We start from the raw sequence: 56506 nt of genomic DNA, 5'->3' as shown, positions 1-56506 counted from the left end.
TCCTGCGACATGATCGTGGCCGACCGTACGGCCGTGGTCGGACTGCCCGAGGTCTCCGTCGGGGTCATCCCGGGCGGCGGCGGCACCCAGCTCCTGCCTCGCCGGGTCGGCGCCGCCCGCGCGGCCGAGCTGATCTTCACGGCCCGCCGCGTGGAGGCCGAGGAGGCCAGGGACCTCCGCCTGATCGACCTCCTCGTCGATGCCGGCCAGGACCGCGAGGAGGCCCTCGCGCTGGCCGGCCGTATCGCCGCCAACTCCCCCGTGGGACTCCGTGCCGCCAAGCGCGCCCTCCGCCTCGGCCACGGCCTGGACCTGCAGGCGGGCCTGGAGGTGGAGGATGCGGCCTGGCGGTCGGTGGCCTTCTCGGGAGACAGGGCGGAGGGGGTCAAGGCCTTCAACGAGAAGCGCAAGCCCCTGTGGCCGGGTGAGTGAATACCTAGTCAGGGGCGCGGGGCTGTATCCATATGCGGCTCCGCCGCGTGGGCGCGAGAAGCGACCACGGCCCTCAGGACGCACATCACGGAGCCACCCCCACCTATTCGCCACACAAACCCACCACACCGCCCCAAAGCTCCCTAACCTGGAGCAATGGGCGAGGACAAGCGACTCTCGGCGGTAGTCGCGCTGGCGCAGGGCATGGCCGCGGCACACACCCCCCGCGAGTCCTGGCGCGCGGCGGCGCAGGGCGCCTGCCACGCGCTCGCCGGCAGCTTCGCCGCGCTCTCGGTCTGGGAGCGTGAGCGGGGCCGGCTGAGGGTCCTGGTGAACGTGGGGGAGCGCACCTCCGGCGAGGTGGAGTACCCGGACGACGAGACCTACCCCGTCCACCAGTTCCCGGAGATCACCGAGTTCCTGCACGAGCGATGGGCCGGCGGCGGCGGCCCCAACGCCTGGGTGGAGACCGCCGACGGCCCCGCCGCGGGCCGCCCCGGCTACATCCATCAGCGCGTCGCGGCCCTGCGCCGCCGCGGCCGCGGCAGCTGTGTCGTCGCCCCGGTCGTGCTGCACGGCCGGGCCTGGGGCGAGCTGTATGTCGCCCGGCCCGTCGGAGAGCCCGTGTTCGAGCCGGCCGACGCGGAGTTCGCCACCGTGCTCGCCGCGGTCGTCGCGGCGGGCCTTGCGCAGACCGAGCGTCTCGAGGAGGCCCGCCGGCTGGCGTTCACCGACGCGCTGACCGGCCTCGCCAACCGCCGGTGCGTCGACATGCGCCTGGACGAGGCGATCGAGCGCCACCGCACCCAGGGCGTGGTCGTCAGCCTCGTCGTGTGCGACCTGAACGGCCTCAAGCGGGTGAACGACACCCTTGGGCACGCCGTCGGCGACCGCCTGCTGGAACGGTTCGGCTCAGTGCTGTCCTTGTGCGGCGCGATGCTGCCCGGCGCGCTCGTCGCCCGGCTCGGCGGGGACGAGTTCTGCCTGCTGGCGGTCGGCCCGGCCGCCGACGACGTGGTCGAGGTCGCCGAGGAGCTGTGCCGCAGGGCCGCCGAGCTGGAGCTGGGCGAGGGCGTGGCCTGCGGGGTGGCGTCCACCGAGGACCCGATCGGCGCGGTCGGCTCGGCCCGGCGCCTGTTCCGGCTGGCCGACGCCGCCCAGTACCAGGCCAAGGCCGTACGGGGCGGCAAGCCGGTGGTGGCCGGCCGCGAGGGCCCGGACGACCCCGTCGTACGCCTGGCCGACGAGCCCTCGCACGAGACCGGAGCCGAGCGGCGCCGCTTCCGCGGGCGTCACTGACGTAACGGGTGCGGCCCCTGACCTGTGTGACGTATTCGGTAAGGGGCGAACCGGGCTCCCACTGGTGACATCTTGGTCTTCACTGCGTACGCTCCTGAATATGGATATGCACACTGTGGTGGTGGGGACGTCCGGCACGACCGCGTCCGACGTCCTCGCCGTGGCGCGCGGCGGCGCCCGGGTCGAGCTCTCCGAGGAGGCGGTGGCGGCCCTCGCGGCGGCCCGCGAGATCGTCGAGGCGCTGGCCGCCAAGCCCGACCCCGTCTACGGCGTGAGCACCGGCTTCGGCGCCCTGGCGACCCGGCACATCAGCCCGGAGCTGCGCGCCCAGCTCCAGCGCAACATCGTCCGCTCGCACGCCGCCGGCATGGGCCCGCGCGTCGAGCGCGAGGTCGTGCGCGCGCTGATGTTCCTGCGCCTGAAGACGGTCTGCTCCGGCCACACCGGCGTCCGCCCCGAGGTCGCGCAGACCATGGCCGACCTGCTCAACGCCGGGATCACCCCGGTCGTGCACGAGTACGGCTCCCTCGGCTGCTCCGGCGACCTCGCCCCGCTCTCGCACTGCGCCCTGGCGCTCATGGGCGAGGGCGACGCCGAGGGTCCGGACGGGACCGTGAAGCCCGCCGCCGAGCTGCTCGCCGAGGCCGGCATCGCCCCCGTCGAGCTGCGCGAGAAGGAGGGCCTCGCCCTCCTCAACGGCACCGACGGCATGCTCGGCATGCTGATCATGGCCCTCGCCGACCTCGACACCCTCTACAAGAGCGCCGACATCACCGCGGCCCTCTCCCTGGAGGCCCTGCTCGGCACCGACAAGGTCCTCGCCCCCGAGCTGCACGCCATCCGCCCGCACCCGGGCCAGGGCGACTCCGCCGCCAACATGCTGGCCGTGCTCAAGGACTCCGGCCTCACCGGCCACCACCAGGACGACGCCCCGCGCGTGCAGGACGCCTACTCGGTGCGCTGCGCCCCGCAGGTCGCCGGCGCCGGCCGGGACACCATGGCCCACGCCCGCCTCGTCGCCGAGCGCGAGCTGGCCTCCGCCGTCGACAACCCGGTCGTGCTGCCCGACGGCCGCGTCGAGTCCAACGGCAACTTCCATGGCGCCCCGGTCGCCTACGTCCTGGACTTCCTCGCCATCGCCGCCGCCGACCTGGCCTCCATCGCCGAGCGGCGCACCGACCGGCTGCTCGACAAGAACCGCAGCCACGGCCTGCCGCCGTTCCTCGCGGACGACGCCGGCGTCGACTCCGGCCTGATGATCGCCCAGTACACGCAGGCCGCGCTGGTCAGCGAGCTGAAGCGGCTCGCCGTGCCGGCCTCGGCCGACTCCATCCCGTCCTCCGCGATGCAGGAGGATCACGTCTCCATGGGCTGGTCGGCCGCGCGCAAGCTGCGCACCGCCGTCGGCAACCTCACCCGCGTCATCGCCGTCGAGCTCTACGCCGCCGCCCGCGCGGTCGAGCTGCGCGAGGGCCTCACCCCGGCCCCGGCGACCCGCGCGGTCATCGACGCCGCCCGCGCGGCCGGCGTCGGCGGCCCCGGCCCGGACCGCTTCCTCGCCCCCGACCTCGCCGCGGCGGACGCCTTCGTCCGCGACGGCTCGCTGGTCGCGGCGGCGGAGAAGGTCACCGGGCCGCTGCGCTAGGCGGCAAGCCGAAGGGCCCCGTCCGGCGTTCCGGACGGGGCCCTTCCGTGCAGCCGGTTACTTCAGCTTGGCGCCCTGGGCGTTCACGACGACCGCGGGGACCGTGTAGTCCTTCTGCGACATCATCGCGCCGAGGTTCATCGTGAAGTACGAGGCGATGGTGTTGCCGTGACGCACGACCTGGGTGTGGACCGTGGCGGTCTCCCCCGTCGCGGCGTCCATCTCGCCGGTCGCGGAGAAGGCGACCGCCTCGTCGCCGGTGGCGCCGACGGCCTTCTCCTCGGTGACCTTGGTCATCTTCGTCGGCTCGTCCGAGCCGTCCGTGATCTCGAAGCCGCCCGCGCAGTCCTTGACCGCGTCGGAGACGGTCTTGAACGCGTCCGCGGCGCCCTCACCGTCGTACGAGGACAGCGCGACCACCGACACGTCGACGCTCATCGCGTCCGCGAGGGCGTCCTCGGTCTCGCCGTCGGTCAGGTCCTCCAGGGACTTGGAGGCCGTGTCGGAGGGCTTCTTGTCCTGCGTGGCCATGGTGTTCGTCTCGGCCGGCGCGTCCGTGGGCGCCAGGCCGCTCATCACGTAGGCCAGCGGCAGGCACTTCTCGTCGCCCTTGAGCTTGCCCTTCTCGGCGCTGAGCTCCTTGTCGACCGGCTCGACCTTGTAGCCGGTCACATCGCCCTGGGCGATGATCAGCTTCTCCAGCTCGGCCTTGGTGTACGTCTTGGCGTTCTCCGACGCACCACCCGAGCCGGTGTTCTTGGAGTCGTCCGAGCCACTGTCCGAGCACCCCGTGAGAAGTGCCAGAGACATCGCGCCCACGACAGCCGTGGCGCACAGGCGCGCCCCCGTTGATCTGTTCATGAGCGGACTATGAGTGTTCGGTCAAAGACGCGTCAAGCTTGGGTATTTAGAACCCAAGTCGCTCTCTACGCACCGAATATGTCACGAATCCGGCGCCGACCGCGAGGAAGAGCGTGCCGCCGACGACGTACGGCGTGCTGTCGAAGCTTCCGGTGTCGGCGAGTTCGGTGCCGCCCTGCGAGTCCTGCAAGGCCTCGGTGCTCGCCGCCACGGCCGCCCTGGCCTGGGTCGTCGTGGTCGTCGAGGGCTGCTGTCTCGCCGGGGAGCCGTCCGTGGCGTTGGCGGACGGGACGAACCACAGGGCGCCCAGCAGGGTGGCCGCGGCGGTGGCTGTCAGCAACGGACGACGAGCGGATGACACGGAATATCGATCCCCTTGTGACGCTGGCGAATTGGCCGTGTGGGGCGATGCTAGGGCCTGTCCGCCGGATCAGGCCAGCCGCGAGCGGAAGCGGTTGCCCGCGCAGGTCGGCGCGGCCCCGGGGGCGTCCGGCCGAAAGGCGCGGGTCGCGGGAAAGCCGTGGGCGCAGCGAGCCGTACCCTCGCGACATGAGCACTCCTGAGACATCACGTTTCGTACGGCTTCGCGTGGAACTCGTCCTCGAGGTGGACGACGTGGAGGCGGTGACCGGCGCGGCGCTCGCCCGCATCGCCGAGGACGACGAGATGCCCGACACCGAGCGCGCCCACGCCGAAGGCGCTGTGACGGAGGACACGGCGGAGGCCCTCGCCTACCTCGTGGACCCGTTCGACCTGGTGGGCGAGGTGCCCGGGGTCGAGCTCCAGCAGGCCTCGTGGAGCAGCGAGCTGATCGACTACGACCCCGATTCGCCGGACTGGGACCTCGGCGAGGATGATGTCGACGGCGATGAAGAAGAGGGCGACGACGGCGGGGAGCCGTCGGTCCGCTGAGCCGGACGTGGGGAAATCGTGACCTCGGACGGCAACCGCCGTCCGGGGTTTCTTCGTCTCACGGACGGCAACAGCCGTCCGGCAACGTGGTGTGCCCCACACATACGGGACATGTGGAACGGGACGGACCGGTCGTAGCGTTGAACGTTATTGGCGGGGAACTCTCGGGGTTACTGGGGATTCGGCAACGATGGAGAAGCGTGTGATGACGAACAGTAAGCGGCGCAAGGGCCTCACGGTCGCGTCCGCACTGCTCGGCGGGGTGCTGGTGCTCTCGGCCTGCTCCGGCGGCGACGAGGCCAAGGCCGACGGGGCCGAGGACACCTCGCAGGCCAAGGTCGACGAGGCGGCGGCCCAGAAGACCTCCGAGGCCCAGATCAAGATCACGCCGGCGGACGGCTCGAACAACGCCTCCATCAACAACTCGGCAGCCGTCACGGTGAGCAAGGGCACGCTCACCGAGGTGACGATGACCACCGCGGACGGCACCGCCGTCGCCGGTGAGATATCCGCCGACAAGACCAGCTGGAAGCCCACCGCCCAGCTGGAGCGCTCCACCACCTACAAGGTCGCCGTGACCGCGAAGGACGCCGAGGGCCGCGAGGCCCACGAGAACGCCTCCTTCACCACGGTCTCGCCGGACAACAGCTTCATCGGCTCCTTCACGCCGGAGGACGGCTCGACCGTCGGCGTCGGCATGCCCGTGTCGATCAACTTCGACAAGGCGATCACCAACAAGGTGGACGTCCAGAAGGGCATCACCGTCACCTCCTCCAGCGGGCAGGAGGTCGTCGGCCACTGGTTCAACGCCAACCGCCTCGACTTCCGCCCCGAGGACTACTGGCAGCAGAACTCGACCATCACGCTGAAGCTGGCGCTCGACGGGGTCGAGGGCGCCGAGGGCGTCTACGGCGTCCAGCAGAAGACGGTCACCTTCCAGATCGGCCGCAACCAGGTGTCGTACGTCGACGCCAACACCAAGCAGATGAAGGTCACGCAGAACGGCAAGGTCGTCAAGACCATCCCGATCTCCGCGGGCTCGCCCGACAACAAGACCTACGAAGGTCAGATGGTGATCTCCGAGAAGTTCAAGGAGACCCGGATGAACGGCGCCACGGTCGGCTTCACCGACGACGACGGCAAGGGCGAGTACGACATCAAGGACGTGCCGCACGCCATGCGCCTGACCACCTCGGGCACCTTCATCCACGGCAACTACTGGGGCGCCGACTCGGTGTTCGGCAACGTCAACACCAGCCACGGCTGCGTCGGCCTGAACGACACCAAGGGCGCCAACGACCCCGACACCGAGGCCGCGTGGTTCTACAACAACTCGATCGTCGGTGACGTGGTCGTCGTGCAGAACACCGGCGACAAGACCGTCTCGCCGGACAACGGCCTCAACGGCTGGAACATGAGCTGGGCGGAGTGGAAGGCCGGCTCGGCCGTCTGACCCTCCCGCTGGAACTCCTCCGCTGCCGCCGCGCCTTCGGGCCCGGCGGCAGCGGCGTTCGTGGGCTTCTCATGCGGCTCTTATGCGGGGCTCAACCGCCCATCACGGGGCGTGCCTAGCTTGCGGCGCATGTTCTTCACCTACCTGAGGCGCGAACTGCGCCGCCGTAGAAAGGCGGCCCTCGTCGTCGCCTCCGGCCTCGCGCTGGGCATCGCCCTCGTCATCGTGGTCACCTCCGTGTCCTCCGGCATGGGCAAGGCGCAGGACAAGGTCCTGCAGTCGCTGTACGGGCTCGGCACCGACATGACGGTCACCAAGGCCGCCTCCGCCCCCACCGGCGAGCAGGGCAGCGGCCCCCGCTTCCGCTTCGACGCGCGCGACAGCGACTCCGGCTCCGACGCGCAGGAGCAGAGCAGCGACCGCGTCATGGTCCAGGGCTTTGAGACCCTCGCCTCCTCCACCGTCGCGAAGGTCGCCGCGCAGGACGGTGTCGCGGACGCGGTCGGCGGACTGAGCCTCCAGGTCGTCCGGGTCAGCGGTGCGTTCACCCGCGGCCAGCTCCAGCAGGGAGAGGCCCCCGCCCAGGGGGGTCCGGGCGGCGGGGCCGCCGAGGGCCGTATCGAGGGCGGCGGCGCCGACTTCGACGTCGACAACTACTCCGTCTACGGCACCGACGTCACCGAGCCCGCTCTCGGCCCGCTGACCTCCTCGAAGATCACCAGCGGCCGCACCTTCAGGACGTCCGAGACGAACGCGAAGGTCGCCGTCGTCGACTCGGCGTACGCCAAGGAGAAGAAGTACAAGGTCGGTTCGACGGTCACCGTCAAGAGTGTCGAGTACGAGGTGATCGGCGTGGCCACCGCCGACAGCGGGGACGCGGCCGCCGACGTCTACCTTCCGCTGAAGCAGGCCCAGACCCTCGCCGGCTCCGCGAACAAGGTCACCACGATCTACGTCAAGGCCGAGGACTCCCAGCGGATCGACGCCGTGAAGGCGGCCGTCCGGAAGAGCATCGCGGGTACGACGGTGACGACGTCGGCCGATCTGGCGGACCGGGTGTCGGGGTCGCTGTCGACGGCGTCGAGTCTGGCGGCCGGCGTGGGCAAGTGGCTGTCGATCGTGGTGCTGGTCGCCGCCTTCCTGGTGGCGGGGCTGCTGACGTCGTCCGCGGTGTCCCGGCGGGTGCGGGAGTTCGGCACGCTCAAGGCACTGGGCTGGAGGTCCGGCCGCGTCACCCGCCAGGTGATGGGCGAGGCCGTGGTCAACGGGCTGGTGGGCGGCGCACTGGGCATCGCGCTGGGCCTTGCGGGCGCGTACGCCGTCACCGCGCTGAGCCCGACCCTGCAGGCCGAACTCGGTGGCGCGACGAGCGGCCCGCGCATGGTCGGCCCCGGCCGCGAGGCGGCGACGAAGACCCTGGACGTCGCCCTCACGGCCCCGGTGAGCCTCACGACGATCGTCATGGCGGTGGGCCTGGCGGTTGCAGGCGGCCTCATCGCGGGCACCTTCGGCGGCTGGCGGGCATCCCGCCTGCGCCCTGCAGATGCCCTGCGCCGTATCGCCTAGGGGCGCGGGGCTGTATCGATATGCGGCCCCGCCGCGCGGGCGCGACCAGCCACCGACAATCCGCAGACGAAGGACCACCATGTACGACCTCAAGGCAGTGACAAAGCACTACACGCGGGGCAAAGAAACCATCACAGCCCTCAACGCCATAGACCTCACCATCCAGGACGGAGACCGCCTCGTCATCCAAGGCCCCACCGGCGGCGGCAAGTCCACCCTCCTCCAGATGCTCGGCGGCCTCGACCGCCCCACCTCCGGCCAGGTGTTCCTCGACGGCACGGACCTCGCCGCCCTCCCCGAGGCCCGCCTCACCCGCGTAAGAAGCGAAAGCATCGGCTTCGTCTTCCAGAGCTTCAACCTCATCCCGACCCTTACCGCCCAGGAGAACGTGGAAACGGCCCTCGTGCCGCTCGGCATCAAGGCGAAGGAACGTCGAGAACGAGCCGCGGAGGCACTGGAGTCGGTCGGCCTCGGGGAGCGCCGGGGCCACCTCCCCGGCGAGATGTCCGGAGGACAGCAGCAGCGCGTCGCCATAGCCAGAGCACTCGTCAAGCACCCCAAGGTGCTGCTCGCCGACGAACCCACCGGCAATCTCGACGAGTCGATGCGCGACGAGGTCATGGAGGTCCTGGAGTCCATGTGGAAGGAGCACGGGCTGACCTTCGTGATGGTCACGCACGACACCGCGATCGCCAAGCGCGCTCCACGCCTCGTGACGATCCGCAAGGGCGCAGTCTCGGTCACGGAACGCGCGGTGTCCTGAAAGCGCTCCCGTCTCGCGGGTTTTATGACCGACTCGTGACGAACCCGTGTTGAGACGGCTGATCACCCCCCGGCATACTTCATCCTCCGGGGGGTGTACGCGCAGGTGTACGGGATGACCCCCGGCCGGGTGAACGGGGAAGTCGCCCGGCACTCCATCTCCCAGGGGGAGTCTTGCGCAGACAAGTGAAAAAGGTCGGCGCGGCCACAGTGGCCGGCGCCGCAGCCGTCGCCCTGGCCGCGGGTCTGACCAGCCCGGCCTCGGCCGAGGCCGGCACCCAGCACCACGGCACCGCCGCCAAGCTGACGGACCGTCATCGCGTCACGCTGATCACCGGCGACCGTGTCACCGTCGACGGCAAGGGCCGTGTGCTCGGCCTGCAGCGCGCGGAAGGCCGCGAGAACATACCCGTGGCCGTCCGCAAGTTCGACGGGCACACCCTGGTCATTCCGGCGGACGCGGCCCGCCTGGTCGCCTCCGGCAAGCTGGACCAGCGGCTGTTCGACATCACCGAGCTGAACAAGGCGGCGACCCGCAAGTCCCAGAAGAACGGGCTGAAGGTCATCGTCGGCTACCAGGGAGCCGCCACGTCCGCCAAGGCGGACGTCCGTGAGGCCGGCACCCTGCGCCGCACCCTGAACACCCTGAACGCCGACGCCGTACAGGCGACTCAGGCCGACACGCCCGAGCTGTGGGACGCGGTCACCGACGGCAGCAGGACCGCCGCCGGCATCGCGCACGTCTGGCTCGACGGCACCCGCAAGGTCACGCTCGACACCTCCACCACGCAGATCGGCGCCCCCACCGCGTGGGCGGCCGGCTACAACGGCAAGGGTGTCAAGATCGCCGTCCTGGACACCGGTGTGGACGCCACCCACCCGGACCTGAAGACCCAGGTGACGGCGTCGAAGAACTTCACCGCCGCCGCCGACGCCTCCGACAAGTTCGGCCACGGCACGCACGTCGCGTCCATCGCGGCGGGCACCGGCGCCAAGTCGGGCGGCAAGTACAAGGGCGTGGCCCCGGGCGCGACCATCCTCAACGGCAAGGTGCTGGACGACTCCGGCTCCGGTGACGACTCCGGCATCCTCGCCGGCATGGAGTGGGCGGCCGAGCAGGGCGCCGACGTCGTCAACCTCAGCCTCGGCGGCCCCGACGGTCCCGGTGTGGACCCGCTGGAGGCCGAGGTCGACAAGCTGTCCAAGGAGAAGGGCATCCTCTTCGCGATCGCGGCCGGCAACTCCGGCCCCGAGAGCGTCGGTTCGCCCGGCTCCGCGGACTCCGCGCTCACCGTCGGCGCGGTCGACTCCGCCGACAAGCTCGCCCCGTTCTCCTCGACCGGCCCGCGCGTCGGCGACGGCGCGATCAAGCCGGACGTCACCGCCCCGGGCGTGGACATCACCGCCGCGTCCGCCAAGGGCAGCGTCATCGAGCAGGAGGTCGGCGAGAACCCGGCCGGGTACCTGACCATCTCGGGCACCTCGATGGCCACCCCGCATGTCGCGGGCGCCGCCGCCATCCTGAAGCAGCAGCACCCCGACTGGACGTACGCCGAGATCAAGGGCGCCCTGACCGCCTCCACCAAGGGCGGCAACTACACGGCGTTCGAGCAGGGTTCCGGCCGTATCCAGGTCGACAAGGCCATCAAGCAGACCCTGATCGCCGAGCCGGTCTCGGTGGGCTTCGGCACCCAGCAGTGGCCGCACACGGACGACACGCCGGTCACCAAGGCGCTGACGTACCGCAACCTCGGTGACACGGACGTCACGCTGACCCTCAAGGCCAGCGCCAAGAACCCGCAGGGCACCGCTGCCCCGGCCGGCTTCTTCAAGCTGGGCGCCACCACGGTGACCGTCCCGGCGCACGGCAAGGCCTCCGTCGACGTCACCGTCGACACCCGCCTGGGCGGCACGGTCGACGGCGCGTACTCCGCGTTCGTCACCGCGACCGGCGCCGGCCAGAGCGTCCGTACGGCCGCCGCGGTCAACCGCGAGGTCGAGTCGTACGACGTGACGCTCAAGCACGTCGGCAAGGACGGCCAGCCGACGGGTCAGTACAGCACCCTGCTGATCGGCTACTCCGGCCTCGGCGAGGGCCGCATGGTGGACGTCCCGCTGGACAACAGCGGTGTCACCACCGTCCGTCTCCCGCGCGGCACGTACAGCCTGGACGGCTGGATCGTGAAGGACCTCACCTCCTTCGAGGGCGGCGTCGACTGGCTGGTCCAGCCGAAGCTGAGCGTCACCAAGAACACCACGCTGACGCTCGACGCCCGTACGACGAAGGCGGCCGACATCACGGTGCCCGACACCGCGGCCAAGCCGCTGTCGGCGACGATCAACTACGCCTTCGGCAACGACAGCTTCGGCATCGGCGTCAGCCTCATGGCGTCCTCCTTCGCCGACCTGCGCATCGCGCACCTGGGCCCGACCGTCACCGGTCTGTCCCAGACCTGGAGCGGCCAGTTCACCAAGGGCACGGCCACCGAGTGGGACGTGGCGCTGACCTCCGCCAACCTCACCAAGGTCGTGGGCGACAAGGTCAAGCACTTCAAGGCCTCTGAGCTCGCCACCCTGAAGAACGTCCTGGCCTCGGCCACCTCGGGCAAGACCGGCGCGCTCACCGTCTACGGCCTCCTCCCCGAGGACTTCGTGATGGGCCTGTCGGTCCCGCAGAAGCTGCCCGGCACGCGCACGGTCAACGTGTCCACCGCGAACGGCATCGCCTGGGGCCTGGACTTCGAGCAGTTCGGCGCAGCCCGGGACGCCGACGGCTTCCCGATCGCCGAGGCGTTCTACACCTCGGACGGCGTGAAGGCCTACCAGGCGGGCAAGACGTACGCCACCACCTTCAACAAGCCGGTCTTCGGCCCGCGCGTGACGGCCGACTACGGCCTCTACCGCAACGGCAACAAGATCGGCGGTCTGCTGCCGCTGTACGCCGACTCTGCGGGTCACCCGGGCACCTCCGACTTCACGTCGGTGGCGACCACCCTGTACCGCAACGGCGTCAAGGTCGCCTCGCACGACGACCCGCTGCTCGGTGAGAAGGAGTTCACGGTCCCGTCCACGGACGCCGAGTACCGTCTGACCACCTCGGTCAAGCGCAGCGTCCGCGTCGCCGCCGCCTCCACGCGGATCGACGCCAGCTGGACCTTCCGCTCCAAGAAGCCGACCACCACCGACGACGTGGCGCTGCCCGCGTCCACCGCCGTCTTCGGCGCCAAGACCGGCTCGGACGGCCGTGTCGCGGCCGGTGTGAAGCAGACCTTCCCGGTCACCGTCCTGGGTGCGGCGCGGGGTACCAACCTCAAGTCGCTGTACGTGTACGTGTCGTACGACTACGGCCAGACCTGGAAGAAGGTCACCGTGACGAACGGCAAGATCACCGTGAAGAACCCGGCGGCCGGCAAGGGTGTCTCCTTCCACGCCAAGATCACGGACAAGAAGAACAACAAGTCGACGGTGTCGATCTACAACGCCTACTACGGCAAGTGAGTCGATCCGTCAGCTCACTGAGCGTGGAGCTCACCGAGCCCTCGGCTCACTGAGCCCTCAGCTCCTTGAGCCCTCAGCTCCTTGAGCCCTCGGCTCACTGAGCCTTGAGCGAACGGCCTGTCGGAAGCCCTGCTTCCGGCGGGCCGTTCGTGCTTGTGTGACCCCATGACGGCTCACACGGTGGAGTACATCCGGTACCGCATTCCCGAAGAGCGCTCGGCGGAGTTCCTGGCCGCCTACACCCGCGCCGCGACGCAACTGGCCGCGGCCCCGCAATGTGTCGACTACGAACTCACCCGCTGCGAGGAGGACGCCGAGCACCACATCCTGCGCATCACCTGGACCTCCACCGCCGACCACCTGGACGGCTTCCGCAAGTCCGACCTGTTCCCGGCCTTCCTCGCCGAGATCAGGCCGTACATCGCGGACATCGAGGAGATGCGCCACTACGCCCCCACCCCGGTGCGCGGCCCCGGCGCGGCCGTCCCCAGCCTCTACGACTGGGCGGGCGGCGCGGCGGCCCTTACCCGCCTGACGTCGGTCTTCTACGACAAGGTCCTGAAGGACGACCTCCTCGCGCCGGTCTTCGCCGGCCTCGACCCCGCCCACGCCGAACACGTCGCCCTCTGGCTCGGCGAGGTCTTCGGCGGTCCGCCCCGCTACTCCGAGACCCAGGGCGGCCACAGCCACATGGTCGCCAAGCATCTCGGCAAGGGCATCACCGAGCCCCAGCGCCGCCGGTGGGTCAACCTCGTCCAGGACGCGGCCGACGAGGCCGGCCTGCCCACCGACGCCGAGTTCCGGTCCGCCTTCCTCGCCTACGTCGAGTGGGGCACCCGCCTCGCGCTGTACTTCTCCGGCCCCGACGCGGCACCCCCCGCCGAGCAGCCCGTGCCCCGGTGGACGTGGGGCTCCGCGCCGCCGTACCAGGGCTGAGCAGCCGCCGCGGGGTCGCGGTCATGGCCGTCGCACCGTCGTGTCAGGGGCGAGCGGGCCGCCGTAGAGTCGCCGTATGACCGCTGCCGTCACCGCCATGATCACCGCCGTCGTCGGTGTCCTCGGCACGCTCTTCGCGCCCGTCCTCAGCCAGCGGCTGACCGACCGCCGACGTGCCGAGGAGGCCGGCGCCGCCGTACGTGAGCGGCGGCTGGCCGAGCGGCGGGAGGCGTACGTCGCGATCAACCGGTCCGCCCGGCAGTTCCACACCCTGCTCAAGGACGCACTGCACCGAATCCGCGACGGCGTGTGGACCGAGCAGGACCGCGATCATCTCGAAGAGGTGCGCCGCGAGTACCGCGACCGGTACGCCGAGGCGCAGATGATCGTGCCCGAGCGGATCCTCGACGCCTCCCGGGCCGTCAACGAGGTCCTCGCCGGGAGCGACGCGGCCGTCAAGCGCCTCGACCGGGGCCTGGCCCGGCCGGGCGAGGATCCCGACGCGGCTCTGCTCGCGCTGAAGGAGGCCGAGCCGCGGCTGTCGGCGATGCGGCGGCTGATGCGGGAGGACCTGGGCGTGGCCGACTGACTCAGTGCTGTACGCCGCTGTCCTGGCCCGCGCGGGTCGCGTCCGTGCCCCAGCTGGCCAGCAGCCGCAGCGCCTCCGCGGAGGGTGTGGCCGGGTCGGCGTGATAGGTGACGAGGACCTGCTCGGAGTCGTCGGCGAGGCGGAAGGACTCGAAGCGCAGGGACAGCTCGCCCACCAGCGGATGGCGCAGCAGCTTCACCCCGTGCGACTTCTCCTTGACGTCATGGGTGGCCCACAGCCGCCGGAAGTCCTCGCTCTTCACGGACAGTTCGCCCACCAGCGCCGACAGCCGCGGATCGTCCGGATAGCAGCCGGCGTCCATCCGCAGATGGCACACGATGTCGATCGCCTTCTGCTCCCAGTCCTGGAACAGGTCGTGGTAGTCGGGCCGCAGGAACACCAGCCGCGCCCAGTTGCGGTGCGCGGGCGGCAGCTCCGCCCAGTCCCCGAAGAGCGCCGCCGCCATCCGGTTCCACGCCAGGATGTCCGAGCGCCGCCCCACGACGTACGCCGGGACCGCGTCCATGGTGTCCAGCAGCTGCCGCAGCGCGGGACGCACCTGCTGGCTGCGCGCGGCCGGCTTCTTCTTGTGCTGCTTGGGGTTGGCCAGGTGCGTCAGATGCGCGTGCTCGGCGTCGGTCAGCCTGAGCGCCCGGGCGATGGCGTCCAGCACCTCCGTGGACACATTGCGTCCGTTGCCCTGCTCCAGGCGCGTGTAGTACGCCACCGACACCCCGGCCAGCTGGGCCAGCTCCTCGCGCCGCAGCCCGGGCACCCTGCGCTGCCTGCCGAACTCCGGCAGCCCCACGTCCTGCGGCTTGAGCCGGGCACGCCGGGTGCGCAGGAACTCGCTGAGCTCGGCTCGGCGGTCCAGGGCGGTGCCGGACTCGGGCGCGACGTCAGGCGCGGACTCGGATGCGGGCTGTGCTTCCATACGGTCCAGTATTCCCGTACGTACGCCCACAAGCCTGACCTTGCCAGTGGTAGGCACAGCGTGCGTAGGCACAGCCGTGACCTGGGCGGATGCCGGTCGTTGCGGCAGGCTGGTCAGCGTGCCCGGCCGAAAGGCAGCCGGGCGCGGATCACTCTGCTAGGAGAACCCCCGGCATGACCACTGTTGCTGCGTACGCCGCCCCCGCCGCCAAGGCTCCGCTGGAGCGCACCACCATCGAGCGGCGCGAGGTGGGCGAGCACGACGTCCTGATCGACATCAAGTACGCGGGTATCTGCCACTCCGACATCCACCAGGCCCGTGAGGGCTGGGGCGAGGCGATCTTCCCGATGGTCCCCGGCCATGAGATCGCGGGCGTCGTCTCCGCCGTCGGCTCCGGCGTGACCAAGTACGCCGTGGGCGACCGGGTGGGCGTCGGCTGCATGGTCGACTCCTGCCGCGAGTGCGACAACTGCAAGGCCGGCCTGGAGCAGTACTGCACCGGCGGCGGCATGGTCGGCACGTACAACGCCGTCGGCAAGGACGGCGAGCCCACCTACGGCGGCTACTCCGAGAAGATCGTCGTCGACGAGAACTACGTGGTGCGCATCCCCGACGGCCTGGCGCTCGACGAGGCCGCGCCGCTGCTGTGCGCCGGCATCACCCTGTACTCCCCGCTCAAGCACTGGGGCGCCGGCCCCGGCAAGAAGGTCGCGATCCTCGGCATGGGCGGCCTCGGCCACATGGGCGTCAAGATCGCGCATGCCCTCGGCGCCGAGGTGACCGTGCTGTCGCAGTCGCTGCGCAAGAAGGACGACGGCCTCAAGCTGGGTGCCGACCACTACTACGCCACCAGCGACCCGAAGACCTTCCAGGAGCTGGCCGGCACCTTCGACCTGATCGTCTCGACGGTCTCGGCCCCGCTGGACTTCAACGCGTACCTCACGCTGCTGAAGACCGACGGCGCCCTGGTGAACGTCGGCGCCCCCGAGGAGCCGATCTCCCTCAACCTCTTCTCCGTCATCGGCAACCGCAAGACCCTCGCCGGTTCCATGATCGGCGGCATCGCCGAGACCCAGGAGATGCTCGACTTCTGCGCGGGGCACGGCTTCGGCGCCGAGATCGAGCTGATCCGGGCCGAGGAGATCAACGAGGCCTACGAGCGCGTGCTCAACAGCGATGTGCGCTACCGCTTCGTGATCGACGCGTCGACGATCTGACCTGACCCTGTACGAGGCCCCCGGGGAGCGACCCCGGGGGCCTCGGCGTACGTCCGGGGAAGACCAAGGCCCTACGCGCGCGGTAGGCCCATGGACCTACGCGGATCGTCCGGAGGTCTGTGGTGCGGGGCAGGGCCGCTGCCTAGCGTGGAAGCATGACCGTGCAGCTGAACCACACCATCGTCAGCGCCCACGACAAAAAGGCCTCGGCCCGCTTCCTCGCCGACCTCCTCGGCCTGGAGGTGAGCCCTCAGTACGGCCCCTTCATCCCCGTCGAGATACCCAACGGCGTGACCCTCGACTACATGGACTCACCCGGCGACATCACGCCCCAGCACTACGCCTTCCTGGTCTCCGAGACCGACTTCGACACCATCTTCACCCGCATCCGCGCCGCCGGCCTGCCCTACTGGGCCGACCCCTTCCACTCCCGCCCGGGCGAGATCAACCACAACGACGGCGGCCGCGGCACGTACTTCGAGGACCCGAACGGCCACAACCTGGAGATACTGACGCGGCCTTACGGGAGCGGTTCCTGACCGACGCCCGCCGCGCCGCTCAGCTGTGCAGCGTCGCCGGTGTGCCGCCGTTCGCCTCGTAGCCCGCGACCGCGAGGGCGCGGAATATCGCGAACTGGGCGGCCGGGTCGGCGGACAGGGTCCAGGGGAGGGCGCCGACGTGGCCGTCGACGTGGACGAGCTGGCTCATGGCCTCGGACCAGCGCTCGGCGCGGACCAGGAAGAACAGCAGCAGGTGGCGGACGTGGGCGAGCATCGGGTCGTCGGCGCGCGCAGAGTGCACCGCGTGCAGGGCGCCGTGCATCGCCTTGGTGACGACCTCGCTCCGGTAGAAGCTCGCGACCAGGTTGACCTCGGGCAGGTGCTCGAAGACGGCGAACAGCGGCATCGCCGCGAGCAGCGAACCCTGCGGGGCCCGCGCGGCCGCGGCCTCGGCGAAGGCGTAGGCCTGCTCGCGCGAGCCGTGCCACTTCTCGCACCAGTAGTGCAGGGCCGCCAGATGCGCGCCCATGTGCGCGGGCGCGTGGTCCAGGATCTTCAGCCAGAGCTGCTCGAACTCGGCCTGCGAGTAGGCCAGGCCGCGGGCCACCGAGAGCTCGATGATGTGGGGGACCGGGTCGCCGGGGGAGAGCAGCGCCGCGTCGGCGCACGCCGCCCTGGCCTCCTCCATGATGATCCGGAAGTCGTCCGTGCCCGGCGTCGACGTACGCCACGCCTGCTGCACCAGGAACTCGGCGTGCACCGCCGCACCGCCCGCGTCCTTCGGCGCCTCCGCGCGCCACACCCGCAGCCACTGCCCGCCGGGCGTCTCGCTGACCCCGCCCGGCTGCTGCTGGAGCTCCAGCGCCGCCGCGCCGGCGAAGGCCTGCACACGCTGCCAGCGCCGCTCGCCCTCCGTCTCGGTCCCCGCGAGCAGCTGGGCCGCCGCCCGGTAGTCCTGGGTGCGCTGCACCAGGTCCAGCACGTCCAGCAGATCCTGGTCGGGGCCGGGCATGCGCACGTCGAGCTCCTCCTGCCGCACGAACCCGTAGTTCGCGGGGTCGGCGGCGTCCGGGTGCTGCGGGGACACCAGCTCGATGCCGCGGCGCCTGCGCATGACGAACGGACCGAGCACGAAGCCCAGCATGAGCAGTGCCATCAGGACCCAGAGAATCTCCATGCCTCAAGCGAACCAGACGCCGCCGACAATTGGCCAACCTGGCCCCCCGGCCTGTGGAAAACCGAGGGGGAACCCTCGTGGCCGCCCACTCGTCCGGCACCCGCCCGTCAGGAGCACTACGCTCGGTGCACATGAGCGACAGGCACATCAGTCAGCACTTCGAGACGCTCGCGATCCACGCGGGCAACACCGCCGACCCTCTGACCGGCGCGGTCGTCCCGCCGATCTACCAGGTGTCCACCTACAAGCAGGACGGCGTCGGCGGCCTGCGCGGCGGCTACGAGTACAGCCGCAGCGCCAACCCCACCAGGACCGCCCTGGAGGAGAACCTCGCCGCCCTGGAGGGCGGCCGCCGCGGCCTCGCGTTCGCGTCCGGACTGGCGGCCGAGGACTGCCTGTTGCGTACGCTGCTCAGCCCCGGCGACCACGTGGTGATCCCGAACGACGCCTACGGCGGCACGTTCCGGCTCTTCGCCAAGGTCGTCGCCCGCTGGGGCGTGGAGTGGTCGGTCGCGAACACCAGCGACCCGGCCGCGGTGCGTGCCGCGATCACCCCGAAGACCAAGGTCGTCTGGGTGGAGACGCCCTCCAACCCGCTGCTCGGCATCACCGACATCGCCGCCGTCGCCCAGGTCGCCCGGGACGCCGGCGCCAAGCTGGTCGTCGACAACACCTTCGCCACGCCGTACCTCCAGCAGCCGCTGTCGCTCGGCGCGGACGTGGTCGTGCACTCCCTCACCAAGTACATGGGCGGGCACTCCGACGTGGTCGGCGGCGCGCTGATCGTGGCCGACGAGGGCCTCGGCGAGGAGCTGGCGTACCACCAGAACGCCATGGGCGCGGTCGCCGGCCCCTTCGACTCCTGGCTGGTGCTGCGCGGCACCAAGACGCTGTCCGTGCGCATGGACCGGCACAGCGAGAACGCCACCAAGATCGCCGACATGCTCACCCGCCACGCGCGCGTGACGCGGGTGCTCTACCCCGGTCTGCCGGACCACCCCGGCCACGAGGTCGCGGCCAAGCAGATGCGGTCGTTCGGCGGCATGATCTCCTTCCAGGTGGACGGCGGCGAGGAGGCGGCCGTCGAGGTCTGCAACCGCGCCAAGATCTTCACCCTGGGCGAGTCCCTGGGCGGCGTGGAGTCGCTGATCGAGCACCCGGGCCGCATGACCCACGCCTCCGCGGCCGGTTCGGCCCTGGAGGTCCCCGCCGACCTCGTACGCCTCTCCGTGGGCATCGAGAACGTGGACGACCTGCTGGAGGACCTGCAGCAGGCGCTCGGCTGACGGCTACCAGCCCTCGAGGGGTGGGGTCGTCTCCGACGGCGGCTCCACCCACGGCTGGACCATGACGGCCCAGACGGTGAACGCCACGACCGCCACGCACAGCAGCAGCCACATCAGGCGCCGGACCAGGACCTGCCGATGCAGCAGCCGGCTGCCGTGGCGCACGGCGTCGGCGTACAGCTCGGGCGGCACCGGCGGCGATGTCCGTTCCATGATCCGCCGTGCCGCCGCCTCCCGGTCGGCCCGGCTCATGACGCCACCGCCTTCGCGCCCACGACCGCCGGCGCCGGGCCCCGCGGCGGATGCAGCAGGGTCGCGGTCGCGCGGTCGCAGACGGCGCGCACACGCTCCACGGGCAGGCCCAGCAGAGCGGCGGCCTGTTCCTCCGCGACACCCTCGTAGAGCCGCAGGACGAGAATCAGCCGCTCCTGCGGGGCGAGCACGGCCAGGACGCTGCCGGGGTGCGGGCGGGCCCGCCCCAGACCGCCGTACTGATGCCAGGCCGTACGGGCGAAGCGGGTGGCGAGAAACTGGCGGGTGCGGTTGTACGGGTCCTCGCCGCGCAGTCGGTCCCAGCACGCGTACGTGTGCGCGAGGGCGAGTGTGAGCAGCCGCCGCGCGCGCGGGTTGTCGGCCGGGGTCTCCGCCGTCAGCAGCGTCGCGGTGTGCAGCAGCCGCCCCGAGGCGCCCGCGACGAACGCCTCGAACTCCCGGTCCCGGCGGGCGCCTCGGTCCGCTTGCCGTTCTCGCACCGCACCTCCCCCTGAGGGCGACCATGAGGAATCGGCCCCGGCGGCGTGCGGCCGCCGCGCGGGCGGAACGGCGTACGACGGGGCTCGGTCTCATATGAGGCCAGGGGTGCCCTTTCGGTCAAGAGCCGCGCAGCAGCCCTGTCACGCGGTACCGGCACCGGGAGGCGGGCGGGGCGAACCTGTGGTCGGCGTACAGGCAGCGGACGCGCGCGTGCGGACGGCCGGTCGCGGCGCTCAGGACGCGGGCGCGGACTCCGGCCCGGTCATGCCGTGGGTGGACATCCGCGCGGACAGGGCGTCATTGAAGCGGGTGAGGAGCGTGCAGAACGCCTCGCGCTCCTGCGGGCCCCAGTCGTGTGTCAGCTCGTCCATCAACTGACGCCGCGAGGAGCGCACTTCCTCCAGCCGCGACAGCCCGCGCGGGGACAGCTGCAGCACCACGGCCCGCCCGTCCTCGGGGTGCGAGGTGCGCTTGACGAGCCCGGTGTCGACGAGCGGAGCCACCTGCCGCGTGACCGTCGAGGAGTCGATGCCCATGCTCGCGGCGAGCGCCTTGACGCCCATCGGGCCCTCCTTGTCGAGCCGGTTGAGCAGCAGGTACGCGGCGCGGTCCATGGAGTTGCGCACCTGACCGACCCCACCGAGCCGGGTCTGTTCGGCACGGCGGGCGAACACCGCCACCTCGTGCTGCAGAGCGTCGAGGAGACCGGTGTCACCGACGGTCCTCATGTCCATCGACATTTCAGGTGTTGTGGGCATGGCCGGAGGCTCACTTCATGAAGGGACGGCTGAGTTGGGGGACAGAGTACGCGGATGGGGGACGGGCCGTACCGGCGCTGCGCAAACCGGTCTCGGAGGTTGGTCACAACCGCGCGCGCCGGGTGTGAACTGCGAGACTTGAGACATGAACCGCCTCAAGGCCGATCCCCTGCCGCCGGTCACCCTCGACGACGTGCGCGGGGCCCGGAAGATGCTCGCGGGGGTGGCGCGGGTGACCGCGATGGAGGGCAGCCGGCACCTCACGCAGCTGGTGGGGGCGCCCGTCCACCTCAAGTGCGAGAACCTCCAGCGGACGGGCTCGTTCAAGCTGCGCGGCGCCTACGTCCGGATCGCCGGGCTGCTCCCCGAGGAGCGGGCCGCGGGGGTGGTGGCCGCGAGCGCGGGCAACCACGCGCAGGGCGTCGCCCTGGCGTCGTCGCTGCTGGGAGTGCGGTCGACGGTGTTCATGCCCAAGGGCGCACCGCTGCCCAAGATCAGCGCGACCCGTGACTACGGCGCCGAGGTGCGGCTGCACGGCCAGGTCGTCGACGAGACCCTCGCGGCGGCCGAGGAGTACGCCGACGAGACGGGCGCGGTCTTCATCCACCCCTTCGACCACCCCGACATCATCGCGGGGCAGGGCACGGTCGGCCTGGAGATCCTCGAGCAGTGCCCCGAGGTGCGGACGATCGTCGTCGGGATCGGCGGCGGCGGGCTCGCCGCGGGCATCGCGGTCGCGGTGAAGGCGCTGCGGCCGGACGTCCGGATCGTCGGCGTGCAGGCCGCGGGTGCGGCCGCGTACCCGCCGTCGCTGGCGGCGGGGCGACCGGTGGCGCTCACGACCCCGGTGACGATGGCCGACGGCATCCGGGTGGGGCGGCCGGGCGATGTGCCGTTCGGCCTGGTCAGCGAGTTGGTGGACGAGGTGCGCACGGTCACCGAGGACGAGCTGGCCACGGCGCTGCTGCTGTGCCTGGAGCGGGCCAAGCTGGTCGTGGAGCCGGCCGGGGCCAGCCCGGTGGCGGCGCTGCTGAGCGACCCGGGCGCCTTCGAGGGGCCGGTCGTGGCGGTGCTGTCCGGCGGCAACGTCGATCCGGTGCTGCTGCAGCGGGTGCTGCGGCACGGCATGGCCGCGCAGGGCCGCTACCTCGCGGTCCGGCTGCGGCTGACCGACCGGCCGGGGGCCCTCGCGACGCTGCTCGGGGTGCTGTCGGCGGTGGACGCCAACGTGCTCGACGTGGGCCATGTGCGGACCGATCCGCGGCTCGGCCTCACGGAGGCGGAGGTCGACCTTCACCTGGAGACCAAGGGCCCCGTGCACTGCGCGGAGGTCGGCCAGGCGCTGCGCGAGGCCGGGTACCGGGTCATCGACTGAGGCCGGGACCGGGCCACCGGGTCATCGGCTGAGCCCAGGACCGGGCCACCGGGTCATCTGCTGAGCCCAGGACCGGTCGTCCACCTGGGCCGGGACCGGCCATCGACCGAGGCCGGACCTCCCCCGGTCACTCGTTCGAGCGAAGCCCATTGAGAGACGCGATACATCGCGATACCGTGAATGCATGGCCCCGCACTCGGCGGACCCCGCGCCTCACCTGCACAGCGCGAAAACTCCGAGCGGAGCGAAAAGCACGAACCTAGGCTTTCCGCAGAATCCCCAACGACGTGGAGACTCATATGCCAGGCGCCATTCACGCCGAGGGTCTGGTGAAGACCTTCGGCAAGGTAAAGGCACTGGACGGCGTCGACCTCGATGTCCCCGAGGGAACCGTCCTCGGCCTGCTCGGGCCCAACGGCGCGGGCAAGACCACGACGGTGCGCTGTCTGACCACACTGCTGCGCCCCGACAGCGGCCGCGCGATCGTCGCCGGCCTCGACGTGCTCAAGCAGCCCAACGAGGTACGCCGCTCCATCGGCCTGTCCGGCCAGTTCGCGGCGGTCGACGAACTGCTCACCGGCCGCGAGAACCTCCAGATGGTCGGCCAGCTCTACCAGATGAAGGCCAAGGCCGCGAAGGCCCGGGCCGAGGAGCTGCTGGAGCAGTTCCACCTCACCGAGGCCGCCGACCGCACCGCCAAGACCTACTCCGGCGGCATGCGCCGCAGGCTCGACCTGGCCGCGGCGCTGGTCGTCTCCCCGCCCGTGATGTTCATGGACGAGCCGACGACCGGACTCGACCCGCGCAACCGCCAGCAGCTGTGGGAGGTCATCAAGCAGCTCGTCTCCGGCGGCACCACCCTGCTGCTGACCACCCAGTATCTGGAGGAGGCCGACCACCTCGCCCACGACATCGCGGTGGTCGACCACGGCAAGGTCATCGCCCGCGGCACCTCCGACCAGCTCAAGGCCCGCACCGGCGGCGAGCGCGTCGAAGTCGTCGTCCATGAGCGCGAGGACATACCCACCGCAGCCGAGGTGCTCACCGGCCTCGGCAAGGGCGAGACCAGCTACGAGGAACACACCCGCAAGCTCACCGTGCCCGTCACCGGCGGCGCCAAGCTGCTCGCCGAGATCATCCGCGAACTCGACGTCCGCGGCATCGAGATCGACGACATCGGACTGCGCCGCCCCACCCTCGACGACGTCTTCCTCTCCCTGACCGGCCATGTCGCCGAGGCCAAGCCCGAGGACGAGGAGACCGACGAGGGGACCCCCGCCGACGCGCGGTCACGCAGCCGCACCCGCAGGAAGGAGGACGGCCAGTGAGTGCCGTCACCGACGCCGCACCCGTCGCGGCGGGCCAGAACCCGGTCGTCCAGTCGGTCCGGGACTCGCTCGTCGTCGCCAAGCGCAACCTGATCCGTATGTCACGGATCCCGGAGATGATCATCTTCGGGCTGATCCAGCCGATCATGTTCGTGGTGCTGTTCAGCTATGTGTTCGGCGGCTCCATGAACATCGGCGGCACCACCGACCCCGGCGTCTACCGTGAGTTCCTCATGGCGGGCATCTTCGCCCAGACCGTCACCTTCGCCACCGCCGGAGCCGGCGCGGGTATCGCCGACGACATGCACAAGGGCCTGATAGACCGGTTCCGCTCGCTGCCCATGGCGCGCGGAGCGGTGCTGACCGGGCGCACCCTCGCCGACCTGGTGCAGACGGCCCTGACCCTGCTCGTCCTCGCGACAGTCGCCCTGCTCGTCGGCTGGCGCACCCACACCAGCTTCGGTGAGGTGCTCGGCGCCTTCGCCCTGCTGCTCCTGCTGGGATACGCGTTCACCTGGGTCGGTGCGCTGATCGGCCTGTCGGTGCGCACGCCCGAGGCGGCCACCTCCGGTGGTCTGATCTGGCTCTTCCCGGTGACGTTCCTGTCCAACGCGTTCGTGGACTCCAGCCGGATGACGCCCTGGCTGCGGCATGTGGCGGACTGGAACCCGTTCAGCGCCACGGTGCAGGCCTGCCGGGAGCTGTTCGGCAACCCGGGGGTGTCGCCCTCCAGCGCCTGGCCGATGGAGCACCCGGTGTGGGCCTCGCTGATCTGGTCGGTCCTGATCATCGTGGTCTTCCGGACCCTGGCGGTGCGCAAGTACCGCTCGGCCGCGGCCTGAGCACGCCCGGGACGGCCCGGACATGACGAGCCCCCGGCGTCACGAGGGACACCGGGGGCTCGCCGGAAAGGCTCCGGAACGGCTCCGGAAAAAGCGGGGGACGGGCTCAGTTCTGGTACGGCTCGGCCTTGAGGATGCGCACGGAGGCCTTCTTGCCGTTGGGCATCTCGTACTCGGCGTCCTCGCCGACCTTGTGGCCGATCACGCCGGAGCCGAGCGGCGACTGCGGCGAGTAGGTCTCGATGTCGGCGCTGGCGTACTCGCGGGAGGCGAGCAGGAAGGTCAGCGTGTCGTCCTCGTCACCGTCGAAGGCGATCGTCACGACCATGCCGGGGGCCACCGCGCCGTCCGCCGAAGCCGGGGCTTCGCCCACCTTGGCGCTCTCCAGAAGCTGGGTCAGCTGGCGCACACGGAGCTCCTGCTTGCCCTGCTCCTCCTTGGCCGCGTGGTACCCGCCGTTCTCGCGCAGGTCGCCCTCCTCGCGCGCGGCCGCGATCTTGGCGGCGATCTCCGTGCGCGCAGGACCAGTAAGGTACTCAAGCTCGTCCTTGAGCTTGTTGTACGCCTCCTGGGTCAGCCAGGTGACGTTCTCGCTGGTCTGGGTCACAGGGTGCTCCTCGTCGGTACTGGGAATACAAAGCATCGCCCTACCCAGAAGAATGTTCCTTCATGAGTGGGCGAAACCACGAGCCTAACAATTCAGAGGCGGAAGGGGGAGGACATAAGTCACTAAAATCCCGTCAACGCAGGTCAGCGCCGGGTATTCCGAGGAAGACCGACAGCGCTCGGTTGACGTCAGTCCTCGTGGCAGCCGACCAGCTCGGCGGTGGTGCCCCGGGAAGTGGTACGGAGCGTGACGACCTGGTCGATACGCGTGGCGGAGCCGTCGAAGCGGAAGTCGGCCCGGCCGACCTCGGCGCCGTTCTCGGCCTGGGAGCGGACCGTGCAGTAGCCGCTGGTCCCGGAGTCCTTGTGCACCTCCAGATGCACCTTCACCCGGTCGTCCTCGGCCTGGAAGCCGATCACCTGGGCGCTGATGTCGGTGCCGGCCACATAGTGGTAGCCGAACCAGCCCACCGTGGCGAGCAGGGCCGCGCCGAGGGCGATGCCGACGACCTTGAGCCTGCGGTCGGCGCGCTCGTCCGAGGAACGGCCGTAACGGCCCTCGGGCAGTCGCGTGCTCGCCGTACTCATGATCGTCCTCTCGGCAGTGCGGGACGAACGTCCCGAAAGGGGCCCCGGACCCGGAGCTGGAATTATTCGCCCCCCGATTCGGTCACTATAGAAGCCGCCGTTCGCACCCGGTCACCCCGGGCGCCGACTTCGACTTGAGGATTGAGTCTTGACTGACCAGCTGCGACTTATGGCCGTGCACGCCCACCCCGACGACGAGTCGAGCAAGGGCGCGGCCACCATGGCCAAGTACGTGTCCGAGGGGGTGGACGTGCTGGTGGTGACCTGCACGGGCGGGGAGCGCGGGTCCATCCTCAACCCGAAGCTGCAGGGTGACACGTACATCGAGGAGCACATCCACGAGGTGCGCAAGAAAGAGATGGACGAGGCCCGCGAGATTCTCGGGGTCAAGCAGGAGTGGCTCGGATTCGTGGACTCCGGCCTGCCCGAGGGCGACCCGCTGCCGCCGCTGCCGGAGGGCTGCTTCGCCCTGGAGGACGTGGACAAGGCGGCCGGTGAGCTGGTGCGCAAGATCCGCGCCTTCCGGCCGCAGGTGATCACCACCTATGACGAGAACGGCGGCTACCCGCACCCCGACCACATCATGACCCACAAGATCTCCATGGTGGCGTTCGAGGGCGCGGCGGACGCCGGGAAGTACCCGGAGGACGAGTTCGGGCCGGTGTACCAGCCGCGGAAGCTGTACTACAACCAGGGCTTCAACCGGCCGCGCACCATGGCGCTGCACCAGGCGATGCTCGACCGCGGCCTGGACTCCCCGTACGCCGACTGGCTCAAGCGCTGGGACGACTCCGGTCACAAGGACCGCACGCTGACCACGCACATTCCGTGTGCCGAGTTCTTCGAGATCCGTGACAAGGCGCTGGTCGCGCACGCCACGCAGATCGACCCCGAGGGGCCCTGGTTCCGGGTGCCGATGGAGGTCCAGAAGGACGTCTGGCCGACGGAGGAGTACGAGCTCGCGAAGTCGCTCGTGGACACCACCCTCCCCGAGGACGACCTCTTCGCGGGCATCCGCGACAATGCCTGACATGAGCGCAAGCCTGGCACTGACGCACCTCGTCCCCCTCGCCGATGAGATCGACAAGGACAAGGTGACCCCCGGCGTCCTCGGTTTCATCGTGTTCGCGGTGATGGCCCTGGCCGTCTGGGGTCTGATGAAGTCGATGAACCGCCACATGGGCAAGGTCGACTTCCAGGAGACCCCCGAGCGGGAGACGACGCAGGCCGACGCCTCCGGCAAGGCCTCGCCCGCAAAGGGCTGAGCCGCACGCCGCCGTAGGCACCGGCGCGGCTCGGTGACCCGGGAGGGACCTCAGGTCCCTCCGGCGCAGGTCACGCCGAGCCGCGCCGCGGGCTGTCCGGCCGGCCCCGCGGCGCAGCTGCTCTACGACGCCGCCCGCGCCGCCAGCACCCCCATCACCTCGCGGGCGTGCCGGTCCGGCACCATGCGCAGGCGCCACGCCTGCCAGCCGGCCTCCAGGCTCACGCCGCGCTCCAGCAGCAGCTGGAAGGCCTCGATGAAGTCGTCCAGCTTCTCGTCGCGCAGCCCGTGCGTGTCACGGGCCAGCTGGGCGAGCTCCTCCTGCGCCACCGCCGTACCGACGTCGACACCGCCGGGGGCGGCGTACGGCAGGAGGGTGCAGCGCAGGAAGCGGGCCCAGTCCTCGCCGCGGCGGTCGCCGTAGCCGGCGAACAGGCCGAGCGCCTCGTCGCACAGGGCGAGGGCCTGCGCGGTGCGGGCGTTGCCCGCGTCCACCACCGCCAGCTCCAGGCACGTCCACGCCTCGCCGTGGGCGACGCCGATGCGCTGGAAGTCGGCGCGGGCGTCGACCAGCAGCTGGCGGGCGAAGCCGGAGTTGCGCAGGGAGCCCGTCTGCGCGGCCCGCTGGTCACGGGTCACGCGCGCCGAATGGTGCCGGGCGCAGGCGAGGCCGTAGACGTCCCGCATGCGGGAGAACATCGTGCGGGACCGTTCCAGCGCGCGCACCGCACGGTCCAGGTCGCCGGACTCCTCGAGCGCCTGCCCCAGGTAGTACAGCGTCCAGGCCTCCCCGCGCGCGTCCTCGTTCTCCCGGTGCCGTGTCTCCGCCTGCCGCAACCCGTCCACCGCGGGTGTGATGTCGCCCGCCACCAGCCGGGCCCGCGCCAGCTGCGTCAGCGCCCACGCCGTACCGCGGGCGTCGCGGGTACGGCCGTACAGCTCCAGGGCCGCGCGCAGCTCCGACTCCGCGCGCGGTACGTCGCCCAGGCGCAGCCGCAGCTGGCCGAGCTGGTAGTGCGCCCAGGCCTCGCCGTGCACGGACTCGCCCGAGCGGTGCAGCTCCAGGGAGCGGTTGAGCAGGTCCAGTGCCTCGGACAGGTGCGCGCGGTCGCGCTCCACCGCCGCCAGCGCGTGCATCGTCCAGGCCCGGTCGGTGGTCAGCTCGGGCGCGGCCTGGAGATCGAGCGCCTCGCGCAGCTTCGCCGACGCCTCGGTGAGATTGCCCTGGTGGTGCAGGGTGATGCCGAGCGAGCACAGGGCGCGCGCCGCGCCCGCGTCGTGATGCGCCTCCCGGTACAGGTCGACCACCGACGCCAGGGTGGTGCGCGCCCGGTCCAGCTCGCCCAGCTGCCGGGCCGCGATGCCCGTACGCCACTGCACCGAGCGCAGCAGCAGCCCCTGGTCCACGGCCTGCGCCAGCTCGCTGATCTCGCCGAGCCGGTACAGGTCGCCGCGCAGCAGGCAGTAGTCGCACAGCGCGCCCAGCAGGTTCAGCACGGCCGCCTGGTTCACGCCCTCGGCGTGCCGCAGCGTGGAGGTGATGAAGCTCGACTCGTCGTCCAGCCAGCGCAGCGCCTCGTCCAGCGACGTGAAGCCGTGCGGCCCGAAGCGGTCCGAGCGGGTCGACATGTTGCCGTCGACCAGGCGCAGCACCGAGTCGGCGAGGTCGGCGTAGTTCACGATCAGCCGCTCCTGCGCCGCCGTACGCTCCGCCGGGTCCTCCTCGTCCAGCAGCCGGGCGTGCGCGAAGGCGCGTACCAGGTCGTGCAGCCGGTAGCGGCTGCCGCGGACATGGTCGAGCAGGCCCGCCCGGGACAGCGCCTCCAGATGCCGGGTCGCCTCCGCCTCGTCTGTCGCGAGCAGCGAGGCGGCCGCGGCCGTGCCCAGTGAGGCCCGTCCGGCCAGCGCGAGCCGCCGCAGCAACCGCCGGGCAGGCTCGGGCTGGTCGGTGTAGCGCAGCCACAGCGCACGCTCGACCGGCTCGACGGGACCGTACGCGCCGAGATCCGAGGCCAGCGCCCGCGGCGACCGCGCCCCCGCGGCAGGCGAAGCGCCTGCGCCAGGCGAAGTCCCCGCGGCAGCCGAAGCCCCTGCGCCGGGCGAGGCCCCCGCCACCAGCGAAGACCCCGCGATCCGCAGTGCCAGTGGCAGCCCGCCGCACAGCTCGCGGATCTCCTCGGCCGCCACCGCGTCGTACGGGCCCCCGTCCGCCCCGTCCGCCCCCAGAAGTTCCTCCGCGCCCGCCGCGTCCAGCGGCTCCACCGCCAGCTGATGCACCCACGCCGGCAGCTCCCCCGGCAGCTCCAGCGGCCGCCGCGCGGTCACCAGCACCAGGCTGTCGGAGCGCTCCGGCACGAGCGTGCGCACCTGCTCCGGATCGGAGGCGTCATCGAGTACGACGGTGACGGGCACGCCCGTCAGATGCTGGTGGTAGAGCTCGCTGAGCCGCTTGACCTGCTGGTCCGCCGACGAGCGCTCCCGGAACAGCAACTGCTCGCGCGGCGCGCCCAGCCGGTTCAGCAGATGCAGCAGCGCATCGCGCGTGGACAGCGGAGGCTCCTCCGGGCTGTCGCCGCGCAGATCCACCAGGCAGGCCCCGCGGAACTGGTCGCGCAGATCATGAGCGGCCCGCACCGCCAGGGTCGTACGGCCGCTGCCGGACGCCCCGTGCAGCACCACCACGGTCGGCCGGGTGCTGGTACTGGCGCGGGCCGCCTGCACCCACTGCCGGATCCGCGCCAGCTCCTGGCGCCGCCCAGCGGACGGCCCCGACGGCTCCGGCAGATGCCCGAACGACTGCTCCAGCACACTCCGGCCCCGCGCCGCCGCGCTCTTGTCCGCGCCGAGCAGCTTGGGGCCGGTCTTCTTCGGGCCGGTGGACGCGGCCAGCACGCGCTGCTGGTCGAGGAAGGGCCGGATCCCGCGCACCTCCAGCGCGGTGAGCCACTGCAGCCGCAGCTGCTCGGGCCCGCCGGGCTGCCCGGCCGCGCCCGCCCGCCGGTGCGCGGCCGGCAGATGGGAGCCCGCCACCTTCACCACGGTCGCCGCGGCGCCCACCACCCCGACCGTCGCGCCCGCGCTCAGCGCGGTCCCGCCGCCGGTGCCCAGTGCCAGGTCGGCGACCACCGCGGCGCCCGCGGCGACGGCCGCCACCAGCAGCGGAGTGCCGCCGCCCTCGCGCGCGTAGCGCTGCCCGAACGTCAGCCGGCCGGCGTCCGACTCGTCCAGCGCGTGCACATAGGCGGCGTACTCGTCGGCCGCGGCGCCCGCCATCGTGTCCAGCGACGCGCGCGCCCGGGCCAGCAGCACCTTCCCGTCGCTGCGGCCGCCCGACCTGCGCACCTCCTCCTCCACGGCCCGCACCAACAACCGCTCGGCCTCCGCCCGATGACCGTCCCTCATGTCATGTCCCCCTCCGGCGCCAACGGCGTACGGGGTCAAGTGTGCGGCGCGGGGAGCAGCGGGGCGAGAGGGCGGCATGTGGCCGAACTGTGGCGGTGGAGCGGCGAGTTGGTGTTTCGGGCCGCTCACGTGGCTATCGTGATCGCAAACGGGCAGAGCGACATGGGGGAGCACATGACCGCTGGCGACGACGCGTCGACGAGGCCCGGGCCGGCATCGCTGCCGCCGCACCAGCCGCGCTGGGCCTGGTGGGTCGTCGGGATCGCCGTCCCGCTCCTCGGCATCCTCGTCACGATCCTGGTCGGCCGGCCGGGGGGCGTCGGACGCCGACCGCGGCAGGAACGCGGAGCCGGCGCCCGCCCCGCCCTCCGGGACACCGGCCGCCGTGGCCGGCGAGGCGGAGGCCGCCGTGCGGTACGGCCCCGTCGTCCTCGACACCGACCTGACCAGCGGCGGCACGGACGTCGACCTGGACGCGGCCGCACCGGTCAGTGCGAGCACTCTGCCGCGGGGCACGGACCTCTTCGTCTCCCCGACCACAGGCGTTCCGGGACTGGACTCCCCGGGCAGCGCTCTGACCCTCGCCCCGCTGCCCGGGTCGGGCCCCGCCCCCACCGAGGACGAGTGCGCCGAGGCTGTCGAGGACCGCGGCACCTACACCGTCGAGGCGCGCAGGGGCGCACGCTTCTGCCTGACCACGTCCGAGGGCCGTACGGCGTATCTGCGGGTCCTGTCCGCCCCGCCCGGGGGCACCACGCCGAGGTTCGAGGTGACGGTCTGGGACCCGCCCGGCGCGTGACCCCCAGCCCCCTGCGGCAGGATGGGGGTATGCCGAACCGACTGGCTCATGAGACGTCCCCGTATCTCCTCCAGCACGCCGACAACCCGGTCGCCTGGTGGCCCTGGTCGCAGGAGGCGTTCGAGGAGGCGCGCAAGAGCGGGAAACCCGTCCTGCTCAGCGTCGGGTACGCGAGCTGCCACTGGTGCCATGTGATGGCGCACGAGTCGTTCGAGGACCAGGACACCGCCGACTACCTCAACGAGCACTTCGTGAGCGTCAAGGTCGACCGCGAGGAGCGCCCGGACGTCGACGCCGTCTACATGGAGGCCGTGCAGGCGGCGACCGGGCAGGGCGGCTGGCCCATGACCGTGTTCCTGACGCCCGAGGGCGAGCCGTTCTACTTCGGGACGTACTTCCCGCCCGCCCCGCGGCACGGCATGCCGTCCTTCCGGCAGGTGCTCGAAGGGGTGCGGCAGGCCTGGGACGAGCGCCGGGACGAGGTCGCCGAGGTCGCCGGGAAGATCGTGCGGGACCTGGCCGGGCGCGAGATCGACTTCGGCGGCACCGCGGCGCCCGGCGAGCAGGAGCTGGCGCAGGCGCTGCTCGGGCTGACCCGCGAGTACGACGCGCAGCGCGGCGGCTTCGGCGGGGCGCCGAAGTTCCCGCCGTCCATGGTGATCGAGTTCCTGCTGCGCCACCACGCGCGCACCGGCGCCGAGGGCGCCCTGCAGATGGCGCAGGACACCTGCGAGCGGATGGCCCGCGGCGGCCTCTACGACCAGCTCGGCGGCGGCTTCGCCCGCTACTCCGTCGACCGCGACTGGATCGTGCCGCACTTCGAGAAGATGCTGTACGACAACGCCCTGCTGTGCCGCGTCTACACCCACCTCTGGCGCGCCACCGGCTCCGAGCTCGCACGGCGGGTCGCGCTGGAGACCGCCGACTTCCTGGTCGGCGAACTGCGCACGCCCGAGGGCGGTTTCGCCTCCGCGCTGGACGCCGACAGCGACGACGGCACCGGCAAGCACGTCGAGGGCGCCTACTACGTCTGGACGCCCGCCCAGCTCCGCGAGGTGCTCGGGGACGACGCCGACCTCGCCGCGCAGTACTTCGGCGTCACAGAGGAGGGCACCTTCGAGGAGGGTGCCTCGGTGCTCCAACTCCCGCAGCAGGAGGGCGTCTTCGACGCCGGGAAGGTCGCCTCGATCAGGTCCCGCCTCCTGGCCGCCCGTGCCGGGCGGCCCGCTCCAGGCCGGGACGACAAGGTCGTCGCCGCGTGGAACGGGCTCGCGATCGCCGCGCTCGCCGAGACCGGCGCCTGTCTGGAGCGGCCGGACCTCGTCGACGCGGCCCTCGCCGCCGCCGACCTGCTCGTCCGCGTCCACCTCGACGACCACGGCCGCCTCGCCCGGACCAGCAAGGACGGCCGCGTCGGCGCGAACGCCGGTGTCCTGGAGGACTACGCCGACGTCGCCGAGGGCTTCCTGGCGCTGGCCTCGGTGACCGGCGAGGGCGTCTGGCTGGACTTCGCCGGGCTGCTCCTGGACCACGTCCTGACCCGGTTCGTCGACGCGGAGTCGGGCGCCCTGTACGACACGGCCGTGGACGCCGAGCAGCTGATCCGGCGGCCCCAGGACCCCACCGACAACGCCGCCCCCTCCGGCTGGACCGCCGCCGCGGGCGCCCTGCTGTCGTATGCCGCGCACACCGGGGCCGAGCCCCATCGGGCCGCCGCCGAGCGGGCGCTGGGCGTGGTCAAGGCGCTCGGACCGCGGGTGCCGCGGTTCATCGGCTGGGGCCTGGCCGTCGCCGAGGCGCTGCTGGACGGGCCGCGCGAGGTCGCCGTCGTCGGCCCCGCGCTCGGCGACCCGGCGACCCGCGCCCTGCACCGCACCGCCCTGCTGTCCACCGCGCCCGGCGCCGTCGTGGCGTACGGCGTCCCGGGCAGCGAGGAGTTCCCGCTCCTCGCCGACCGCACGCTGGTGGGCGGCGCGCCGACGGCGTACGTCTGCCGCAACTTCGTCTGCGACCTGCCGGTGACGGACGGCCAGGCCCTGCGGGAGAAGCTCAGCCAGTAGGAGAGGGGCCCCGTGCGGACGGGGCCCCTCCAGCCCCTCCATCCGCCACGTCAGCCCACCGGCTCCGGCGCCGCCACCCGCACGGGCACAGTTCCTGGCGCGTGCGGCCGGCGGTACAGCAGGCGGTCCACGACCAGGAAGCGGGCCGTGAAGACGAGCACCATCGCGAGCGCCGTCGCCGGTACGGCGGTCATGCCCGTCGTGCTCATCAGCAGCGCGGCGAGCGGGATACGGGCGACCAGGTCGACGTTGCCCACCGCCGCGAAGGACAGCAGGCGTACGGCGCGTCGGCGATGGCGCCGCTGATCGCGGTAGACGAGGGAATCGATCAGCGCGAAGTTCCACAGCAGCCCGGCCTGGTTGGCCAGGATCTCCGCCGGGGTGTAGGCGAGTCCCCAGCCGTGGAGCAGCCACAGCAGGAGCAGGTTGGGCGCGAACCCGGACAGCCCGATCAGCCCGAAGACGATCGCGCGGGCCCTCGGGTCGGCGGTGCGCAGGGCGACGAGGTGGCGCAGGAGGTGCTGCCCCTTCGACCTGGCCTCCCGGGTGTGCCGCCCGCCGGACACGTACGGCACCTCGGCGATGCCGAGCGGACGGCAGCGTACGGCCGGCTCCAGCAGGATCCGGTGGCCGAGCGGCTGAGGGCCGTCGGCCGAAGGGGCCGCCCGTTCGACCGCCGCCCTGCGGATCGCGAAGAGCCCGCTCATCGGGTCGCTCAGCCCGCGCAGGGCGCGCGGGAACAACGACTTGGTGAGCAGCCGCCGGTGGCCGCCGCCCGCGCTGGAGCCGCCGGCCACGACGAGCTCCGCGCCGGTGGCCTCCCCCTGGGCGATCAGCGCGGGTATCAGGTCCGGCGGGTGCGGGAGGCCGGCGTCGAGGACGACGATCCAGGGCGCGGTGGTCCGCTGGATCACCTGCCGGATGTCGTCGGCGGACACGACCTCGAAGCGCAGGCCGGCCGGCATCGCGGCGCGGACACGGGTGAGCAGTTCGGGGAGGTCGGCGGATCGGTCGGAGGCGGGGACGACGACGGACACATCGGCGGTCTGCGCCGTCACCGGACCTCCTGGGGCCGGGGCGCCGGCTGCGCGAGGTGGGCGCCGACGTGGGAGGTCAGCTCCCAGTCGCGGCGGCCGGTGTACTCGCGCCACACGGCCCGCAGCGCGGCGGCCGCGAGGATGACGGCGTAGACGGGTCCACCGAGGATCAGCTTCGCGTAGTGACCGAAGCCGATCCGGAAGCCGTACTCGCGGCCGAAGTCGTGCAGCGCGACCGCCTCGAAGACGATCATCGCGGCCATCGGCAGCATGGGCAGCCAGGCGAACATCGAGAACGGCAGCGGGACGCCGCCGATGACGGCGAACAGGATGCCGAGCGGGATCATCACGCCGGTCGCGGCCTGCACGAAGGGTGTGCTGAGGGTGTAGCGGGCCAGCAACCGCTGCCCCACGCCCGGGAGTTGACGCCATTCGCCTTTGCGCAGCACCTGGAGGAAGCCCTGGTTCCAGCGGGTGCGCTGCTTGTAGAGCGCCTTGACGGAGCCCGGCGTCTCCTCGCGGGTGACGAGCGCGGAGTGGTAGGCGACGACGACCTTCGCGCCGCCGGAGGAGAGGCGCACGCCCAGGTCGCAGTCCTCGGCGAGGCAGTTGCCGTCCCAGCCGCCGGTCCCGCGCAGCAGATCGGATCGTACGAAGACGGTATTGCCGCCGAGCGGGATGAACCCCTTGCGGGCGTGCAGATGCAGCCGGCTGCGGAACCAGAAGAAGTACTCCAGGCAGTTGCGCAGGCTGTACCAGCTGCTCTCGTAGTTGATGAGCTGGACTCCGCCCTGCACGACGTCGGCGTCCTCCCGGCGGAAGGCGAAGTCGACGTGGGCCAGCAGCTCGGGGTGGACGACGTCCTCCGCGTCGAAGACGCCGACGACCTGGCCACGGGCGTACGGCAGGGCGGTGTTGAGGGCGCGGGGCTTGTTCTTCTTCTCGTGGGTGTCGACGACCGTGCGTACGACGCCGGGGTGCTCGGCCTCGAGCTCGTGGGCGATGGCGGAGGTGCCGGGGTCGTCGTGGCCGACGATCAGGATGATCTCGTAGGCGGGGTGGTCGATGCGCAGCATCTGCTCGACCGTGTGTCTGAGGACCGCCTCCTCGTGGCGGGCCGGCACCAGCAGGGTGAAGGACAGTTCGGCGCGGCCGTCGGGTGCGGCGAAGGCCGTCGACTGAAGTGTCTCGGGCGTGCGCCAGGCGTGCAGCATCCACCACAGCGTCACGCCGGCGGCGGCCATGAGCACGATGGAATCGATGAACAGCACAACGGAGACCATGAATTCCCCCCTTGGTCTTTCTGGTCATCCTTGCTGTGAAACGGTGGTGCGAATCGGCCGAAGCTAGCAGGTCGTTATTTCCCCCGCAATGGCGCCTTGAGGTGCTGATCCTCGCCTCGCCCGGAATTTGTTGTTCCCCTCAACCTTGGCCGGAACCTGTGTCATGCTGTGCCGGCATGCCTGATTCCGGGGGGTTTCAAGGTGGGGACAGCCGTGTCGCACACTCGTGTGCGCGTGAGATCCGAGTTCGAAGCTTCCGAAAGTTCTCCTTCCGTTTCCCGGCCTCGGCGCCGGGATTTGTTTCACCGCGATTATTTCTGGGTCACACCTGTGCTCGCCGTCGGCATTCTGGTCCGAGCCCTGGGAATAGGGAATTTCCCCTTCCCCAACGACGACGAGGGCACCTATCTCGCGCAGGCCTGGGCCGTACGGCACGGCGAACTCGCGCATTACACCTACTGGTACGACCACCCGCCGCTGGGCTGGATACAGCTCGCCGGGGTGTCCTGGCTGCCCGAGTGGCTGCTGCCCGATCTGCCCGCCTATGTCCAGGGCCGGATCGCCATGCTGCCCGTGGCCGCCGCCGCGAGCGTCCTCGTCTTCGTGATCGGCCGGCGCCTCGGACTCGCCCGGCCCACCGCCGCCGCGGCGATGCTGCTGTACGCGCTGTCCCCGCTCGCGGTCGTCCTGCACCGGCAGATCTACCTGGACAACTTCGCCGTCCTGTGGGTGCTGGCCGCGCTCGCCTTCGCGCTCTCGCCGCGCCGCCATCTGTGGCACCACGTGGCCGCCGGTGTCGCCTTCGCGCTGGCGGTGCTCTCCAAGGAGACCATCGCCGTCCTGCTGCCCGTGCTGGTCGTCGCCCTCTGGCAGGGCAGCCATCCCAGCACCCGCAAGTTCTCCCTCGCCGGGTTCGGCTCCGGCTTCGTACTGACCGTCCTGTTCTATCCGCTGTACGCCCTGCTCAAGGGCGAACTGCTGCCCGGCGCGGGACATGTCTCGCTGCTCGGCACGCTGAAGTTCCAGCTCGGCGGCCGCGAGGGCAGCGGCTCCGCCTTCCAGGACGGCACCGACGCACACCGGCTGTTCACCGACTGGCTGGACCGCGACCCGTACCTGCTGATCGGCGGAGCCGTGGCCGCCCTGGTCGCGCTCGCCGTACGACGGCTGCGGCCCGCCGCGCTCGCCGTGCTGGTCCTCGCCCTGGTCGCGCTCAGGCCCGGCGGCTATCTGCCGCAGATGTACATCGTCCAGGCACTGCCGTTCCTCGCCCTGACCGCCGCCGGACTCGCCGAGGCGCTGGTCACCCGGCTGCCCCGGACGACCGGGCGGGCCTGGCTGCGGCCGGCCGCGGCGGTCGCCGTCCTCGCCGCAGGAGCCGTACTCGCCGGACCGCACTGGTACGAGCACGACCGCGCGGCCGCCACCGCCGACGACAACAGCGTCTACCGCGAGGCGGCGCGCTGGCTGCACGACGCCGAGGTCGGCGACCGCGGCGAGGTCCGGGTCGTCACCGACGGCGTGCTGTGGCTGGACGCCGTCGACGCCGGCCACCGGCCCGGCACCGGTGTCATCTGGCACTACAAGCTCGACCAGGACCCGGCCGTCACCGCGACCCTGCCGCACGGCTGGAAGGACATCGACTACGTCCTGTCCACGCCCGCCCTGCGCGGGGAGCGCGAGCATCTGCCCACCCTGCGCGACCTGTTCGCGCACGGCACGCCCGTCGCCACCTTCGGAGAGGGCGCCGGCCGCATCGACGTCCTGCGCATCCGCGACGACGGCTGACCAGGGCCTCTTCAAGCACCAAGGGGGGACGAACCTGTGCAGTACCCATCCCGAAGGCCGGCACGCGGAAGAACCACCCGCCTGCTGACCACCGCCCTCATCCTGTTCGCCGCCGCGCTCGGCCTCGGCCCGCTCGGCGCCCAGCCCGCCACCGCCGCCACGAACCTCGTCAGGAACCCGGGCCTGGAAGTCCTCGACGGGCCCTCCCAGTTCCCGCAGTGCTTCGAGAAGTCGGGCTGGGGCGACAACGACTACAGCTTCACCGTCACCGACGACGCCCACGCGGGCGACCGCGCCGTACGCATCGCGCTGACCCGGCGCGCGAGCGGCGACCGCAAGACGATGATGCTGGAGAACTCCTGCGCCCCGCAGGTCACTCCGGGCCACCAGTACGACCTGTCCTTCTGGTACAGGTCGACGACCCCCGACGTGGCCTTCACGATCTTCCGCCACGACACCCGCCTCGGCTGGGTCTACTGGACCGACCTCAAGACCCTGACGCAGTCCGCCGCCTGGGCCCGCACCGAGGTGCGCACCCCGGTCATCCCGCCGGACACCGACCAGGTGACCTGGGGCGGCGCCCTGTACGGCGTGGGCACCCTGACCACCGACGACTACGCGATGACCGACGCCACCGTCCCCTCCGGGTCCGACCCCTGCCAGGCGGGCGGCACGGGCCCCGAGTGCAAGGGCGAGTGGACCGTCCAGACGCTCCGGTCGCCGGTGCGCGCCATCCACTCCGTGCTGCTGCACAACGGCAAGGTGCTGCTGATCGCCGGCTCCGGCAACGACCAGGACGCGTTCCGCGCAGGCACCTTCAAGACCTCGCTGTACGACCCGGTCGCCGGCACCTACACCGCCATTCCCACGCCCGAGGACTTCTTCTGCGCCGGGCACGTCCAGCTCCCGGACGGCCGCGTGCTGGTGATGGGCGGCAACAAGGACTACGCGGCGCCCGACGGCAGCGTCGGCTACAAGGGCCTGAAGAGCTCGTACGTCTTCGACCCGGCGCTCAACCGGTACGTCAAGGTCAACGACATGCTGGCCGGCCACTGGTACCCGTCGGCCACCGCGCTGGGCAACGGCGACGTCCTCTCCCTCGGCGGCCTCGGCGAGGACTCCTCCGGCACGGTCGTCAACGAGCACTTCTCCTACGCCCAGAACAAGTGGCTGCCCATGGGCGAGGCCAAGCAGGCCTGGTCCTTCTGGGGCCTGTACCCGTCGATGATCCTGCTCCAGGACGGCCGCCTCTTCTACACGGGCAGCCATGTCTTCGGGGGCGGCCTGCCCGGCTCCGGCGCGTCCGTGTACGACTACGCGGCCGGCACCGTCGCCGACGTGCCCGGCCTGCGCAGGAAGGACGAGCGCGACCAGTCCATGTCGGTGCTGCTGCCGCCCGCCCAGGACCAGAAGGTCATCACCATCGGCGGCGGCAACCACACCGTCTCGCCCGACGCGCACCGGCTCGTCGACGTCATCGACATGAAGGCCGACTCCCCGGCCTACGTCCCCGGGCCCGACCTGCCGCAGGGCCGCTACCAGAACGGCAGCCCGCAGACCGGCGCCCAGGGCAAGGTGTACGTCTCCGCGGTGATCCTCCCCGACGGCAAGGTCCTGGAGACCGGCGGCGCCGTGCACACCTACCGCGAGGACCCCGTCTTCGAGGCGTCCCTGTACGACCCGGCCACCAACGCCTTCGAGCCGGGCCTGGCCACCGACCCGGTCCCGCGGACCTACCACTCCTCGTCGGTGCTGCTGCCCGACGGCCGCGTCATGAGCATCGGCAACAACCCGGGCGACGGCTCCTTCGACCAGCGCGTGTCGATCTACAAGCCGCCGTATCTGTTCAAGGGCCCCCGGCCGCAGATCACCTCGCTGCAGAACACCGCCTGGGCGTACGGCAGCACCCAGCGCATCACCGTCGACGAGCCGGTGGTGAAGGCCTCCCTGATCCGCCCGGCCGCGGTCACCCACTCCTCCGACCCCAACCAGCGCTATGTCGACCTGCCGATGACCGTCGACGGCACCGCGATCGACCTCAGCCTGACCAGCAACCCCAACCTGGCCCCGCCCGGCTGGTACATGCTGAGCGTGGTCGACGCCGACGGCGTGCCCTCGGTGTCCAAGTGGGTCCGCATCGGCGCCGCCGGCCAGGTCGCCGAGGCCCGCGTCCAGGCGTACGCCACGGACCTGGAGGAGGAGGCGGCCACCACCGGCGGCCACGACCACCAGCACCACCAGGGCATGAAGATGCCCCAGGGCTACGACGGCTGCGACCACTCCTACGGCACCATCAGCCAGTGCGTGCCCTGGAAGTTCCCGGCGATGCCCGGCTCCGAGCGCTGCACCTGGCTGAAGCAGAAGGGCTACGGCACGAAACTCACGGTCCACGGCCGCGACCGGCACCGCCTCGACCGCAACGGGGACGGCATCGCCTGCGGCAAGGGCGACACCGTCAGGCGCCGCTGAGGATCAGCGCGCTCAGCGTGAGCTGAGCGCCCCACTGCACCAGCACGGCCCCGGACCTGGCGTACGACCACCGGGTCCGGGGCCACACCAGTGCCAGCACCCCGGCCCCGGCCGCGGTCCAGAAGAAGCCCCACACCACCGCACCCGGAACCGGCGAGCAGTGCTCTCCGTACATCAGGCAGCGGCCGCCCCGATCGGTGCTGAGCACGACGATCCAGCTGACGACGACCGTCGGCAGGAGCAGCAGGAGTCCGTACGTGGACCAGCGGGTCAGCTGCCGGGCGGGGGACGGGGACACGGTGTTCATGCCGCCCATTCCAGCGCACCGGCCGGGCGCTCGGGATCGTCGCCGCTGCTCAACCCCGCTGAGTACGCATACTCAGGGCGCCCTCCACGATCGCCTCCAACTGGTCGTGGTGGGCGCCCTTCCAGTAGGCGCGCCCGCAGTCGCGGCACTGGGCGAACACGTCGTAGGTGCGCTGCGTGCCGTGTTCGAGCTGGTCGGCGACCTCGTCCTTGGTGGCCTCGCGCAGCAGCCCGTTGCAGGCGGTGCACCGGGTCCAGGGGCGCAGCTCGGGGTCGAAGCGGTCGAGGACGTCGCGGAGTTGCTCCTCGGGGCGGGTGCTGTAGATGTAGGCGCCCGCCCACAGCTCGCGGCGCCGCAGCAGGCCCCGGTCGCGGCTGAGCATGACCCGCTGCTGGGCGGCGGAGCGCGCGGCGAGCGCCGGGTCGCCGATGTCGGTCGACTCGTACGCCGTGTCCACGCCGAGCAGGCGCAGCCGGCGGGCGAGGGTGCCGAGGTGCACGTCGAGCAGGAACCTCAAGGGGGCGCCGGGTACCTGCTGGGGCCGGTCGACCGGGCGGACGCTGACCCTCTCCCCGTCGCGCGGGACATGCCGGACGGGGGTGTCGCGGCCGTCGACGAGCAGCGCGCCGACCTCGGTGAGCGGCACGCCGAGGGACTCGACGACATGACCGAGGGTCGAGACGCCGTCGGTGCGCAGGGCGGTGGGCCCCTGGCGTCGGTCGGACGGGACGAACAGGGCCAGTTCGGGGGCGAAGTCGACGTGGATCTCGGGTGCGTTCACCTGATCAGGATGGCACGCGGCCCCGGGCCGGCTCTCAGGATTTCAGGCTGGGCAACCCGTGCTGCAGGACGTTCAGCGCGCGGTCGACGAGGTCGGCGAAGTCGTCGCGGTGGTCGTTCTCCGCCCAGTACAGCGTGGTCTCCATCAGGGCGCCGACCAGCGACATGGCGGTCACCCGGACCTCCAGGCTGTGCGGGTCGCGGCCGGTGCGCTCGCCGATGGCCTGGCAGAGCGTACGGCCGGTGACCGACATGCTCTCCATCATCCGTGAGCGCACCGCGGGCACCTGCACCATGAGGTGGGTGCGCAGCCGTGCGATCTCCGCGTCCTCCTCCACGCCGGTGCGCACGGCCTCCCGCAGCATGTACCGCACCGAATCCGGCCAGGGCTCGTCCGCGGGCCGCGCCAGCAGCTCCTCCAGCAGGAGCGGGTCGTACTCGTCGGTGAGGACGATGTCCTCCTTGGTAGGGAAGTAGCGGAAGACGGTCGACGGGGACACCTCGGCGCGCTCGGCGATCTGGTCGATCGTGGTCGCGTCGTAGCCCTGCTCCCGGACCAGCGCGTACATCGCGTGGCGGATCGCCTCGCGCGTCTTGATCTTCTTGCGCTCGCGCAGGCTCAGCTGGGGGCGGTCGGCGGGGGAGGTGCTCTGTGCGGCCGTCATGCTGGTCATTGTCGGGCATCCGCCTTCGCCGCGGCCATCTCCGGTGCGGCCACCCGCACCACGCTGCGGCCCGGCAGGAACAGCGCCGCCCCCAGCGCGGCGACCAGGGCGGTGACCCCGCTGACCAGCAGGGCCAGGTCCATGCCGTGCACATAGGCGCGGTCGGCGGACGCGGCGAGGCTCGCCGCGTCCAGCTCACCGGCGAGCAGGCTGCCCAGCAGCGCGATGCCCAGCGCGGCGCCCACCTGACGCAGGGTCATCAGCAGCCCGGAGCCGCTGCCGGCCCGGTCGGCGGGCAGCGCGCCGATCGCGCCGGACATGGCCGGGACGACCGCCAGGCCGAACCCGGCCCCGGCCAGGGTGAGCCACAGCGCGGTGAAGCCGTAGCCGGACTCCACCGTCGTACGGCTGCCCAGGAGCCCGGCGAAGGCGAGGACCACCATGCCGACGCCGACCACGCCGCGCGTCCCGAAGCGCACGACCAGCGGCTGCGCGGCCCGCGCGGTGACGAGCAGCCCGCCCATCATCGGCAGCAGCCGCACCCCGGTGCCGAGGGCGTCATGGCCGAGCACGGCCTGGAGGTACGCCGGCAGCACGAACAGCAGGCCGGACAGTACGAACATCACCACGGTCGCGGCGAGTGCGGGGAGCAGGAAGCCGCGCTGGGCGAGCAGCCCCATGTCGAGCATCGGCCGCGCGGAGCGCCGCTCACGCAGCACCAGCAGGGTGATGAGTACGGCGGCCACCGCGAACCCGGCCAGGACCAGCGAGTCGCCCCAGCCCCGGGTGGGGGCCTCGATGATCGCGTAGACGAGGGCGCCGAGGCCGGTCGCGGTGAGCGCGGTGGAGAGGAGGTCGACCCGCGGGGAGGCGGGGTCGCTGGTCTCCGGCAGCAGGAAGACGCAGGCCAGGATGCCGATGGCGGCCATGGGCACGTTGACCAGGAAGACCGAGCCCCACCAGAAGTGGTTCAGCAGCCAGCCGCCGAGGATCGGGCCGACCGGCAGGCCGAGTGTGGAGGCGGCGGAGACGATGCCGACGGCCTTGGTGCGCTCCTCGGCCGCGAACAGCGAGGGCAGCACCGACAGCGAGAGCGGGGTGACCAGCGCGCCGCCCACGCCCATGACCGCGCGGGCGGCGATCACCCAGGTCACGTCGTCGGCGAGGGCGCCGAGGAGCGAGCCGGCGAGGAAGATCCCCAGTCCGGTGATCAGCATGCGGCGCCGCCCGAAGCGGTCGCCGAGGAGTCCGGCGGGCAGCATCAGCGCGGCGAAGACGACGACGTACGCGTCCGCCATCCACTGTGCCTCACCCGTGCTGGCACCGAGATCGGCGGCCATCGTCGGCAGGGCGACGTTGAGGATCGTCATGTCGAAGCCGAGCGTGAGCATGCTCGCGACCAGAGCACCGAGAGCCCACCAGCGGCGTGGATTGAGAGTAGCCATGAAATGAGAGTAGCTCTCAAAATCTAGGGACTGTCAATCGATAGGTGGTTTCCGGGCATACGAAAGAGGCCACGGCTCAGGTGAGCCGTGGCCTCGTCGAGGAGGGTGTGCGGGTTACGTGTGCTGGTAGGCGACCAGCGAGATGCCCACGTAGTGGGTGATGAAGGCGGCCAGCGTGAACGAGTGGAACACCTCGTGGAACCCGAACCAGCGCGGTGAGGGGTTGGGGCGCTTGATGCCGTAGATGACGCCGCCGGCGCTGTAGAGCAGACCGCCGACGATCACCAGGACCAGCACCGCGATGCCGCCCGCGCGCATGAAGTCGGGCAGGAAGAAGACCGCGGCCCAGCCCATGGCCAGATAGCAGGGGGTGTACAGCCAGCGCGGGGCGCCGACCCAGAACACCCGGAAGACGATCCCGGCCGCGGCCGCGGCCCAGATGCCCCACAGCAGCCACTGCCCCTTGGCGCCGGGCAGCAGCAGCATCGTCAGCGGGGTGTAGGTGCCCGCGATGATCAGGAAGATGTTGGCGTGATCCAGCCTGCGCAGGACGCCGTCCATGCGCGGGCTCCAGTTGCCCCGGTGGTACAGCGCGCTCACGCCGAACAGCAGACAGGCGGTCAGGGCGTAGATGCCGCAGGCGAGGCGGCCGCGCGGGGAGTCGGCCAGCGCAGTGAGTGCCAGGCCCGAGATGAGCGCGGCCGGGAACATGCCGAGGTGGAGCCAGCCACGGAGCTTCGGCTTGATCGGATGCGACGGAGAGGGCGCGACGGAACCGCGGCCGGCGGCCGGCGTGTCCAGAGGCGCGTCGGTGGCGGACGCAGTCATACACCGAATCGTACCTACGGAGCCGTAAGTTACGGGCCTTTGTGGGCAGATGAACCGGTGAAGAGTGGCCATCGTCTCATGCCCGTCCACCCCGTGTCTGCGGCCTGTCAAGGCAAAGAACTTTCTGCCGAACGCCATGTGGACGCAAAGAAGCGGCGCTACACGTGGCGATCCTCACTCTGCTCACCTGTGAGCTCCTCTGGACAGATGGGCGCGAACGTCGGATGATCAAATGAGTGCGGTCGGCACCGGATGAGCGCTGCGAAGCATCCGGGTCGCGGCCCCCACGGGGCAGACAGGACAAAAAACCCTCTTTCTAGGAGCAATCGTGGCGCGAGACATCGCGGCTCCCTCCGTCGTCCCCACCAACCACCAGGAACTGGTCACCTGGGTCAACGAGATCGCCGACATCACGCAGCCGGACAACGTGGTCTGGTGCGACGGATCCGAAGCCGAGTACGAGCGGCTCTGCGAGGAACTGGTCGACAAGGGCACGTTCCGCAAGCTCGACCCGATCAAGCGCCCCAACTCCTACTACGCGGCCTCCGACCCCACCGACGTGGCGCGCGTCGAGGACCGCACCTTCATCTGCTCCGAGAAGGAGGAGGACGCGGGCCCCACCAACCACTGGAAGGCCCCCGCCGAGATGCGGGAGATCTTCGCCGGTGAGAAGGGCCTGTTCCGCGGCTCCATGAAGGGCCGCACGATGTACGTCGTGCCCTTCTGCATGGGCCCGCTCGGCTCTCCGCTGTCCGCGATCGGCGTCGAGATCACCGACTCCGCCTACGTCGCCGTCTCCATGCGCACCATGACCCGCATGGGACAGCCGGTCCTCGACGAGCTCGGCTCCGAGGGCTTCTTCGTCAAGGCCGTGCACACCCTCGGCGCCCCCCTGGAGGAGGGCCAGGAGGACGTGCCGTGGCCCTGCAACTCCACCAAGTACATCTCGCACTTCCCCGAGTCGCGCGAGATCTGGTCCTACGGCTCCGGCTACGGCGGCAACGCCCTGCTCGGCAAGAAGTGCTACGCCCTGCGCATCGCCTCCGTCATGGCCCGCGACGAGGGCTGGCTCGCCGAGCACATGCTGATCCTCAAGCTGACCCCGCCGCAGGGCGAGTCGAAGTACGTCGCCGCCGCCTTCCCGAGCGCCTGCGGCAAGACCAACCTCGCCATGCTGGAGCCCACCATCTCCGGCTGGACCGTGGAGACCATCGGCGACGACATCGCCTGGATGCGCTTCGGCGAGGACGGCCGCCTCTACGCCATCAACCCCGAGGCCGGCTTCTTCGGCGTCGCGCCCGGCACCGGTGAGCACACCAACGCCAACGCGATGAAGACGCTGTGGGGCAACGCGGTCTTCACCAACGTCGCCCTCACCGACGACAACGACGTGTGGTGGGAGGGCATGACCGAGGAGGCCCCGACCCACCTCACGGACTGGAAGGGCAACGACTGGACGCCGGCGTCCGAGACCCCGGCCGCCCACCCCAACGCCCGCTTCACCGTGCCCGCCTCGCAGTGCCCGATCATCGCGCCCGAGTGGGAGGACCCCAAGGGCGTGCCGATCTCCGCGATCCTCTTCGGCGGCCGCCGCGCCAGCGCCGTACCGCTGGTGACCGAGTCCTTCGACTGGAACCACGGCGTCTTCCTCGGCGCCAACGTGGCCTCCGAGAAGACCGCCGCCGCCGAGGGCAAGGTCGGCGAGCTGCGCCGCGACCCGTTCGCCATGCTGCCGTTCTGCGGCTACAACATGGGCGACTACATGGGCCACTGGGTCGACGTGGCCAAGGGCAAGGACCAGTCCAAGCTGCCCAAGATCTACTACGTCAACTGGTTCCGCAAGAACGACGAGGGCAAGTTCGTCTGGCCCGGCTTCGGCGAGAACTCCCGTGTCCTGAAGTGGATCGTGGAGCGCCTGGACGGCAAGGCCGAGGGCGTCGAGACCCCGATCGGTGTGCTGCCGACCAAGGCCGCCCTGGACACCGACGGACTCGAACTGTCCGAGTCCGACCTGGACTTCCTGCTCACCGTCGACAAGGACGTGTGGCGCGAGGAGGCCGCCCTGGTGCCCGAGCACCTCAACACCTTCGGCGACCACACGCCGAAGGAGCTGTGGGAGCAGCACCGCGCGCTCGTGGAGCGCCTGGGCTGACGACCCCCACCGAAGGGGCGTCCGAGCGGCGCCCCACCGGGTGGCTGAACCCACCCCCACATTCCCCCGCGGCCGGCCCCGATGGGAGCCCTGACCAGTGATCGTCACGGCCGGCCGCGGGAGGCGGCACATCGTCACGAACCGTGGCCCCGCACAATGGCGTGCGGGGCCGTGCTGCTTGCCCGCCGACGGCGGGCAACTCACCCACCGGGATGGATTCCTGCGTCCGGTGAGGGCAATGCCGGTCGTGGCGTGCGCCCGTGCGGGGGAGCGGCGCAAGGCTGTCGCCCATGCTCACACCCCACACGCGAAGGGCGCGGCGCCACCCCGGGTCCCTTCCGACCCGGGCCGGAACCGTCGCGGCGACCGTCCTGGCACTCGTCCTGACCCTCCCCGGCGCCGCGGCCGCGGCACCGGGCGACCTCGACACCACGTTCAGCGGTGACGGCAGGGTCGCCACCGACTTCAACGGCGGCTCCTACGACGAGAGCCGTGACATGGCGGTCCAGGCCGACGGCCGGATCGTCACCGTAGGCCTCACCCAGAACCCCGGGACCGGCGAGACCGACTTCGCCCTGGCCCGTTACCGCACCGACGGCAGCCTGGACCCCGAGTTCGGCGGGGACGGCCGGGTGATCGCCGATGTGCGCGGCGGGGAGGACGTCGCCAACGGGGTCGCGGTGCAGCCGGACGGAAAGATCGTCGTGGTCGGCCGCAGCGCGGACCCGGAGACCTTCGAAACCAGGTTCACGGTGACCCGGTTCAACCCCGACGGCAGCTTCGACACCGGCTTCGGCTCGGGCGGCGTGGTCCTCACGAGCCTCCCGGCGACGCAAGGCTCGGGCGAGGCGCACGCCGTGCAGCTGTACGGCGACGGCCGGATCCTCGTCGCCGGGCTGAGCGGCTTCGAGTACGGCCCGTCCGACTTCGCGGTGGCCCGCTACCACTCGGACGGCAGCCTCGACACGGACTTCGCCGGCGACGGCACGGTGACCACCGCCTTCGCGAACGGCGCCTCGGCCGCGTACGACGTGGCGCTGCAGTCCGACGGGAAGATCGTCGCCGCCGGCCGCGGCAGGTACAACTACCCCGCCAACGCCTCCGACTTCGCGGTGGTCCGCTACAACGCCGACGGCGGCCTCGACACCGGGTTCGACGGCGACGGCAAGGTCATCACCGGCTTCGGTGAGGCCGACTCGGCGGGCGGCGTGAAGGTGCAGTCCGACGGGAAGATCGTCCTCGCCGGGAGCAGCGACTTCGACTTCGCCCTGGCCCGCTACGCCTCCGACGGCGCGCTCGATCCCGGGTTCGGCGGCGACGGCAAGGTCCTCACCGACTTCGCCGGCGGCACGCTGGACGGCAGCTCCGACCTGGCGTTGCAGTCTGACGGCAAGATCGTCGCCGCCGGCATCAGCCAGGCCGACTTCGCGGTGGCCCGCTACAACCCCGACGGCAGCCTGGACCCCGCTTTCAGCGGCGACGGCAAAGTCACCACCGATGTGGACAACGGCTTCTTCGACGTCGCCAACGCGGTGGCGATCCAGTCCGACGGCAAGATCGTCGCGTCGGGCAACACCGGCGACGACGGCGGTCTGGTCCGCTATCAGGTCGCCGCGGCGCCGCCAGGCGCGGACCTGTCGGTCACCAAGACCGGCACCACCACCATGAGCATCGGCAGCCGTGCCACGTACACCGTGACCGTCACCAACAACACCGCCGGCACCTCGGCGACCGGCGTCACCCTCACCGACACGCTCACCGGCCCGGCCGGCTCGGTCATCTCCGCCACCACCAACCGGGGCAGCTGCACCACCAACGCCGACGGCGCCGTCTGCGGCCTCGGCACCCTCGCCCCCGGCGCCGCGGGAGCCGCCACGGTGACGATCGTCGTCGAACCGCGCGCCACCGGCACCCTCACCGACCGGGCCACCGTCACCTCCACCACGTCCGACCCGGTGGCCGGCAACAACACGGCCACCAGGACGACGACGATCGACAACGCCCGCGGCTGCACCCGAATCGGCACCAGCGGCAACGACACCATCACCGGCACCTCCGGCACCGACGTGATCTGCGCCCTCAGCGGCGACGACACCGTCAACGCGAGCTACGGCACCGACACCGTCTACGGCGACTACGGCAACGACCGCCTGGACGGCGGTTTCCAGGACGACCGGCTCGTCGGCGGCCCGGGCAACGACACCCTGACCGGCAACTACGGCAACGACCGGCTGGAGACCGTCGACGGCGTCTCCGGCAACGACACCGCCAACGGCGGCCCCGGCTCGGACACCTGCACCACGGACTCGGGCGACGTCCGCATCAGCTGCCCCTGACCCTCACCCGGTGCCGCCGCCACGCTCCTCCAGATAGCGGGTGTGCGACTCCTGGCGGCGGGCCTCGCTCTCGCGCAGGTCCGCCGCCAGCCCCGTCAGCTCCTTGTGCAGCGCGGAGAGCTGCCGTTCCAGGTGGTTCTCCGGCGGCTCCTGCCCCGGCGCCAGCCGGGTCCACCAGCGGGTGCGGACATACGCGTCGACGGCCTCCGGCACGTCCTGCCGTACCGCCCGCGACAGCGCATGCAGCCTCTCGGGGTCCCGGGCCAGGAGCTCGGCCCCCCGGTCCGAGTCGAGCAGGGCGGCCAGCAGCACCATCAGGTCGTCGAGCCGCTCGGCGGCGCCGGACGGCAGCTCGACCGCCAGCAGATAGTCGCCCAGCCGGCCCAGGTCGGCCCGCACCTCCTCCAGTTGCTCGGTCGGCGTGGGGAAGCGCGGCACCGCGGGCCGCTGCGGCGGCGCGACCAGCGCCCCCGCCCCGTACAGCCCCGCCACCACCACCGGCCAGTACGCGCCCGCGAGCCCCGCGAACGTCAGAGCGAGCCCGAGCAGCCCGCACACGCTGCCGGCGATGTGCTTGCGGGAGCCGAGATACTCACTGATAGCCACGGATCTCCTTGAAGGCGCCGTCCAGCGAGCCCTCCTGGGCGTCGAAGAGCCGGCCGCCGGTCAGCTCGGCGATGTGCTCCAGCTCCCCGCGGTCGGAGTCGCCGAAGAGGATGGGGAAGACGGGCGTGGCCCGGCGCCGTGCGTCGAGCCCGGCGTAGAAGGCGTCGAAGTCCCCGGCCGTCGCGCCGCTGGTGTTCTCGCCGTCCGTCATCAGCACGATCGACGTGAACGTGTCGCGTCCGCCGCCCAGCTGCTCGTACGCCTTCTGCAGCGAGGTGAAGATCGCGGTGTCGCCGTCGGCGTCCAGCGCGTCGGTGTCCCGGCGGATCGCCTCCAGACCCTTCCCCGGGTCCGCGGGATCCACCACATGGGTGCGCACGCTCTTCACGTCCGACCCGAACGGCATCAGCGTCACCTCCTCGCGCTCCCGGAAGTCACCGGTCAGCCCGGCCAGGGCCGTCTTCAGGCTCGCCAGCCGGTCGCCCTCCATCGAGCCGGAGGTGTCCAGCACGTACACCGTGCGCGAGGGCCTGCGCAGTTCGTTCTCGTACGACTCGAGCAGCCCGTCGGCGACCGACCGGCTGCCCGGGAACGGCAGTTCGCGCCGCCGGTCGGTGTCCAGGCCCGGGCCCGGCGGCACGGACGGGACGACCGGGCGGCGGTGGGTGCGGGCGGTGATCTCGCGCTGGATCTCCGGCGCGCGCAGCGCCTCCGTCAGCCGCCGCACGTCCTCGCGGGCACCCGGCTCGGACGACTTCAGCGAGGACAGCGGATAGTCGGCCGTGACGACGCCGTCGCGCGGCCGGATCACGGTCAGACCGAGGGTGCCCTTCAGCACGGACTCGTAGTTGAGCAGCGCGTCGACGTCCCCGCGCCGCTCGTAGGCGGAGGCCAGCCAGCCCGACGACCCCGAGGTGAGCTGCTGTCCCTGGAAGAACTCCTTCAGCCGCGGCGTGGCCTTCGCCACGTCCGCGTCCGTGAGCGCCGACTGGGCGCCCGACAGCGCCGACGCCACCGAGATCAGCGTGGAGAACCCGGAGTTGGAGCGCGCCGGGTCGGTCATGCCGTACGTCAGCTTCCCGTCGGCGACCGCCCGTTCGACCTGCGCCCAGGTGACGTCACCGGGCTTCCAGCCGAGCCGGGTGACGGTGGCCGGCCGCACACCGATCGCCAGCGGGCTGGACATCACCGGCGTCTCGGAGACGATCTCCCGCGCCGCCTCCGGGCGCAGCCGCAGATAGTCGTCGGAGGCCAGCCACAGGGCGTCGTACGCCCCCTTCGCCTTGCCTGCGGCCAGCAGCTCGACCGCGTCCAGCGTGCCCATGTAGGTCGGCTCGACGGTGATGCCGGTCTTCTCGCGGACCCGGTCCAGCACCGGCTCCATGTCGGCGAGCTCGCTGGAGGCGAGGACACGCAGGGTGCCCGGCTCGTACGTGGACCGCGCGGCGGGGGTCTCCTCGGTGGTGCAGCCGGTCAGCAGGGCGAGACCGGCGAGCACGGCGGCCAGCGGGCGTCTCATCCGAGGCCCCCTTCGAGCGCACTCTGCGACCGGCTGCGGGCCAGGTGGTCGCCCGCCTGCTGGAGTTCGGCGGTGAGGTTCTCCACGGTCGCCGCCATCACCTCGGTCGCCTGCACCTTGTAGGTGTCGATGGCGTCCAGCGTGCGGTAGATCTGCTGGAAGGCGGTGCGCAGGGTCTCCGCGCCGACGGCCGGGTCGGCGGCGATGCGCTGGATCTCGCCGGACTGCGAGGCGAGCATCTCGGCGTTGCCGCGGATGAGGTCCTCGGTGGTGCCGCGCAGCGCATTCACCTGCTCGGTCACCTTCTTCTGGTTCTCCAGCGCGGACGCCAGCATCACCGAGATCCGCAGCGCCGACACGGTCGTGGTCGCGGCCCGGTCGACGCCCTTGATCAGCTCCTCGTTGTTGCGCCGTACGACGTCCATGGCGAGGTAGCCCTGCGCGCACACCGCGAGCTGGGTGAGCAGGTCCTGGTGCTTCTGCCGTACGGGGAACAGCACGTCCGCGCGCAGCGCGTCGGCCGCCTGCGGGTCGGCGACCTGGGCGATGTGCTGCTCGACGGCCTCGTCGAGGGCCTCTGTCAGCACGACGTACTCCTGGAGCTTGCCCATGGTCTCCCACAGGCGCACCCGCTCGGTCTGCAACGCGGCGTTGTCGCGGCGCAGTTCGTCCTGCCCGCCGCGCAGCGCGCCGACGATGGTGTTCAACGTCCCTTGCGCAGAGGCGTACTTGGCGAGGTGGTCGCGCAGCCTGTTGCCGCCGGGCAGCCGGGAGAGGAACCTGCGCCCCTTGTTCGCGGGCAGGTCCCGCGGGTCGAGGTCCTCCACCACCCGCCGCAGCTCGACCAGCGATCCGGCGACCTTGGTCTGCGCGTCCCCGCCCTTGTCCGGGAGCGACCGTACGGTGCGCTCCAGCATGCGGTTGGACTGCCCGGCAGCGCTGCGCATCTCGCCCGCGCCCAGGGCCGTGATCTCGCCGACCCGGTCGGCGAACTCGGGGGAGCGGGCGTCCAGCGCGGCGAGCCCGGAGACATGGTCGGCGGCCCTGCGGGCCATGTCGGCGCGGACGGAGTCCTCGACGGGCACCAGCCCGCCGGCCTTCTCCCGCGGCACGGCGGCGACCGGCTCGGGCGGGGTGAGCGTGAAGTCGTTCTCGGTCATGGGTCCCCCTACGACCGGGCCCGGCGCGCCATCTCGTGCAGCACCGCGGAGGTGGGCACGGGCGCCTGCCGGACACCGGTCAGCGTCTGGTCGAGGTGGGCGGAGCGGCCCGCGGTGGCGGCGGTGAACTCGGCGGCCGCGCCCTGCGGGCGGAAGCCGTGCCGGGCCGCGAGGCGGCGCAACTCCTTGTCGTTGCTCAGCAGTTCACCGACCGCCCGGCCGTCCTCGGTGAGCGGTACGACGGTGTGGTCGCTGCTGACCGTGGTGTCCGGGTAGAGGACGACCAGGTTGCCCGGGTCCTGCTGCTCGGCGAGCAGCGCCGCGACCTGCGACTCGTAGACCAGCACCAGCGGATTGCCGACCCCGCTGACGAAGTCCCGGAACGCCGCGTCCGAGCCGGACTGCTGGGCGCCCTGCACACTGACGAGCTTGTGCAGCAGCGGGGCGGTCGCGTCGAGGTCCTCGTCCCCGGCGACGACCCGGCCGCCGTTGGCGACATAGGAGGCCGCGGCGAGGTAGAGGGCGCCGGAGTTGGAGGTCTCCGGGTCGGTGCTGGCGATGTAGAGCGTGCCGGTCAGCTCCCCGTACTTCTCGGCCCCCTTCAGCTGCTGCCAGGTCCGGTCGGAGTCGGCCGCGTCGAGATAGGCGCCCATCTTCAGCACGCCCCGGCGGGTGCCCTTCTCCAGCTCGGCGAGGCCGTTGCCGGCCAGCACCTGAGCGGCGTTCTCGTGGGCGACCACGACGAGGGGCGAGTAGAACGGCCGCGGCAGGGTCTGCCGTATCCCGCGCTTCTTCGCCAGCTCGTCGGCCGGTGCCCTGCTGGAGGGAAAGGCGAGGTCGTAGCCCTTCAGCTCCAGCCCGTCCATGGCCCAGGACCCGCTGGTCTCGGCCTCCACGGTGTAGCCCTTGGCGGCAAGGGCGTCCACCACCCGTGGGTCGGCGAAGAACTCCGCCTTCTCCGACCCGATCACCGCGCGCACGGTCTTCGTTGCCGTGCTCTGCTCCTCACCGTTCTGACCTGCGACGACGGCCACCACCACACCGCCGGCCAGCAGAACCGCGAGGACGATTCCCAAGATGCGTCTCACGTCGCGAAGCGTGCTCGCGGAACGGAACGTTCCTGGTGTTCCCAGGTGAACGGAGGATGAGGCGACGGTCCCGGTACTCAACCGGAACCCCGCCTTTCCCTCCGGCCGGACCACGACCCCCCGCCAATCGGCCATCCCTGCCCGGCCGCGGGCCCCCGAGACCGCCTTCCGGTACGCCCCACAGATCGCGAACGCCCAGCACGGTTGTCCGCTGTGCACCGCTCCGGATCGGACGGCCTCCCCGGCCGCCGGGGATACGGCCTCGGCCACTCTCCCCGGCCGCCCTTGCATCGGTGGCCCATACACGTGATGAACTGATGCGGCCGGAGCCCGATCAGGCGCCCGAGTCGGCGCGGCTCCGGACCTCAAGTCGAAGAGCGCATTCGCCCGGACCGGCGCAGCGGCGTGAGCACACATGCCCGCCGGCCGCAGACCACCCTTTGGACTTCCCTTGGAGGGAATCCTGATGCACGGCGTCGACATGCTCGAAACGCTCCGGGACCACGAAGAGGTGGCCGTCACCGGAGGAGCCGGCTTTGTCGGCCGGCACCTCGTCGCGGCCCTCAGCCTGCTCGGCAAGAAGACCACCGTCGTCGACCACGCCCCCCTCACCGAGGACGTCGCCACCCTGCCCGGCGTCCGCCACGTCCGCGCCGACCTGCGCGACTACGGCGAGACCCTGCTCGCGCTGCAGGGCACCGACGTCGTCTTCCACCTGGCCGGGAACGCCAGCGGCACCGAGTCGGTGGAGAAACCCCGGCACGACTTCCACCTCAACGCCCTCGGCACCTGCAACGTGGGCAACGCCTGCCTCGAACTGGGCGTGGCCCGCCTGGTCTACCTCTCCTCCGCCATCGTCTACGGCACCCCGCTGCACGCCCCGATCACCGAGGACCACCCGACCGCGCCCTTTCTGCCGTACGGCGCCTCCAAGCTGTCCGGCGAGCTGACCCTGCGCGCCCTGCACGCCACCGCCGGGCTGCCCGTCGTCATCGGGCGCTCCTTCGTCGTCTACGGGCCCGGCGAGGACCCGCGCAGGGCGGGCGGCGAGGTGTCGCAGTTCCTGCGCTGGCACCTGGGCGAACGGCCCATCCCCGTCGTCGGCGACATCGACCGCAAGCGGCGCGACTTCATCCATGTCGAGGACCTGTGCCGGGCGATGATCACCCTGGCCGGCCGGGGCGAGGCCGGCGGCGTCTACAACCTGGGCACCGGCACCGCCGTGTCCATGCGGGAGCTGGCCGAGGCGGTCGGCGCGGCCACCGGACGCCCGGCGAAGCTGGAGGCCGACACCTCCAGCCTGGAGGACAGCTTCACCCTGCTCGCCGACGTCACCCGGCTGACCGGGCTCGGCTTCATGCCCCGCGTCAGCCTGGCCGAGGGTCTCTCCACGCTGGCGGCGCTGCTCGGCCCGTACCCCGAACTGCCCTCCGCCAGGGCCGTGTTCCGCAGAGAGACTCCGGTCCGGCGCAGGCGGCTGAGCCCGGTGGACGAGATGGCGGAGGTGACCTCGTGCTAGCCCTCGACGGAGGCCCCCGGCTCGTCCCCGAGGGTGCGGTGGCCCCCTGGCCGCACATCGTCGACGACGACCGCAAGGCCGTCCTCGACGCCCTCGACTCGGCCACGCCCTGGCACTGGCCCATGCGCACGGTGCAGGAACTGGAGCGGGCCTGGGCCGAGTTCACCGGCATGCCGTACGTCCTGGCCGCCAACTCCGGTACCGCTGCCCTGCACATGGCGATCGCCGCGGCCGGGGTCGAGCCCGGCGACGAGGTGCTGGTGCCCGCCGACACCTTCCTCGCCTCCGCGTCCTGTGTGCTCCAGGCCAACGCGATCCCGGTGTTCGTCGACACCGACATCGAGACCTTCGCCGTCGACCCCGCGCGCGTCGAGGAACGCATCACCGACCGCACCCGCGCGATCGTCGTCGTCGACCTCAACGGGCTGCCCGCCGACCACGACGCCCTGCGGGCGATCGCCGACCGGCACGGGCTGACCCTGATCGAGGACGCGGCCCAGGCGCACGGCGCCACCTACAAGGGCAGGCCGGCCGGGTCGCTGGGCACCCTGAGTGGGGCCAGCCTGAACGGCTCCAAGACCCTGTCCGCGCTCGGCGAGGGCGGGCTGTTCGCCACCCGCGACGAGGAGCAGTACCGGCTCGCGCGGCGGGTGCTGATGTTCGGCGAGGAACTGCCCGGCCAGAGCCGTGACTACAACGCCCGGATCATGGGCTGGAACTACCGCATCGACGTCCTCGCCGCCGCCTTCGCCCGCTCCCAGCTGGCCCGGCTGCCGCAGATGTCCCGGGTGCGGGAGGAGAACGGGGCCGCGCTCACCGCCCGTCTCGCACAGATCCCCGGCATCCGCCCGCCGGTCGTCCCCGAGGACCGCACCCACGTCTACTTCTTCTACCCCCTGCTGGTCATGCCCGAGGAACTGGGCCTCGACGACATCCCGGTCCCCGCCTTCCGCGACGCCCTCGCGCAGGCCGTGAACGCCGAGGGCCTGGGCATCATGCGCTGGCAGCCGCGGCCCGTGCCCGCCCAGACCCTCTTCCAGGAACAGCGCGGCTACGGCCGGGGCTGCCCCTGGACCTGCGGCCATGCCCGCCCCGGCCACACCTACGACCCGCGCGACCACCCCGTCGCCGAGGAGATCTGCGCCCGCCGCCTCGTCCTCGGACAGAGCTTCAGCTCCCTCGGCCCGCCCAACGACACCGGCACGATGGGCCTGTTCGCGGACGTCTTCCACAAGGTCCTGGTGGAGGAACGGGACGCCCTGGTGGCGCTGGCCCGGCGGACGGCGGACGCGATGGGGTGACGGGGCGGCGGTTCCGCGACCGGGGCCCGCCGGGGTGGGCGAGGCTGGAAGAGGCACGTCAGTGACGGAAGGACCGTAGGACCGATGCAGAAGGATCTGGACGTCGACCACGGGCGCGTGGCTCGCTCCGGGGACGACGACCGCCGCAGGCGCACCCTGCGACGGCAGCGTCTGTCGGTCAGCGCGGTCTTCTTCCTCACCGGCGCCGCCTTCGCCACCTGGGCCTCCCGGGTGCCGGCCGTCCAGGACCGCCTGGACCTGTCCGCGGGCGAACTGGCGATCGCCTTGATCGGCCTGAGCGGCGGCGCCTTCGTCGGACTGCCGCTGGTCGGCGGCCTGGTGGCCAGGTACGGCAGCCGTACGGTGCTGTGCGCCGGGCTCGCCGTCTACCTGGCCGCCCTCGCCGCACTGGCGTACGCGCCCGGCCTGGCGGCGCTGACGGTGCTGCTGGCGTTGTTCGCCTGCGGCAACACCGCGGTCGACGTGGCGATGAACACCCAGGGCGTCCTGGTGGAGCGCGCCTACGAACGGCCGGTCCTCGGCGGCTTCCACGCGATGTTCAGCCTGGGCGGCATCGCGGGCGCGGTCGCGGGGGGCCTGGCCGCGTCGGCGGACATCGGCATCGGCCGCCACTTCCCGCCGGCCGCGCTGGCCCTGAGCGCGGTGGCCGCGGCCGCGGCCACCTCCATGGCCCCGGACCCCCCACGGGACACCCGCGACAGCGGCCCCATGCTGGCCCTGCCCGGCCCCGGCCTGTGGATCCCCGGCCTGGTCGCTTTCTGCGCCCTGATGGGCGAGGGCGTCGTCAACGACTGGGGCGCCGTCTACCTCCGCGAGGTGACCGGCTCCTCCCCGGGCGCGGCGGGCCTCGGCTACGCGGTCTTCTCCGCGGGCATGGTCCTCGGCCGCCTCTCCGCCGACCGCATCCGCACCCGCCTGGGCACGGTCCGCTTCACCGTGGCCTGCGCGGCCCTGGCAGGCGCGGGAGCCGTGACCCCGATCGCGTCCCCCACCACCCCGGCCGGCTTCACCGGCTACGCCCTCCTCGGCCTGGGCATGGCCGCCGTCATCCCGGTCGTCTTCGCCCACGCCGCCGCCCGACGCCCCGACACTCCCGGCCCCGCCATCGCCGCCGTCTCCGCCATCGGCTACGTCGGCTTCCTCGCCGGCCCCCCACTCATCGGCGCCCTCGCCTCCACCACGACCCTCCGCACCGCCATGCTGGTCCTGCCGACCTTGATGCTCACGATGGGCATCCTGGCCACGCGCCTCCGACGCCCGGGGTCCCCGCCTTCATGACGTCACCTGCGGACCGTGGAGGGCTGGTCGCGCAGTTCCCCGCGCCCCTGGCTGGGCCCACCCAGGGGCGCGGGGAACTGCG

Annotated in this window: 48 protein-coding genes (1 of these 48 cut by a window edge); 27 read left to right on the top strand and 21 right to left on the bottom strand. The window is 71.6% G+C overall.

Annotated features, from left to right (window positions below; all coding sequences use genetic code 11):
• From ACIQ6Y_RS27045 to hutH, 3 genes are all read left to right on the top strand, one after another.
• Positions 1-432: the 3' portion of an enoyl-CoA hydratase/isomerase family protein gene (locus tag ACIQ6Y_RS27045; RefSeq protein WP_404042577.1), read on the top strand. It extends 372 nt beyond the left edge of the window; 432 of the gene's 804 nt are visible here — the last part of the coding sequence; the start codon falls outside the window, past its left edge; the stop codon is at positions 430-432.
• A 156-nt stretch (positions 433-588) separates the two neighbouring features.
• On the top strand, positions 589-1731 hold the full coding sequence (locus ACIQ6Y_RS27040) for a diguanylate cyclase domain-containing protein (protein WP_404042576.1): 1143 nt from the start codon (positions 589-591) through the stop codon (positions 1729-1731).
• A gap of 106 nt (positions 1732-1837) precedes the next feature.
• A complete protein-coding gene (hutH, locus tag ACIQ6Y_RS27035) occupies positions 1838-3376 on the top strand; it encodes a histidine ammonia-lyase (RefSeq protein ID WP_404042650.1) in 1539 nt (512 codons plus the stop codon).
• A 57-nt stretch (positions 3377-3433) separates the two neighbouring features.
• On the opposite strand, the gene ACIQ6Y_RS27030 is transcribed toward hutH, so the two are convergent.
• On the bottom strand, positions 3434-4237 hold the full coding sequence (locus ACIQ6Y_RS27030) for a hypothetical protein (RefSeq protein ID WP_404042575.1): 804 nt from the start codon (positions 4235-4237) through the stop codon (positions 3434-3436).
• Between the two features lie 46 nt (positions 4238-4283).
• Positions 4284-4577, bottom strand: coding sequence for a hypothetical protein (locus tag ACIQ6Y_RS27025; RefSeq protein WP_404042574.1), 294 nt, complete (start codon positions 4575-4577; stop codon positions 4284-4286).
• A gap of 209 nt (positions 4578-4786) precedes the next feature.
• Here ACIQ6Y_RS27025 and ACIQ6Y_RS27020 point away from each other — a divergent pair, with 209 nt between their 5' ends.
• From ACIQ6Y_RS27020 to ACIQ6Y_RS26990, 7 genes are all read left to right on the top strand, one after another.
• On the top strand, positions 4787-5149 hold the full coding sequence (locus tag ACIQ6Y_RS27020) for a hypothetical protein (RefSeq protein ID WP_404042573.1): 363 nt from the start codon (positions 4787-4789) through the stop codon (positions 5147-5149).
• A gap of 190 nt (positions 5150-5339) precedes the next feature.
• Positions 5340-6602 carry an Ig-like domain-containing protein gene (locus tag ACIQ6Y_RS27015; protein WP_404042572.1) on the top strand — a complete coding sequence of 421 codons (1263 nt, stop codon included), beginning with the start codon at positions 5340-5342 and terminating at the stop codon, positions 6600-6602.
• A 129-nt stretch (positions 6603-6731) separates the two neighbouring features.
• Complete coding sequence (locus ACIQ6Y_RS27010; RefSeq protein ID WP_404042571.1) at positions 6732-8168, top strand: ABC transporter permease; 1437 nt, start codon at positions 6732-6734, stop codon at positions 8166-8168.
• Positions 8169-8247: 79 nt separating this feature from the next.
• Positions 8248-8931, top strand: coding sequence for an ABC transporter ATP-binding protein (locus tag ACIQ6Y_RS27005; protein WP_404042570.1), 684 nt, complete (start codon positions 8248-8250; stop codon positions 8929-8931).
• A gap of 173 nt (positions 8932-9104) precedes the next feature.
• A complete protein-coding gene (locus ACIQ6Y_RS27000) occupies positions 9105-12428 on the top strand; it encodes a S8 family peptidase (protein WP_404042569.1) in 3324 nt (1107 codons plus the stop codon).
• Between the two features lie 165 nt (positions 12429-12593).
• A complete protein-coding gene (locus tag ACIQ6Y_RS26995) occupies positions 12594-13364 on the top strand; it encodes a group II truncated hemoglobin (protein ID WP_404042568.1) in 771 nt (256 codons plus the stop codon).
• Positions 13365-13440: 76 nt separating this feature from the next.
• Positions 13441-13953, top strand: a complete 513-nt coding sequence (locus ACIQ6Y_RS26990) for a hypothetical protein (RefSeq protein ID WP_404042567.1) — start codon at positions 13441-13443, stop codon at positions 13951-13953.
• Between the two features lies 1 nt (position 13954).
• Here ACIQ6Y_RS26990 and ACIQ6Y_RS26985 read toward each other — a convergent pair whose 3' ends face one another.
• Positions 13955-14887: a helix-turn-helix domain-containing protein gene (locus tag ACIQ6Y_RS26985; protein ID WP_404042566.1), complete on the bottom strand. Its 933-nt coding sequence runs from the start codon at positions 14885-14887 to the stop codon at positions 13955-13957.
• A 173-nt stretch (positions 14888-15060) separates the two neighbouring features.
• On the opposite strand from ACIQ6Y_RS26985, the gene ACIQ6Y_RS26980 reads away from it, so the two are divergent.
• Both ACIQ6Y_RS26980 and ACIQ6Y_RS26975 read left to right on the top strand, forming a co-directional pair.
• Positions 15061-16104, top strand: coding sequence for an NAD(P)-dependent alcohol dehydrogenase (locus tag ACIQ6Y_RS26980; RefSeq protein ID WP_404042565.1), 1044 nt, complete (start codon positions 15061-15063; stop codon positions 16102-16104).
• 155 nt (positions 16105-16259) lie between these two features.
• Positions 16260-16643: a VOC family protein gene (locus ACIQ6Y_RS26975; protein ID WP_404042564.1), complete on the top strand. Its 384-nt coding sequence runs from the start codon at positions 16260-16262 to the stop codon at positions 16641-16643.
• Positions 16644-16662: 19 nt separating this feature from the next.
• Here ACIQ6Y_RS26975 and ACIQ6Y_RS26970 read toward each other — a convergent pair whose 3' ends face one another.
• Positions 16663-17781 (bottom strand): hypothetical protein, encoded by a 1119-nt coding sequence (locus tag ACIQ6Y_RS26970; protein ID WP_404042563.1) that lies wholly within the window; start codon positions 17779-17781, stop codon positions 16663-16665.
• A gap of 131 nt (positions 17782-17912) precedes the next feature.
• On the opposite strand from ACIQ6Y_RS26970, the gene ACIQ6Y_RS26965 reads away from it, so the two are divergent.
• A complete protein-coding gene (locus ACIQ6Y_RS26965; protein WP_404042562.1) occupies positions 17913-19067 on the top strand; it encodes a cystathionine gamma-synthase in 1155 nt (384 codons plus the stop codon).
• A gap of 3 nt (positions 19068-19070) precedes the next feature.
• Here ACIQ6Y_RS26965 and ACIQ6Y_RS26960 read toward each other — a convergent pair whose 3' ends face one another.
• From ACIQ6Y_RS26960 to ACIQ6Y_RS26950, 3 genes are all read right to left on the bottom strand, one after another.
• On the bottom strand, positions 19071-19319 hold the full coding sequence (locus ACIQ6Y_RS26960; RefSeq protein WP_404042561.1) for a hypothetical protein: 249 nt from the start codon (positions 19317-19319) through the stop codon (positions 19071-19073).
• Positions 19316-19819 (bottom strand): sigma factor-like helix-turn-helix DNA-binding protein, encoded by a 504-nt coding sequence (locus tag ACIQ6Y_RS26955; protein WP_404042560.1) that lies wholly within the window; start codon positions 19817-19819, stop codon positions 19316-19318. The genes ACIQ6Y_RS26960 and ACIQ6Y_RS26955 overlap by 4 nt, the downstream gene beginning before the upstream one ends.
• Positions 19820-20053: 234 nt before the next feature.
• Positions 20054-20560 (bottom strand): MarR family winged helix-turn-helix transcriptional regulator, encoded by a 507-nt coding sequence (locus tag ACIQ6Y_RS26950; protein WP_404042649.1) that lies wholly within the window; start codon positions 20558-20560, stop codon positions 20054-20056.
• 163 nt (positions 20561-20723) lie between these two features.
• Here ACIQ6Y_RS26950 and ilvA point away from each other — a divergent pair, with 163 nt between their 5' ends.
• The 3 genes from ilvA (at position 20724) to ACIQ6Y_RS26935 (ending at position 24123) form a co-directional block, all read left to right on the top strand.
• The gene (gene ilvA, locus ACIQ6Y_RS26945) at positions 20724-21953 is read left to right on the top strand and encodes a threonine ammonia-lyase (protein WP_404042559.1); all 1230 of its coding nucleotides are present in this window, start codon (positions 20724-20726) and stop codon (positions 21951-21953) included.
• Positions 21954-22252: 299 nt separating this feature from the next.
• Positions 22253-23281, top strand: coding sequence for an ATP-binding cassette domain-containing protein (locus ACIQ6Y_RS26940; protein WP_404042558.1), 1029 nt, complete (start codon positions 22253-22255; stop codon positions 23279-23281).
• Positions 23278-24123 (top strand): ABC transporter permease, encoded by an 846-nt coding sequence (locus ACIQ6Y_RS26935; RefSeq protein ID WP_404042557.1) that lies wholly within the window; start codon positions 23278-23280, stop codon positions 24121-24123. Before ACIQ6Y_RS26940 ends, ACIQ6Y_RS26935 begins: the two co-directional genes overlap by 4 nt.
• 106 nt (positions 24124-24229) lie before the next feature.
• On the opposite strand, the gene greA is transcribed toward ACIQ6Y_RS26935, so the two are convergent.
• Both greA and ACIQ6Y_RS26925 read right to left on the bottom strand, forming a co-directional pair.
• A complete protein-coding gene (gene greA, locus ACIQ6Y_RS26930) occupies positions 24230-24730 on the bottom strand; it encodes a transcription elongation factor GreA (RefSeq protein ID WP_404042556.1) in 501 nt (166 codons plus the stop codon).
• A gap of 188 nt (positions 24731-24918) precedes the next feature.
• Positions 24919-25317, bottom strand: coding sequence for a DUF4307 domain-containing protein (locus ACIQ6Y_RS26925; protein ID WP_404042555.1), 399 nt, complete (start codon positions 25315-25317; stop codon positions 24919-24921).
• A gap of 169 nt (positions 25318-25486) precedes the next feature.
• Between ACIQ6Y_RS26925 and mca the strand changes: the two genes are divergently transcribed.
• The gene (gene mca, locus ACIQ6Y_RS26920) at positions 25487-26347 is read left to right on the top strand and encodes a mycothiol conjugate amidase Mca (protein WP_404042648.1); all 861 of its coding nucleotides are present in this window, start codon (positions 25487-25489) and stop codon (positions 26345-26347) included.
• A 1-nt stretch (position 26348) separates the two neighbouring features.
• Positions 26349-26582: a hypothetical protein gene (locus ACIQ6Y_RS26915; RefSeq protein WP_404042554.1), complete on the top strand. Its 234-nt coding sequence runs from the start codon at positions 26349-26351 to the stop codon at positions 26580-26582.
• A 122-nt stretch (positions 26583-26704) separates the two neighbouring features.
• Here ACIQ6Y_RS26915 and ACIQ6Y_RS26910 read toward each other — a convergent pair whose 3' ends face one another.
• Positions 26705-29983, bottom strand: coding sequence for a tetratricopeptide repeat protein (locus tag ACIQ6Y_RS26910; RefSeq protein WP_404042553.1), 3279 nt, complete (start codon positions 29981-29983; stop codon positions 26705-26707).
• Positions 29984-30368: 385 nt separating this feature from the next.
• Here ACIQ6Y_RS26910 and ACIQ6Y_RS26905 point away from each other — a divergent pair, with 385 nt between their 5' ends.
• Together ACIQ6Y_RS26905 and ACIQ6Y_RS26900 are read left to right on the top strand one after the other, a co-directional pair.
• Complete coding sequence (locus ACIQ6Y_RS26905) at positions 30369-30782, top strand: hypothetical protein (RefSeq protein WP_404042552.1); 414 nt, start codon at positions 30369-30371, stop codon at positions 30780-30782.
• Positions 30783-30811: 29 nt separating this feature from the next.
• Positions 30812-32842 (top strand): thioredoxin domain-containing protein, encoded by a 2031-nt coding sequence (locus ACIQ6Y_RS26900; RefSeq protein WP_404042551.1) that lies wholly within the window; start codon positions 30812-30814, stop codon positions 32840-32842.
• 50 nt (positions 32843-32892) lie between these two features.
• Here ACIQ6Y_RS26900 and ACIQ6Y_RS26895 read toward each other — a convergent pair whose 3' ends face one another.
• Together ACIQ6Y_RS26895 and ACIQ6Y_RS26890 are read right to left on the bottom strand one after the other, a co-directional pair.
• Positions 32893-33900: a GtrA family protein gene (locus ACIQ6Y_RS26895; RefSeq protein WP_404042550.1), complete on the bottom strand. Its 1008-nt coding sequence runs from the start codon at positions 33898-33900 to the stop codon at positions 32893-32895.
• A complete protein-coding gene (locus ACIQ6Y_RS26890; protein WP_404042549.1) occupies positions 33897-35162 on the bottom strand; it encodes a glycosyltransferase in 1266 nt (421 codons plus the stop codon). The genes ACIQ6Y_RS26895 and ACIQ6Y_RS26890 overlap by 4 nt, the downstream gene beginning before the upstream one ends.
• A 330-nt stretch (positions 35163-35492) precedes the next feature.
• On the opposite strand from ACIQ6Y_RS26890, the gene ACIQ6Y_RS26885 reads away from it, so the two are divergent.
• Positions 35493-36950: an ArnT family glycosyltransferase gene (locus tag ACIQ6Y_RS26885; protein ID WP_404042548.1), complete on the top strand. Its 1458-nt coding sequence runs from the start codon at positions 35493-35495 to the stop codon at positions 36948-36950.
• Between the two features lie 36 nt (positions 36951-36986).
• Positions 36987-39419: a galactose oxidase-like domain-containing protein gene (locus ACIQ6Y_RS26880; protein WP_404042547.1), complete on the top strand. Its 2433-nt coding sequence runs from the start codon at positions 36987-36989 to the stop codon at positions 39417-39419.
• On the opposite strand, the gene ACIQ6Y_RS26875 is transcribed toward ACIQ6Y_RS26880, so the two are convergent.
• The 5 genes from ACIQ6Y_RS26875 to ACIQ6Y_RS26855 all read right to left on the bottom strand — a co-directional run bounded on the left by ACIQ6Y_RS26875 (position 39406) and on the right by ACIQ6Y_RS26855 (position 43444).
• Positions 39406-39726, bottom strand: coding sequence for a hypothetical protein (locus ACIQ6Y_RS26875; RefSeq protein ID WP_404042546.1), 321 nt, complete (start codon positions 39724-39726; stop codon positions 39406-39408). The two genes, ACIQ6Y_RS26880 and ACIQ6Y_RS26875, sit on opposite strands and share 14 nt — an antisense overlap.
• A gap of 49 nt (positions 39727-39775) precedes the next feature.
• Positions 39776-40507, bottom strand: coding sequence for a Mut7-C RNAse domain-containing protein (locus ACIQ6Y_RS26870; protein ID WP_404042545.1), 732 nt, complete (start codon positions 40505-40507; stop codon positions 39776-39778).
• A gap of 34 nt (positions 40508-40541) precedes the next feature.
• The gene (locus tag ACIQ6Y_RS26865; RefSeq protein ID WP_404042544.1) at positions 40542-41180 is read right to left on the bottom strand and encodes a TetR/AcrR family transcriptional regulator; all 639 of its coding nucleotides are present in this window, start codon (positions 41178-41180) and stop codon (positions 40542-40544) included.
• Complete coding sequence (locus ACIQ6Y_RS26860; RefSeq protein WP_404042543.1) at positions 41177-42616, bottom strand: DHA2 family efflux MFS transporter permease subunit; 1440 nt, start codon at positions 42614-42616, stop codon at positions 41177-41179. The genes ACIQ6Y_RS26865 and ACIQ6Y_RS26860 overlap by 4 nt, the downstream gene beginning before the upstream one ends.
• Before the next feature lie 114 nt (positions 42617-42730).
• Entirely contained in the window at positions 42731-43444 is a 714-nt protein-coding gene (locus ACIQ6Y_RS26855; RefSeq protein ID WP_404042542.1) for a hemolysin III family protein, read from the bottom strand.
• Positions 43445-43772: 328 nt separating this feature from the next.
• Between ACIQ6Y_RS26855 and ACIQ6Y_RS26850 the strand changes: the two genes are divergently transcribed.
• Positions 43773-45596 (top strand): phosphoenolpyruvate carboxykinase (GTP), encoded by a 1824-nt coding sequence (locus tag ACIQ6Y_RS26850; RefSeq protein WP_404042541.1) that lies wholly within the window; start codon positions 43773-43775, stop codon positions 45594-45596.
• A 290-nt stretch (positions 45597-45886) separates the two neighbouring features.
• Positions 45887-47932, top strand: a complete 2046-nt coding sequence (locus ACIQ6Y_RS26845) for a calcium-binding protein (RefSeq protein WP_404042540.1) — start codon at positions 45887-45889, stop codon at positions 47930-47932.
• Positions 47933-47935: 3 nt separating this feature from the next.
• Here the strand turns inward: ACIQ6Y_RS26845 and ACIQ6Y_RS26840 are convergent, their stop codons facing one another.
• The 4 genes from ACIQ6Y_RS26840 to ACIQ6Y_RS26825 are packed head-to-tail and all read right to left on the bottom strand — an operon-like array spanning position 47936 to position 52305.
• Positions 47936-48538 carry a hypothetical protein gene (locus ACIQ6Y_RS26840; RefSeq protein WP_404042539.1) on the bottom strand — a complete coding sequence of 201 codons (603 nt, stop codon included), beginning with the start codon at positions 48536-48538 and terminating at the stop codon, positions 47936-47938.
• Positions 48525-50057 (bottom strand): substrate-binding domain-containing protein, encoded by a 1533-nt coding sequence (locus ACIQ6Y_RS26835; RefSeq protein WP_404042538.1) that lies wholly within the window; start codon positions 50055-50057, stop codon positions 48525-48527. The genes ACIQ6Y_RS26840 and ACIQ6Y_RS26835 overlap by 14 nt, the downstream gene beginning before the upstream one ends.
• A complete protein-coding gene (locus ACIQ6Y_RS26830) occupies positions 50054-51217 on the bottom strand; it encodes a toxic anion resistance protein (protein WP_404042537.1) in 1164 nt (387 codons plus the stop codon). The genes ACIQ6Y_RS26835 and ACIQ6Y_RS26830 overlap by 4 nt, the downstream gene beginning before the upstream one ends.
• A gap of 8 nt (positions 51218-51225) precedes the next feature.
• Positions 51226-52305, bottom strand: coding sequence for a substrate-binding domain-containing protein (locus ACIQ6Y_RS26825; RefSeq protein ID WP_404042536.1), 1080 nt, complete (start codon positions 52303-52305; stop codon positions 51226-51228).
• A gap of 466 nt (positions 52306-52771) precedes the next feature.
• Here ACIQ6Y_RS26825 and ACIQ6Y_RS26820 point away from each other — a divergent pair, with 466 nt between their 5' ends.
• From ACIQ6Y_RS26820 to ACIQ6Y_RS26810, 3 genes are all read left to right on the top strand, one after another.
• The gene (locus ACIQ6Y_RS26820) at positions 52772-53824 is read left to right on the top strand and encodes an NAD-dependent epimerase/dehydratase family protein (protein ID WP_404042535.1); all 1053 of its coding nucleotides are present in this window, start codon (positions 52772-52774) and stop codon (positions 53822-53824) included.
• Entirely contained in the window at positions 53818-55125 is a 1308-nt protein-coding gene (locus tag ACIQ6Y_RS26815; RefSeq protein ID WP_404042534.1) for a DegT/DnrJ/EryC1/StrS family aminotransferase, read from the top strand. The genes ACIQ6Y_RS26820 and ACIQ6Y_RS26815 overlap by 7 nt, the downstream gene beginning before the upstream one ends.
• Positions 55126-55209: 84 nt before the next feature.
• Positions 55210-56424, top strand: a complete 1215-nt coding sequence (locus tag ACIQ6Y_RS26810; protein ID WP_404042533.1) for an MFS transporter — start codon at positions 55210-55212, stop codon at positions 56422-56424.
• Positions 56425-56506: the final 82 nt, after the last annotated feature.

Origin of the sequence: Streptomyces sp. NPDC096205 (assembly GCF_044763135.1) — a bacterium.
Taxonomy (GTDB): Bacteria; Actinomycetota; Actinomycetes; order Streptomycetales; family Streptomycetaceae; genus Streptomyces.
Note: the sequence above shows the minus strand (reverse complement) of the source record. Positions and strands in the feature narration are given on the sequence as shown.

Excerpts from the sequence above, each read along its gene's own strand:
- ACIQ6Y_RS26960 (WP_404042561.1), bottom strand. The coding sequence starts at position 19,319 with ATGAGCCGGGCCGACCGGGAGGCGGCGGCACGGCGGATCATGGAACGG.
- ACIQ6Y_RS26810 (WP_404042533.1), top strand. The coding sequence starts at position 55,210 with ATGCAGAAGGATCTGGACGTCGACCACGGGCGCGTGGCTCGCTCCGGG.
- ACIQ6Y_RS26940 (WP_404042558.1), top strand. The coding sequence starts at position 22,253 with ATGCCAGGCGCCATTCACGCCGAGGGTCTGGTGAAGACCTTCGGCAAG.
- ACIQ6Y_RS26965 (WP_404042562.1), top strand. The coding sequence starts at position 17,913 with ATGAGCGACAGGCACATCAGTCAGCACTTCGAGACGCTCGCGATCCAC.
- ACIQ6Y_RS26995 (WP_404042568.1), top strand. The coding sequence starts at position 12,594 with ATGACGGCTCACACGGTGGAGTACATCCGGTACCGCATTCCCGAAGAG.
- hutH (WP_404042650.1), top strand. The coding sequence starts at position 1,838 with ATGCACACTGTGGTGGTGGGGACGTCCGGCACGACCGCGTCCGACGTC.
- ACIQ6Y_RS26970 (WP_404042563.1), bottom strand. The coding sequence starts at position 17,781 with ATGGAGATTCTCTGGGTCCTGATGGCACTGCTCATGCTGGGCTTCGTG.
- ilvA (WP_404042559.1), top strand. The coding sequence starts at position 20,724 with ATGAACCGCCTCAAGGCCGATCCCCTGCCGCCGGTCACCCTCGACGAC.
- ACIQ6Y_RS26830 (WP_404042537.1), bottom strand. The coding sequence starts at position 51,217 with ATGACCGAGAACGACTTCACGCTCACCCCGCCCGAGCCGGTCGCCGCC.
- ACIQ6Y_RS26910 (WP_404042553.1), bottom strand. The coding sequence starts at position 29,983 with ATGAGGGACGGTCATCGGGCGGAGGCCGAGCGGTTGTTGGTGCGGGCC.
- ACIQ6Y_RS26835 (WP_404042538.1), bottom strand. The coding sequence starts at position 50,057 with ATGAGACGCCCGCTGGCCGCCGTGCTCGCCGGTCTCGCCCTGCTGACC.
- ACIQ6Y_RS26950 (WP_404042649.1), bottom strand. The coding sequence starts at position 20,560 with ATGTCGATGGACATGAGGACCGTCGGTGACACCGGTCTCCTCGACGCT.
- ACIQ6Y_RS27040 (WP_404042576.1), top strand. The coding sequence starts at position 589 with ATGGGCGAGGACAAGCGACTCTCGGCGGTAGTCGCGCTGGCGCAGGGC.
- ACIQ6Y_RS26860 (WP_404042543.1), bottom strand. The coding sequence starts at position 42,616 with ATGGCTACTCTCAATCCACGCCGCTGGTGGGCTCTCGGTGCTCTGGTC.
- ACIQ6Y_RS27005 (WP_404042570.1), top strand. The coding sequence starts at position 8,248 with ATGTACGACCTCAAGGCAGTGACAAAGCACTACACGCGGGGCAAAGAA.
- ACIQ6Y_RS26925 (WP_404042555.1), bottom strand. The coding sequence starts at position 25,317 with ATGAGTACGGCGAGCACGCGACTGCCCGAGGGCCGTTACGGCCGTTCC.
- ACIQ6Y_RS27015 (WP_404042572.1), top strand. The coding sequence starts at position 5,340 with ATGGAGAAGCGTGTGATGACGAACAGTAAGCGGCGCAAGGGCCTCACG.
- ACIQ6Y_RS26865 (WP_404042544.1), bottom strand. The coding sequence starts at position 41,180 with ATGACCAGCATGACGGCCGCACAGAGCACCTCCCCCGCCGACCGCCCC.
- ACIQ6Y_RS26900 (WP_404042551.1), top strand. The coding sequence starts at position 30,812 with ATGCCGAACCGACTGGCTCATGAGACGTCCCCGTATCTCCTCCAGCAC.
- ACIQ6Y_RS27020 (WP_404042573.1), top strand. The coding sequence starts at position 4,787 with ATGAGCACTCCTGAGACATCACGTTTCGTACGGCTTCGCGTGGAACTC.
- ACIQ6Y_RS26875 (WP_404042546.1), bottom strand. The coding sequence starts at position 39,726 with ATGAACACCGTGTCCCCGTCCCCCGCCCGGCAGCTGACCCGCTGGTCC.
- ACIQ6Y_RS26985 (WP_404042566.1), bottom strand. The coding sequence starts at position 14,887 with ATGGAAGCACAGCCCGCATCCGAGTCCGCGCCTGACGTCGCGCCCGAG.
- ACIQ6Y_RS26915 (WP_404042554.1), top strand. The coding sequence starts at position 26,349 with ATGAGCGCAAGCCTGGCACTGACGCACCTCGTCCCCCTCGCCGATGAG.
- ACIQ6Y_RS26855 (WP_404042542.1), bottom strand. The coding sequence starts at position 43,444 with ATGACTGCGTCCGCCACCGACGCGCCTCTGGACACGCCGGCCGCCGGC.
- ACIQ6Y_RS26980 (WP_404042565.1), top strand. The coding sequence starts at position 15,061 with ATGACCACTGTTGCTGCGTACGCCGCCCCCGCCGCCAAGGCTCCGCTG.
- ACIQ6Y_RS26845 (WP_404042540.1), top strand. The coding sequence starts at position 45,887 with ATGCTCACACCCCACACGCGAAGGGCGCGGCGCCACCCCGGGTCCCTT.
- mca (WP_404042648.1), top strand. The coding sequence starts at position 25,487 with ATGGCCGTGCACGCCCACCCCGACGACGAGTCGAGCAAGGGCGCGGCC.
- ACIQ6Y_RS27030 (WP_404042575.1), bottom strand. The coding sequence starts at position 4,237 with ATGAACAGATCAACGGGGGCGCGCCTGTGCGCCACGGCTGTCGTGGGC.
- ACIQ6Y_RS26890 (WP_404042549.1), bottom strand. The coding sequence starts at position 35,162 with ATGGTCTCCGTTGTGCTGTTCATCGATTCCATCGTGCTCATGGCCGCC.
- ACIQ6Y_RS26820 (WP_404042535.1), top strand. The coding sequence starts at position 52,772 with ATGCACGGCGTCGACATGCTCGAAACGCTCCGGGACCACGAAGAGGTG.
- ACIQ6Y_RS26990 (WP_404042567.1), top strand. The coding sequence starts at position 13,441 with ATGACCGCTGCCGTCACCGCCATGATCACCGCCGTCGTCGGTGTCCTC.
- ACIQ6Y_RS26975 (WP_404042564.1), top strand. The coding sequence starts at position 16,260 with ATGACCGTGCAGCTGAACCACACCATCGTCAGCGCCCACGACAAAAAG.
- ACIQ6Y_RS27010 (WP_404042571.1), top strand. The coding sequence starts at position 6,732 with ATGTTCTTCACCTACCTGAGGCGCGAACTGCGCCGCCGTAGAAAGGCG.